General features: G+C 69.3%; 44 protein-coding genes, 9 tRNA genes and 1 pseudogene (1 of these 54 running past the window's edge). 15 read left to right on the top strand and 39 right to left on the bottom strand.

The genetic code is table 11. From position 1 onward, the window contains the following. The 3 genes from JGS22_RS07590 to purD form a co-directional block, all read right to left on the bottom strand. Positions 1-162, bottom strand: partial view of a N,N-dimethylformamidase beta subunit family domain-containing protein gene (locus tag JGS22_RS07590; RefSeq protein ID WP_211040999.1) — the beginning only. 1,338 nt of this gene lie to the left of the window's left edge; 162 of the gene's 1,500 nt are visible here — the first part of the coding sequence; the start codon lies at positions 160-162; the stop codon falls past the left edge of the window. Positions 163-542: 380 nt separating this feature from the next. After that, positions 543-2,114 (bottom strand): hypothetical protein, encoded by a 1,572-nt coding sequence (locus tag JGS22_RS07585; RefSeq protein WP_211040998.1) that lies wholly within the window; start codon positions 2,112-2,114, stop codon positions 543-545. Positions 2,115-2,446: 332 nt separating this feature from the next. After that, positions 2,447-3,709: a phosphoribosylamine--glycine ligase gene (purD, locus tag JGS22_RS07580; protein ID WP_211040997.1), complete on the bottom strand. Its 1,263-nt coding sequence runs from the start codon at positions 3,707-3,709 to the stop codon at positions 2,447-2,449. A 593-nt stretch (positions 3,710-4,302) separates the two neighbouring features. On the opposite strand from purD, the gene JGS22_RS07575 reads away from it, so the two are divergent. Then, complete coding sequence (locus JGS22_RS07575) at positions 4,303-5,043, top strand: SLATT domain-containing protein (RefSeq protein WP_216814877.1); 741 nt, start codon at positions 4,303-4,305, stop codon at positions 5,041-5,043. 133 nt (positions 5,044-5,176) lie between these two features. On the opposite strand, the gene JGS22_RS07570 is transcribed toward JGS22_RS07575, so the two are convergent. From JGS22_RS07570 to JGS22_RS07530, 9 genes are all read right to left on the bottom strand, one after another. Beyond that, the gene (locus JGS22_RS07570; RefSeq protein ID WP_211039485.1) at positions 5,177-5,824 is read right to left on the bottom strand and encodes a putative DNA-mimic protein; all 648 of its coding nucleotides are present in this window, start codon (positions 5,822-5,824) and stop codon (positions 5,177-5,179) included. 157 nt (positions 5,825-5,981) lie between these two features. After that, positions 5,982-6,057: transfer RNA gene (locus JGS22_RS07565), tRNA-Gly, on the bottom strand. 150 nt (positions 6,058-6,207) lie between these two features. After that, positions 6,208-6,840 carry a response regulator transcription factor gene (locus tag JGS22_RS07560; protein WP_211039486.1) on the bottom strand — a complete coding sequence of 211 codons (633 nt, stop codon included), beginning with the start codon at positions 6,838-6,840 and terminating at the stop codon, positions 6,208-6,210. Next, positions 6,837-8,297, bottom strand: coding sequence for a sensor histidine kinase (locus tag JGS22_RS07555; RefSeq protein ID WP_308405563.1), 1,461 nt, complete (start codon positions 8,295-8,297; stop codon positions 6,837-6,839). Before JGS22_RS07555 ends, JGS22_RS07560 begins: the two co-directional genes overlap by 4 nt. 53 nt (positions 8,298-8,350) lie before the next feature. Further along, positions 8,351-9,142, bottom strand: a complete 792-nt coding sequence (locus JGS22_RS07550) for an ABC transporter permease (RefSeq protein WP_211039487.1) — start codon at positions 9,140-9,142, stop codon at positions 8,351-8,353. Further along, positions 9,139-10,152, bottom strand: coding sequence for an ABC transporter ATP-binding protein (locus JGS22_RS07545; protein WP_211039488.1), 1,014 nt, complete (start codon positions 10,150-10,152; stop codon positions 9,139-9,141). The genes JGS22_RS07550 and JGS22_RS07545 overlap by 4 nt, the downstream gene beginning before the upstream one ends. Before the next feature lie 365 nt (positions 10,153-10,517). Beyond that, positions 10,518-10,590, bottom strand: a tRNA-Gly gene (locus JGS22_RS07540). Between the two features lie 70 nt (positions 10,591-10,660). Continuing rightward, positions 10,661-10,732, bottom strand: a tRNA-Gly gene (locus JGS22_RS07535). 144 nt (positions 10,733-10,876) lie between these two features. Continuing rightward, the gene (locus tag JGS22_RS07530) at positions 10,877-11,194 is read right to left on the bottom strand and encodes a histone-like nucleoid-structuring protein Lsr2 (protein WP_211039489.1); all 318 of its coding nucleotides are present in this window, start codon (positions 11,192-11,194) and stop codon (positions 10,877-10,879) included. Between the two features lie 381 nt (positions 11,195-11,575). Between JGS22_RS07530 and purS the strand changes: the two genes are divergently transcribed. The 3 genes from purS to purL are packed head-to-tail and all read left to right on the top strand — an operon-like array spanning position 11,576 to position 14,855. Beyond that, entirely contained in the window at positions 11,576-11,845 is a 270-nt protein-coding gene (gene purS, locus JGS22_RS07525; protein WP_211039490.1) for a phosphoribosylformylglycinamidine synthase subunit PurS, read from the top strand. Continuing rightward, on the top strand, positions 11,842-12,528 hold the full coding sequence (purQ, locus tag JGS22_RS07520) for a phosphoribosylformylglycinamidine synthase subunit PurQ (RefSeq protein ID WP_211039491.1): 687 nt from the start codon (positions 11,842-11,844) through the stop codon (positions 12,526-12,528). The genes purS and purQ overlap by 4 nt, the downstream gene beginning before the upstream one ends. Continuing rightward, the gene (gene purL / locus JGS22_RS07515) at positions 12,528-14,855 is read left to right on the top strand and encodes a phosphoribosylformylglycinamidine synthase subunit PurL (protein ID WP_211039492.1); all 2,328 of its coding nucleotides are present in this window, start codon (positions 12,528-12,530) and stop codon (positions 14,853-14,855) included. The genes purQ and purL overlap by 1 nt, the downstream gene beginning before the upstream one ends. Positions 14,856-14,994: 139 nt before the next feature. On the opposite strand, the gene JGS22_RS07510 is transcribed toward purL, so the two are convergent. Continuing rightward, entirely contained in the window at positions 14,995-15,594 is a 600-nt protein-coding gene (locus JGS22_RS07510) for a PH domain-containing protein (protein ID WP_236073072.1), read from the bottom strand. Positions 15,595-15,670: 76 nt separating this feature from the next. Between JGS22_RS07510 and JGS22_RS07505 the strand changes: the two genes are divergently transcribed. The 3 genes from JGS22_RS07505 (at position 15,671) to purM (ending at position 19,395) form a co-directional block, all read left to right on the top strand. After that, positions 15,671-16,474 carry a maleylpyruvate isomerase family mycothiol-dependent enzyme gene (locus JGS22_RS07505; protein WP_211039493.1) on the top strand — a complete coding sequence of 268 codons (804 nt, stop codon included), beginning with the start codon at positions 15,671-15,673 and terminating at the stop codon, positions 16,472-16,474. Between the two features lie 198 nt (positions 16,475-16,672). Continuing rightward, positions 16,673-18,253 carry an amidophosphoribosyltransferase gene (gene purF, locus JGS22_RS07500; protein WP_211039494.1) on the top strand — a complete coding sequence of 527 codons (1,581 nt, stop codon included), beginning with the start codon at positions 16,673-16,675 and terminating at the stop codon, positions 18,251-18,253. Positions 18,254-18,324: 71 nt separating this feature from the next. Next, positions 18,325-19,395: a phosphoribosylformylglycinamidine cyclo-ligase gene (gene purM, locus JGS22_RS07495; protein WP_211039495.1), complete on the top strand. Its 1,071-nt coding sequence runs from the start codon at positions 18,325-18,327 to the stop codon at positions 19,393-19,395. Positions 19,396-19,794: 399 nt separating this feature from the next. Here purM and JGS22_RS07490 read toward each other — a convergent pair whose 3' ends face one another. After that, entirely contained in the window at positions 19,795-20,043 is a 249-nt protein-coding gene (locus JGS22_RS07490; RefSeq protein ID WP_211039496.1) for a DUF3073 domain-containing protein, read from the bottom strand. 436 nt (positions 20,044-20,479) lie between these two features. Next, positions 20,480-21,547, bottom strand: coding sequence for a Leu/Phe/Val dehydrogenase (locus tag JGS22_RS07485; RefSeq protein ID WP_211039522.1), 1,068 nt, complete (start codon positions 21,545-21,547; stop codon positions 20,480-20,482). A 220-nt stretch (positions 21,548-21,767) separates the two neighbouring features. On the opposite strand from JGS22_RS07485, the gene JGS22_RS07480 reads away from it, so the two are divergent. After that, positions 21,768-22,613: a DUF8083 family protein gene (locus tag JGS22_RS07480; protein WP_211039497.1), complete on the top strand. Its 846-nt coding sequence runs from the start codon at positions 21,768-21,770 to the stop codon at positions 22,611-22,613. Between the two features lie 760 nt (positions 22,614-23,373). Further along, the gene (bldC, locus tag JGS22_RS07475; RefSeq protein WP_003949541.1) at positions 23,374-23,580 is read left to right on the top strand and encodes a developmental transcriptional regulator BldC; all 207 of its coding nucleotides are present in this window, start codon (positions 23,374-23,376) and stop codon (positions 23,578-23,580) included. A gap of 694 nt (positions 23,581-24,274) precedes the next feature. On the opposite strand, the gene JGS22_RS07470 is transcribed toward bldC, so the two are convergent. The 3 genes from JGS22_RS07470 to hrpA all read right to left on the bottom strand — a co-directional run bounded on the left by JGS22_RS07470 (position 24,275) and on the right by hrpA (position 29,504). Beyond that, entirely contained in the window at positions 24,275-25,021 is a 747-nt protein-coding gene (locus tag JGS22_RS07470) for a DUF6274 family protein (protein ID WP_211039498.1), read from the bottom strand. Positions 25,022-25,258: 237 nt separating this feature from the next. Beyond that, positions 25,259-25,333, bottom strand: a tRNA-Asp gene (locus JGS22_RS07465). 103 nt (positions 25,334-25,436) lie between these two features. Next, positions 25,437-29,504, bottom strand: coding sequence for an ATP-dependent RNA helicase HrpA (gene hrpA, locus JGS22_RS07460; RefSeq protein ID WP_211039499.1), 4,068 nt, complete (start codon positions 29,502-29,504; stop codon positions 25,437-25,439). A 311-nt stretch (positions 29,505-29,815) separates the two neighbouring features. Here hrpA and JGS22_RS07455 point away from each other — a divergent pair, with 311 nt between their 5' ends. Then, positions 29,816-30,103: a putative quinol monooxygenase gene (locus tag JGS22_RS07455; RefSeq protein ID WP_211039500.1), complete on the top strand. Its 288-nt coding sequence runs from the start codon at positions 29,816-29,818 to the stop codon at positions 30,101-30,103. 371 nt (positions 30,104-30,474) lie between these two features. Here the strand turns inward: JGS22_RS07455 and JGS22_RS07450 are convergent, their stop codons facing one another. From JGS22_RS07450 to JGS22_RS07385, 14 genes are all read right to left on the bottom strand, one after another. Then, the gene (locus tag JGS22_RS07450) at positions 30,475-31,131 is read right to left on the bottom strand and encodes a 4'-phosphopantetheinyl transferase family protein (RefSeq protein ID WP_211039501.1); all 657 of its coding nucleotides are present in this window, start codon (positions 31,129-31,131) and stop codon (positions 30,475-30,477) included. Between the two features lie 157 nt (positions 31,132-31,288). Continuing rightward, a complete protein-coding gene (locus JGS22_RS07445) occupies positions 31,289-32,215 on the bottom strand; it encodes a winged helix-turn-helix transcriptional regulator (RefSeq protein WP_236073071.1) in 927 nt (308 codons plus the stop codon). Between the two features lie 90 nt (positions 32,216-32,305). Next, the gene (locus tag JGS22_RS07440) at positions 32,306-33,451 is read right to left on the bottom strand and encodes an MFS transporter (RefSeq protein ID WP_211039503.1); all 1,146 of its coding nucleotides are present in this window, start codon (positions 33,449-33,451) and stop codon (positions 32,306-32,308) included. A gap of 551 nt (positions 33,452-34,002) precedes the next feature. Continuing rightward, positions 34,003-34,659, bottom strand: coding sequence for an HAD family hydrolase (locus JGS22_RS07435; protein ID WP_211039504.1), 657 nt, complete (start codon positions 34,657-34,659; stop codon positions 34,003-34,005). Positions 34,660-34,823: 164 nt separating this feature from the next. Continuing rightward, complete coding sequence (gene cpt / locus JGS22_RS07430) at positions 34,824-35,357, bottom strand: chloramphenicol phosphotransferase CPT (protein ID WP_211039505.1); 534 nt, start codon at positions 35,355-35,357, stop codon at positions 34,824-34,826. Continuing rightward, a complete protein-coding gene (locus tag JGS22_RS07425) occupies positions 35,354-36,202 on the bottom strand; it encodes a TauD/TfdA dioxygenase family protein (protein ID WP_211039506.1) in 849 nt (282 codons plus the stop codon). Before JGS22_RS07425 ends, cpt begins: the two co-directional genes overlap by 4 nt. A gap of 2 nt (positions 36,203-36,204) precedes the next feature. Continuing rightward, positions 36,205-37,482 (bottom strand): ATP-grasp domain-containing protein, encoded by a 1,278-nt coding sequence (locus JGS22_RS07420; protein ID WP_211039507.1) that lies wholly within the window; start codon positions 37,480-37,482, stop codon positions 36,205-36,207. Then, positions 37,479-39,059, bottom strand: a complete 1,581-nt coding sequence (locus JGS22_RS07415) for an MBL fold metallo-hydrolase (protein WP_236073070.1) — start codon at positions 39,057-39,059, stop codon at positions 37,479-37,481. Before JGS22_RS07415 ends, JGS22_RS07420 begins: the two co-directional genes overlap by 4 nt. A 13-nt stretch (positions 39,060-39,072) precedes the next feature. Next, positions 39,073-40,059, bottom strand: a complete 987-nt coding sequence (locus JGS22_RS07410) for a class I SAM-dependent methyltransferase (protein ID WP_211039509.1) — start codon at positions 40,057-40,059, stop codon at positions 39,073-39,075. Positions 40,060-40,062: 3 nt separating this feature from the next. Further along, a complete protein-coding gene (locus JGS22_RS07405) occupies positions 40,063-42,879 on the bottom strand; it encodes an AMP-binding protein (RefSeq protein ID WP_211039510.1) in 2,817 nt (938 codons plus the stop codon). Between the two features lie 92 nt (positions 42,880-42,971). Continuing rightward, a complete protein-coding gene (locus tag JGS22_RS07400) occupies positions 42,972-44,135 on the bottom strand; it encodes a hypothetical protein (protein WP_211039511.1) in 1,164 nt (387 codons plus the stop codon). A 278-nt stretch (positions 44,136-44,413) separates the two neighbouring features. Beyond that, entirely contained in the window at positions 44,414-45,994 is a 1,581-nt protein-coding gene (locus JGS22_RS07395) for an APC family permease (RefSeq protein ID WP_308405562.1), read from the bottom strand. Positions 45,995-46,081: 87 nt separating this feature from the next. Then, positions 46,082-47,428, bottom strand: coding sequence for an aminotransferase-like domain-containing protein (locus JGS22_RS07390; RefSeq protein ID WP_308405561.1), 1,347 nt, complete (start codon positions 47,426-47,428; stop codon positions 46,082-46,084). A 39-nt stretch (positions 47,429-47,467) separates the two neighbouring features. Beyond that, the gene (locus JGS22_RS07385; RefSeq protein WP_211039513.1) at positions 47,468-48,733 is read right to left on the bottom strand and encodes an ATP-grasp domain-containing protein; all 1,266 of its coding nucleotides are present in this window, start codon (positions 48,731-48,733) and stop codon (positions 47,468-47,470) included. A gap of 383 nt (positions 48,734-49,116) precedes the next feature. Here JGS22_RS07385 and JGS22_RS07380 point away from each other — a divergent pair, with 383 nt between their 5' ends. From JGS22_RS07380 to JGS22_RS07360, 5 genes are all read left to right on the top strand, one after another. After that, positions 49,117-49,425, top strand: a complete 309-nt coding sequence (locus tag JGS22_RS07380) for a hypothetical protein (RefSeq protein WP_236073069.1) — start codon at positions 49,117-49,119, stop codon at positions 49,423-49,425. Positions 49,426-49,438: 13 nt separating this feature from the next. Next, positions 49,439-50,128 carry an SDR family NAD(P)-dependent oxidoreductase gene (locus JGS22_RS07375; protein ID WP_236073068.1) on the top strand — a complete coding sequence of 230 codons (690 nt, stop codon included), beginning with the start codon at positions 49,439-49,441 and terminating at the stop codon, positions 50,126-50,128. Then, positions 50,129-51,508 (top strand): ANL family adenylate-forming protein, encoded by a 1,380-nt coding sequence (locus JGS22_RS07370; RefSeq protein WP_211039515.1) that lies wholly within the window; start codon positions 50,129-50,131, stop codon positions 51,506-51,508. Positions 51,509-51,592: 84 nt separating this feature from the next. After that, positions 51,593-53,308 carry a chloramphenicol-biosynthetic FADH2-dependent halogenase CmlS gene (cmlS, locus tag JGS22_RS07365; protein WP_211039516.1) on the top strand — a complete coding sequence of 572 codons (1,716 nt, stop codon included), beginning with the start codon at positions 51,593-51,595 and terminating at the stop codon, positions 53,306-53,308. A gap of 218 nt (positions 53,309-53,526) precedes the next feature. Then, positions 53,527-54,504, top strand: a complete 978-nt coding sequence (locus JGS22_RS07360) for an aldo/keto reductase (RefSeq protein WP_211039517.1) — start codon at positions 53,527-53,529, stop codon at positions 54,502-54,504. A 137-nt stretch (positions 54,505-54,641) separates the two neighbouring features. Here the strand turns inward: JGS22_RS07360 and JGS22_RS07355 are convergent. From JGS22_RS07355 to JGS22_RS07325, 7 genes and pseudogenes are all read right to left on the bottom strand, one after another. Then, positions 54,642-54,718 (bottom strand) — tRNA-Phe (locus JGS22_RS07355). A gap of 23 nt (positions 54,719-54,741) precedes the next feature. Continuing rightward, positions 54,742-54,816: transfer RNA gene (locus JGS22_RS07350), tRNA-Asp, on the bottom strand. 275 nt (positions 54,817-55,091) lie between these two features. After that, the gene (locus tag JGS22_RS07345) at positions 55,092-55,430 is read right to left on the bottom strand and encodes a helix-turn-helix domain-containing protein (protein WP_211039518.1); all 339 of its coding nucleotides are present in this window, start codon (positions 55,428-55,430) and stop codon (positions 55,092-55,094) included. An 878-nt stretch (positions 55,431-56,308) separates the two neighbouring features. Beyond that, positions 56,309-56,725 (bottom strand): annotated as a pseudogene (locus JGS22_RS27325) (hypothetical protein); the annotation flags it as partial. A 395-nt stretch (positions 56,726-57,120) separates the two neighbouring features. Beyond that, a tRNA-Phe gene (locus JGS22_RS07335) sits at positions 57,121-57,194 on the bottom strand. 23 nt (positions 57,195-57,217) lie between these two features. Then, positions 57,218-57,292 (bottom strand) — tRNA-Asp (locus JGS22_RS07330). Positions 57,293-57,332: 40 nt separating this feature from the next. Then, positions 57,333-57,405, bottom strand: a tRNA-Glu gene (locus JGS22_RS07325). Positions 57,406-57,671: the final 266 nt, after the last annotated feature.

Raw genomic sequence — 57,671 nt, 5'->3', positions numbered from 1 at the left:
CACCGCGTGGTCGGCGTCGTCCACGTACCAGGGGACGACCCGGCCGCTGTCGAAGTAGTTCTCGCTGCCGCGCAGCCACGGCAGCGGGCCCTGACCGAACGGATCGGTCACCGCGTGCGCCAGCGCACCTGACTGCCATCGTCGGATCTGCTGCGTCCCCATCTGGCCCCCTCCCACTCGCGTGGGTACTCCCTCACGAGAGCCAAGCACATCACATAGTGCAGCGGCCTCATCACCATTCGTCGTGAATTAGTGGGCGCGAAATGACACGAAGTGAGTCGGAAGGGGGCAGAGGCGGCGAGAAGTTGTGACCGACGTGAACTCACGTGCCGGGACGGACGGATGGGGAGCGAGCGGATGTGGCGAGCATCACCCGGATCGGGGTGGCACGGGTGTGCGACGCGGCGCCGTGGGCCCCGCCGTGAGCGGTGGCGGAGCTTGTGTACGGGGGCGGCTCGTGCGCGAGCGTGCTCCGGGGGCGTGCTCGTGTGCGGTGTCGGGCGCGTGCGACGGGAGGGGTGCGCCGGGACGGGGCGTACGGCTCAGACCAGCCGCACCGGCTTGTCAGGGCGCACGCCGGCGGATGCGAGCCAGCCGCGCAGCGGCAGCGGATCGCCCTGCTCAGCCAGCGCGAGCACCGGCTCGGCGAGGTCCTGCCGCCGCTCGCCGTCCACCAGCAGAACGGGACCGTCCAGCCAGTCCAGCCCGGGGCGGGCGCCGCCCGCGTCCACCGCCGCGCAGCAGACGGCGGCGGTGATGTGCTCCGAGAGCACCTCGCGTCCGCTCTTGACCGGCTCCGGAGGCAGCCCTATCGGAGCCGCCTCGCCCGGACCGCCGGGCACCAGCGCGCCACCGGGTGCGGGTGCCGCCGGTGAACCGCGCTCCTCCCGCACGGCCGCAGCGCTGACCCTGGCGGCGAGCGCCGCGCGCTGCTCCTCGTCGGTCAGCCGCTCCAGGACCCGGCTCAGGGTCGGCCGACCCACCTCCTCCTGCGGGCCGGCACCGGGACGGGCCGGCTCGCCGTGCTCCTCCCGGAAGCCCTGGGTGGCGTCCAACGCGGCGAACAGGCGCGCCGCCGCCGCCCGCCAGGAGCGGTCCACGACCTCGTCCGGATAGGCCGACCAGTCGATCGGCTGCCAGCGAGGGTCGGGCGAGTGCGGCGCACCGTAGAACAGCCGGGCCGCCAACAGCGAGACCTCGCGGTCCACTTCGCCGGGCGTCTCCAGCAGGTCGCAGGCCGGACGCTCGCCGAGCCGGGCGGTGAACCCCTCGGCCAGCCGGTCCCGGCGCGAGAGCTCGGTCAGCGCCGAGACGACGCCCACGTCCAGCCGCGCGGGCCAGCGGCCCATCCGCCAGGCGGGCACCGCGACCCGGGTCAGCAGCCGGTCCCAGCCCGCGAAGGCCAGGCCCACCTGCTCCTGGGCGACCTGCCGCACGCCCTGGTCGACGGTTTGGGCGCGGATCGAGCAGGCCGTCGCGACGAGCCGCTCCATCTCCGCCGAGTGCGGTCCCGTCGGCCGCAGCAGCAACCGCGCCGGCGTACGCACCGACGGCCGCCGGCTCGCCGCGTCCAGTGCCCGGACGATCCGGCGGGCCGCGGCGATGTCCGGATGAACGGCCGGACCGGTGCCGGCGACCACCGGGGCGAGCAGCGCGCGCAGCTCGGCGACGCGCATCCACCACAGGAAGGGCGAACCGATCACCAGGGTCGGGGTCCGCGCCCCCTCGTCCTCCAACCAGCTGTCGCAGTCAGGTGTGAGCGCGATCGCGGAGGGCTCCGGCACATCCAGCCTGTCGGCCAGATCGCGGATCATCCGGTACAGGTCGGGTGCGTCCTGCTCCGCCAGCGGGACCGAGGGCGGGACCGAGGGGCGGGCGGTCGCGACGAGCGCGGTCAGGACGGCGGTGATGCCCAGCACGAGCACCGCAAGCGCCGTCACCGCCCAGCGCGGCCCGTCCCACGCGGCGTCGAACCGGCCCGTCGCCGAGCCCGTCCACAGCACCACCGCGACGGCTGCGGGAAGCAGCGCGACGGCGAAGACCGCCCCGCGAAGCCGCAGGACGGCCAGTGCGTGATCCCGTGCCGAGGCACGATCCCTGTCCGCTGTCGTCATCGAGCCGCTCACCCCCCTGCCTGTGGGACGCCGTGGACCATCCACCCACTGTGGCACCGGCGTCCGACCGCGCAATCGCGGTGAGCCAGACGACCGACGGCGTCCAGAAGCCGACGCGCGGAACGATAGTTCGGTCCGGCCGGGAGCACAGGAGCTAGGCCGGACCGTCACTCGATGGAATGGCTTTGGGCAGAGGTGTTGCACATCGGCCTCCGCCGGAGGTGTCCGACTATCGACGCATTCGATCAACTCCGGCTCGGCCCGGAGAAGTCGAGTGGGGACGGCCCCGCGCGCCTGCGCCCCGCGCACCTGCGCCGGGCGTCCCGGCGGGCTCAGCCCTCGGCGGCTGCGCGGGCGATGTCCCCCCGGTGGTGCGAGCCCTTCAGCGAGATTCGGCCCACCGCCCGGTACGCGCGCTCCCGCGCCTGCGCCAGATCCGCGCCGGCCGCCGTCACCGACAGCACTCGGCCGCCGTCGCTCAGCACCCGCCCGGTGTCGTCCGCCCTGGTGCCGGCGTGCAGGACGTACGCGTGCGGTGCGTCCTCGGCCGCGACCTCCGCCAGGCCCTCGATCACATCGCCCTTGCGCGGCGCGGACGGGTAGTTCTCGGCGGCCACCACGACGGTGACCGCGGCGCCGTCGTCCCAGCGCAGCGGCGGGAACTCGGCGAGCCGACCGGTGGCGGCGGCGTACAGCAGGCCGCCCAGCGGGGTCCGCAGCCGGGCCAGTACGACCTGGGTCTCCGGATCGCCGAAGCGGGCGTTGAACTCGATGACGCGCACGCCGCGCGAAGTGATCGCCAGACCTGCGTAGAGCAGACCGGAGAAAGGCGTGCCGCGGCGCCGCAGCTCGTCCACGGTCGGCTGGAGGACGGTCTCCAGAACCTCCTGCACCAGGCCCGGCTCGGCCCAGGGGAGGGGTGAATACGCGCCCATGCCACCGGTGTTGGGGCCCGCGTCGCCGTCGTGGGCGCGCTTGAAGTCCTGTGCGGGCTGGAGGGGAACGACCGTCTCGCCGTCGGTCACCGCGAACAGCGACACCTCGGGGCCGTCCAGGAACTCCTCGATCACCACGCGTGCGCAGCCCGCGGCGTGCTCGGCGGCGGCCTCGACGTCGTCGGTCACCACGACGCCCTTGCCCGCGGCCAGTCCGTCGTCCTTCACCACGTACGGTGCGCCGAACGCGTCCAGGGCGGAGACCGCTTCCGCGGCCGTGGTGCAGACGTAGCTGCGGGCCGTCGGGACGCCGGCGGCGGCCATCACGTCCTTGGCGAACGCCTTCGACCCCTCCAGCTCCGCGGCGCGCGCCGATGGCCCGAAGACGGGGATGCCGTGCTCGCGCACCGCGTCGCCGACCCCGGCGACCAGCGGGGCCTCCGGGCCGACGATCACCAGATCGTGTTCGGTCAGGCCGAGTTCGCCGGCGAGGGCGGCCACCGCCGCGCCGTCGAGGGCGTCCACCCGGTGGAGGGTGGCCACCTCGGCGATCCCGGCGTTGCCGGGGGCGCAGTGCAGCGCGGTGACGTCGGAATCGAGGGAGAGGGAGCGGCACAGGGCGTGTTCGCGGGCGCCGCCGCCGATGACGAGGACCTTCACGCACCGAAGCCTAGTGGTCCGCCGCGACCGGCCGGTCCGGCGGTCTGCGGTGTGGGACGACGGCGCCGGGGGCGGGCGCGAGGACGGGCCGTGGATGCGCGACGGAGGAGGGATGCGTGGCTGGTGGGCGGGCCGTGGCCGGGCTCGCCGGGTTGTGCTCGCGGGCGGCCGGCGGGCGGGGCCGTGGACTGGCCGGCGCGGGGCTGCGCGCGGGGCCGGGCGAGGGGCAGGGCGCGGCCTGCGGACGGGCCCGCCTCCCGGTCGTGGCCGGGGGCGGAGGGAGGCGCGGGCAGGCTGCCGACCGAGCTGCGGGGGCGGCCGTACCTACCACGGGTGAGCCGCGGTGGACGGTTGTTGACGCCCACTCTTTCGAGTGAGGCGCAGTCGTCGTCGCCGCCCGCTGAGCGGCGATTCTGGGCTTGACCGTTCCCGAACGCCCAAGCAGCGAAACGGTTTTGGGGGTAGAAATGAGGGTTCCGTGTGGCCGTTCGTCCAGCAGTGTGCGCGGCGGATGTGCCTCTAAGTGTGAAAAGCGACGTGCTCGGCCATCATGAGTGGCGGTGGGAGCGCGTTCTGTTGTGGGGAGTGGGCGGGTGACTCAGCCGGAGATGCGTCCCGAGGGGGCCGGCAAGGACCGCAGGGGCGAGCTGCTCGGCCAGGCGTTTCCGCTCGGCGACTGGGGGGAGCCCGCCGAGCGGCTCGACGAGTTGTACCAGTGGGTCGAGCAGCGCGCCCTGGAAACGGTCGACTGGTATCTCGCCGACCGCACCCACAAACGCCGCCTCGCCCGGCTGCTGCGAGCCGGGACCGCGGCCGGCCTCGCCGGGGGCGCGGTGCTGCCCGTTCTCGAACTGACCGGTGTCCTCGGTGCGTTGCTCACCCCGCTCGCCTGGGGCTACCTCTCGTTGGTGCTCGCCGTGCTGTGCGCCGGCGCCGATCGATGGTTCGGCGTGACCTCGGGCTGGATGCGCGATGTGGCGACCGCCCAGGCGGTGCAGCGTCGGCTGGAGGCGCTCCAGTACGAGTGGGCCACCGAGTCGGTGCGCGAGGTGCTCGGCCCGGCGGAGGGCACCGCGGCCGAGGCGGCGGAGCGCTGCCTGGGCACCCTGCGCAGGTTCAGCGAGGAGATCTCCGAGCTCGTACGCGCCGAAACGGGGGACTGGATGGTCGAGTTCAGAACGGGATCGGTTCCGCTGCTCACCCAGTCCGTCGCCAACCCCGGACCTGCCCGCAGGCCCGAGGCCGCGGGAGCTCTCGCGGCCTCGCGCTTCCCGATGCCGCCGGGCACCCGGCCCAACATGCCGCGCCAGCGCCCGCCGGAGAGCCCGCGCTGACGCACCGGCGCATGCTCGACGGCTGCTCGCGCCCGTACGCGTACGGGCGTGAGCAACCCGGGCGCCGTGCCCGGAAAGGACCGCCCCGTACGCCGCGGTCCTTTCCGGGCACGGCGCACGGACTCGCGGCAGCTCAGGAGAAGAGGATCATCGATCCCTGCGCGAGGCTGCGGGTGGCCGCCGCGTGCAGACCGAGCCAGACGTGCCGCTCGCGCGCGTACGGACCGCCCTCCTCGGTGGGCAGCGCCGGCTCCTCCAGCTCCGTCGGCCCGGGGGGCGCGGCCGGCGGTGCGGGCGGGTTGGCCGGGTCGATGCCCAGGCTCGGCGCGATGGTGTGCAGCTCGCGCAGCAGTCCGTGGCTGGACCCCAACGGCCCGCCGCCCTCCAGGAGTTCGTCGTTGCTCAGCGGCGCGGCGAAGTCCACCGGGACGTACGCGCCCGCGTGGTCGAAGTGCCAGACCAGATGGGACTGCTGGGCGGTCGGTTCGAACATCTCCAGCAACTGCTCGTAGTCGCTGCCCAGTTGGTCCACCGGCGTGACCTCCAGCCCGCAGGCGAGCAGCAGGTGCGCGCGGCGCAGCAGGTGCAGCGCGTCGTAGTCGAAACCGGCGACCGGAGCCACCTCGCCGGTGAGGCCCGGCATGTAGCCGTGCACCGGGACCGGGGGCAGCCCCGCCTCGTTCAGCGCACTGTCGTAGACCGCCAGTTCCTCGGCGAACGGATTGTCGGGGCTCTGGCACAGCACGTCGACCAGAGGTACCAGCCACAGATCACACGCCAAGGTGCACTCCCACTCCGTGAGGACAGTCGGACCAGCGTAGTGCCCGGCCTACCCGCGACGAAGAGCGTCAACCGGCCACGTCGTGCACCGGGCCGCACGAACGGCGGGTGCGGACATGCGAAAGGCCCGGTCTGCGGGAGACCGGGCCTTTCACCTCTGGAGCGGACGACCGGGTTCGAACCGGCGACCTCAACCTTGGCAAGGTTGCGCTCTACCAGCTGAGCTACGTCCGCGCGTGCGGACAACTATAGCCCTCTTTCCGGGGTGCTCCGACCAGCGCCCCGACCAGCCCACCGGCGACCCCGCACCCCGCCGACCTGCCAATCTGCCGACCTCGGATCCGCCGCCGTGCCAATCTCGGATCCGCCGCCCGGCAGCCCCGGCTACAGCCAGCCGCGTTCGCGGGCGGCGCTGGCCGCGGCGTGCCGGTTCTCCACGCCGAGCTTGGCCACGGCGGAGGAGAGGTAGTTGCGCACGGTGCCCGGGGCCAGGGACGCGCGCCGTGCGATCTCGGCGACGGTCGCCCCGTCCGAGGCGAGCTCCAGCAGCTCCGCCTCCCGCGCGTTCAGCGGGGAGTCGCCGGCGCTGATCGCGTCGGCGGCCAACTCGGGGTCGACGTACCGGCCGCCCGCGTGCACGGTGCGAATGATCTCCGCCAGGCGCTGCGCGGAGACGGTCTTCGGCAGGAAGCCGCGCGCACCCGCGGCCAGTGCCTGCTTCAGATGGCCGGGCCGACCGTGGCCGGTGACGATCATCGTGGCGCAGCCCGGGATTTCGGCACGGATCATCCGGACCACCTCGACGCCGTCGGCGCCGGGCATGTTCAGGTCCAGCACCGCCACGTCGGGCCGGTGTGCCCGGGCCATGGCCATGGCCTCGGTGCCTGACCCGGCCTCCGCGACCACCACCAGGTCGTCCTCCAGGGAGAGCAGCGCGGCCACCGCGCCCCGGATGAGGTGTTCGTCGTCGGCCAGCAGCACCCGCAGCGGCCCGCCCGTCTCCGCCTGCCCGTTCATCGCGCGTCCGTTCCAGCTCTGCCGGCCTTCGTGCCGTACCCGCTCCCGACAGCAGTATCGACGGCGCCGCTTCTCCCACGACCACCGCCACCGCCGCCCTCGCCTCCGCGGGCACCTTCGCCGGTGCCGCCGCGGCCGTCCTCGTGTGCTGCGCCGCCGGGCACCGGGATTTCGGCGCGCAGGACGAACACCTCGTCGTCCGGCGGAAGTCGGTCGTCCCGGACGCCGTGGCTCCAGCTGCGTCCGTCGCCGGTCGGCTCCGCCGGGTCGGGTGTGCTGAGGGTGCCCCGCAGCGCGCCGAGCCGCTCCCGCAGCCCGATGAGCCCCGCGCTGCGGCCGTTGCCCCCACCGCCGATGCCGCGTGCCGCCTTCACATCGCGGACACCGTCGTTGACCAGGGTCAGCACCGCGGCGTCGGGGTGCTCGGTCAACCGCAGCCGGATCACGCACCGGCTGGCGTCGGAGTGCCGCAGCACGTTCGTCGCGCCCTCCCGCACCACCCAGCCGAGCGCGGCGCGCACCGACTCGGGGAGAGCGGTGGTGGAGTCGGCGTCGATCTCGCACTCGATGCCCGCCGCGCGCAACACGCCCCGGGCGCCCGCGAGTTCGTTGAGCAGGCTGGTGTCCCGGTAGCCGCGCACGACCTCCCGCAGCTCCGACTGGGACTCCCGGGCGATCCGCTGCACCTCCACCATCTGGTCGAGCGCCGCGCCGGAAGCGGCGCCCGTGCGCTGTGCCAGCTGTACGGCCAGCTCGCTCTTGAGCGCGATGACCGAGAGGTTGCGGCCGAGCACGTCGTGCAGATCGCGGCCGAAGCGCAGCCGCTCCTCGGCGACCGCGAGCCGGGCCTGCGCGTGGCGGGCCTCGTCCAACTCCATGACCGCGGCCAGGATCCAGCCGGAGGCGCGTCCGGCGAAACCGCCGGCCAGGCCGGACCAGAGCGTCATCACGGCGTACACCGCCACCTGCCGCACAGGGCCGCCCGTCAGCAGCGCCATTGCCGCGACGATCGGCGTTGCGGCGAAAACCAGCCGCCCGAAGTCGCGGGGGCGCAGGTTCAGCGACAGCGACATCGCGGCCATGATCATCACGACGCTGGAGAGGGTCGTGACCCCGGCGGGTTCCCTGGTCATGCCCGCGGAGTCGAACGCCAGCAGCACGCCGACGATGACGGCGGCGCCGGCCGCGTTCGTCCACATCACCGCGGTGGGTCGGTCGCGCCGGTCCAGCATCCAGTCGAGGCACTGCCTGCTGGTGATCTGACAGAGCGCCGCGTGGGCGACAACGAGCAGGCAGACGACGCCGATCCCCCAGCGCGGCTCGACGACCACCGCGAGGCTGAAGCCGACCAGCACCTCCATCAGGGCGAAGAAGTTGAAGGTCCACCGGGTGTAGAGCTCGATCCGGTCCGGATCGCTCTTCCGGTCCCACCAGGCCGTCAACCTCTTCGCCGCCACGCGTCCCACTCCCTGCTGCTCCGTCGCCGTCCGCGTCACCGTGCCGGCAGACCCTAGCTGCGCGGCTCCCAGCGGAACCACCGGCGTACAGCCAACACCGAGCCGACTGCCCAGGCCAGACCGATCACCAGCGCGGCTGCGATGTCGCCGCCCTCCAGGGTTCCGGCCCAGCCGCCGCGGACCAGTTCCATGACCGGGCTCAGCGGGAGGAAGCGGCAGATCTCGGCAAGGCGGTCCGGCAGGACCTCCAGCGGTACGAAGACGCCGGAACCGAGCATGCTCACCATCATCATCGGCAGCGGGATCAGCTGGGCCGACTCCGTCGTACCGGCGAACCGGGAGGAGAGCGCGGCGAGCGCCGACATCATCACCAGGCCGAGCAGTACGCCGACCACCACCAGGTCGAACCGCTGCGGCGCCTCCAGGTCTAGTACGGCCGCGCCGCCCACCAGCAGCAGTACGGACTGCACCAGTGCCACGATCATCGAGGGCAGTGCGTTGGCCGACAGCAGCTCGGCGTCGTTCGCCTCGCCGGTCCGCAGCCGTTTGAGCACCAGCTCCTCGCGCCGTGCCACGTAGACGCCGACGAGGTTGGAGTACACCGCGAAGATCAGCACGAAGCCGATCGACGCCGGCACCAGCACCGTACCGACCGTCAGACCGGTGCCGGCCAGGTCCAGTTCGTCGGCCGGCTGCCGCATCGCGAAGGTGAAGATGACCGGCAGGAACAGGACCGTGAACAGTGACGCCTTGCTCCGCAGCAGGAGCGTCAGTTCCGCCCGCCCCAGCGCCGTGATCCTGCTCAGTGTCGAAACGCGGCCGTGTGCCACTGTCGCCGTGGTCATGCCCTCACCCCGTCCTGCGGGCCCGCGGCCCACGCCATTCCGTCGTTGTCCGCGGCGTCGCCGTTCGCGCCGCCGCCCTCGAAGCGCAGTTCGTCGCCCTGCCGGGCCAGCGACAGGAACGCCTCCTCCAGCGAGGCGGAACGTGCGTCCAGATCGGCCAGTTCGACACCCTCGTCCGACGCCCAGCCGAGCAGGATCGTCAGTGACTGCTGGAGGTGCTGGGTGCGGACCTCGGCACGACGTCCCTCGACGGCGACCGGCAGCGTCAGCGGCAGCCGGGCCGGAGCCACGTGCGCCGGCAGGGTGAAGCGGATGCGTGCGGGCTGGTTGGCGACCACCTCGGCGGGGGTGCCGGCGGCGACGATCCGTCCCTTGTGCATGATCGCCAGCTGGTCGGCGAGGCGCTCGGCCTCTTCCAGGTAGTGCGTGGTGAGCAGCACCGTGGTGCCCTGTTCCTTGAGCTCGCGCACCAACTTCCAGGTGTCCGCGCGGCCTTCGGCGTCCATACCGGTGGTCGGCTCATCCAGGAAGAGCACCTCGGGCCTGCCCATGACGGCCAGCCCCAGGTCGAGCCGGCGGCGCTCACCGCCGGAGAGGAGCTTGACCCGTACGTCACGGCGGTGGGAGAGGCCCACCAGCTCCAGGACCTCGTCCGTCGGACGGGCCCTGCTGGTGAGCCCCGCCCACATCCGGGCGGTCTCGGCGACCGTCAGTTCGGAGGGGAAGCCGCCCTCCTGGAGCATCGTCCCGGTACGCGGCCGTACCCGGCTGCGCTCGCGGTACGGATCGTGGCCCAGCACCCGGATCTCTCCGGCGGTCGGCTTCTCCAGGCCCTCCAGCAGTTCGACCGTGGAGGTCTTGCCCGCACCGTTGGTGCCCAGCAGTGCGAAGAGCTCACCCCGGCCGACGTTCAGGTCGATGCCGCGGACCGCTTCGTAGCCGGCCTCGCCCGACGGTCCGTACCGTCGACGAAGGCCGCTGACCTCGATGACTTGCTCGGTGTGTGTCATGCCTCCAGCGTCGCGGCCGGTGCGGCGCCGGGGCAGTGCCTGCTGTCACGAGCTGATCTGACATCCGTCACACGGACCGGGTGACTCGTGTCAGTCCCCGGGGGTCAGCGGCGCCGGTCGTCGTCCTCGCGTTGGCGGCCGGCTCCGCTGAGCAAGACATAAGCGGCCACCACTACACCGACAAGGAAGATGAACCAGGTCATGCTCATGGGAAAGTTCGTCCTTTCGTGCTGATCGTGGTGGCTTACCGTCGCCGGCGGTGAAGAAGCGCGGGACGGAGTGGGCGCATTTGATGAACGGAGAGTTTCACGGCTGTGGACAGACACAAAGGAACCCGATCCGAAGATCGGGTTCCTTTGGTTTTGAGCGGACGACCGGGTTCGAACCGGCGACCTCAACCTTGGCAAGGTTGCGCTCTACCAGCTGAGCTACGTCCGCACTCCACGCGACTCACGCCGGTGGTGCAGCTGCCACTCTACCTGATCGAACAGGCCATTTGAGCGGCTTGAGCGGGTGACAGGAATCGCACACTGCGCCTCCCCCTTGGAAAGAGGGCGCTCTACTACTGAGCTACACCCGCACGACCTGCGGTCCCGGGCTCCGCCCCGGTGGGCCGGTGCCCGCTCTCGCGGTGCGTTCCAGACTCTAGCGGATCACCCGGGGTGCATTGCAAGTCGGTTGCCGCACGGCTTGCGACCGACTGCCCCGGACGGGCCGCCGACGGTCAACTCGCGGCCCTGAACGCCTCGTAGACCTTGGACGGGATGCGACCGCGGGCCGGTACCTCGTGGCCGTTGGACTGGGCCCAGGCGCGGACGGCGCGCGGGTCGGGTGCGACGGCGGTGCGGGTGTACGCCTTGCCGGACCGCGTCTTCTTCCGGCCGGACCGCACGTACGGAGCGAGGGCGCCGCGCAGCCGCTTGGCGTTGTCCTTGCTCAGGTCGATCTCGTAGACCTTCCCGTCGAGGCCGAAGGTGACCGTCTCGGACGCCTCGCCGCCGTCGATGTCATCGGCAAGAGTCACTACGACGCGCTGTGCCACGAATATCGGTCCTTTCGGGAGGAACGCCGTCGGGTAATCGATCGGCGAACACCACGCTGCGGTGCGGCGATACGACTTTGCATGGAGTACGTCTGCAGAGCGGGCCGCTCATTTCTTTCTGACGCGACAATCCTTGCATGAAACGACGACCAAATTCACCCCCAAGTGCAGGGGTAATCTCAGGAGTCGGCATTCGCTGCCTCTTCCGGGTGTCGTTAATCGAGTCCCGATATCTGCCCGTGATCATGTCGAGACCATATCTACTCGCGTAGAAAATCCCGGCGGGTACGCTGAACGCGCAGCCTGGGGAGTCGAAGGGCGCTGTGCCCGGAGGCAAACGAGGCCATGGGCAACCAAGCATCAAGATCACCAGGAGTACCTGTGGCTCGCGTCGTAGTCGACGTCATGCTCAAGCCGGAGATCCTCGACCCGCAGGGCCAGGCGGTGCAGCGTGCGCTGCCGCGCCTCGGATTCGAGGGCATCGCGGACGTCCGCCAAGGAAAGCGCTTCGAGCTCGAGGTGGAGGGCCCCGTCGACGACGCCGCCCTCGCCCGTATCAACGAGTTGGCCGAGACCTTCCTCGCCAACACCGTGATCGAGGACTTCACGGTCCGCGTGGAAGAGCTCGAGGAAGAGACGGCCACCGCATGACGGCACGCATTGGCGTCGTCACCTTCCCCGGTTCTCTCGACGACAAGGACGCACTTCGCGCGGTGCGTATCGCGGGTGCAGAACCGGTGTCCCTGTGGCATCGGGACACGAGCCTGCACCAGGTGGACGCGATCGTCCTGCCGGGTGGATTCAGCTACGGCGACTATCTGCGCTGCGGCGCGATCGCCCGCTTTTCACCCGTGATGCAGACGATCCTCGAGCAGGCTCGGGCCGGGATGCCGGTCCTCGGAATCTGCAACGGCTTCCAGGTGCTGTGCGAATCGCACCTGCTGCCGGGGGCGCTGACCCGCAACGACCACATGCACTTCGTCTGCCGCGACCAGAAGCTGCGGGTGGAGAACGCCGACACCGCCTGGACCGTCGACTACTCGGCCGGCCAGGAGATCACCGTTCCGCTGAAGAACGGCGAGGGCGGCTACGTCGCCGACGAGCGCACGCTGGACGAGCTGGAGGCCGAGGGCCGCGTGGTCTTCCGCTACCTCGACGGCAACCCCAACGGCTCCCGTCGCGACATCGCCGGCATCACCAACGCGGCGGGCAACGTCGTCGGGCTGATGCCGCACCCCGAGCACGCGGTCGAGTCCCTCACCGGACCGACGACCGAGGGGCTCGGCTTCTTCACCTCGGCGATCACGACGCTCAAGAAGATGGTCCACGCCTGATGAGTTCCGACATCCACAGTTCCGCGCCGCGGACCCCTGCCCCGCCGCAGACTCCTGCCCCGCCGCAGGCGTCGAGGCTCGACACGACCGAGCACGCCGCCGCCACCCCGGACACCGAGCTTCCCTGGGCCGAACTCGGCCTGAAGGAGGACGAGTACGCGAGGGTGCGCGAGATCCTCGGCCGCCGTCCCACCGGTGCCGAACTCGCCATGTACTCCGTCATGTGGTCCGAGCACTGCTCGTACAAGTCGAGCAAGGCGCATCTGCGCCAGTTCGGCGAGAAGGCCCCGCACTCTGACGCCCTCCTCGTCGGCATCGGCGAGAACGCCGGCGTCGTCGACATCGGCCAGGGCTACGCGGTCACCTTCAAGGTCGAGTCGCACAACCACCCGTCCTACGTCGAGCCCTACCAGGGCGCGGCCACCGGCGTCGGCGGCATCGTGCGCGACATCATCGCGATGGGCGCCCGTCCGGTCGCCGTCGTCGACCCGCTGCGCTTCGGCGCCCCCGAGCACCCCGACACCCGCCGCGTGGTGAGCGGTGTGGTCGCCGGCATCGGCGGCTACGGCAACTGCCTGGGCCTGCCCAACATCGGCGGCGAGGTCGTCTTCGACTCCTGCTACCAGGGCAACCCGCTGGTCAACGCCGGCGCCATCGGCGTGATGCGGCACGAGGACATCCACCTCGCCAAGGCCGCGGGCACCGGCAACAAGGTCATCCTCTACGGCGCCCGCACCGGCGGCGACGGCATCGGCGGCGCTTCTATCCTGGCCTCGGAGACCTTCGAGGACAGCTCCGGAAAGCCCGCCAAGCGCCCCGCGGTGCAGGTCGGCGACCCCTTCCAGGAGAAGCTCCTCATCGAGTGCACCCTGGAGGCGTTCGCCGAGCGCCTGGTGGTCGGCATCCAGGACCTCGGCGCCGCCGGACTCTCCTGCGCCACCAGCGAGTTGGCGTCCAACGGCTCGGGCGGCATGCGCGTCGAGCTGGACGACGTACCGCTGCGCGACTCCACGCTCTCGCCCGAGGAGATCCTCATGAGCGAGTCGCAGGAGCGCATGTGCGCGGTCGTCGAGCCCTCGAAGGTCGAGCGCTTCCTCGCGATCTGCGAGAAGTGGGACGTCACCGCCACCGTCGTCGGCGAGGTCACCGACGGCGACCGGCTGGAGATCTACTGGCACGGCGAGAAGATCGTCGACGTCGACCCCCGTACGGTCGCCCACGAGGGCCCGGTCTACCAGCGCCCGTACGCCCGTCCCTCCTGGCAGGACGCCCTCCAGGCGGACGACGCCGGGAAGCTGCCCAGGCCGGTCGACGGCAAGGAGCTGCGGGAGCAGGTGCTGCGGCTGGTCGCCTCGCCCAACCAGGCCGACAAGAGCTGGATCACCAGCCAGTACGACCACCTCGTCCAGGGCAACACCGTGCTCGCCCAGCGCGAGGACGCCGGCATGATCCGGGTCGACGAGGAGACCAACCTCGGAGTCGCGCTCGCCACCGACGGCAACGGGCGCTACGCGAAGCTCGACCCGTACACCGGGGCGCAGCTGGCGCTCTCCGAGGCGTACCGCAACGTGGCCGCCACCGGCGCCGAGCCGCTGGCCATCACCGACTGCCTGAACTTCGGCTCCCCCGAGGACCCGGACGTGATGTGGCAGTTCGTCGAGGCCATCCGCGGCCTGGCCGACGGCTGCCGGCAGTTGGGCACCCCGGTCACCGGCGGCAACGTCTCGCTGTACAACCAGACCGGCGAGACCGCCGTCCACCCGACCCCGGTGGTCGGTGTGCTCGGCGTGATCGACGACGTCACCCGGCGCACCCCGATCGCCTTCGCGCAGGAGGGCCAGCTGCTCTACCTGCTCGGCGACACCCGCGAGGAGCTCGGCGGATCCGCCTGGTCCCAGGTCGTCCACGACCACCTGGGCGGGATGCCGCCCGCGGTGGACCTGGAGCGCGAGCGGCTGCTCGGCGAGATCCTGGTCTCCGCCTCCCGGGACGGCATGATCGACGCCGCCCACGATCTGAGCGACGGCGGCCTCGTACAGGCCGTGGTCGAGTCCTGCCTCAAGGGCGGCAAGGGCGCGCGGCTGGTCGTGCCGGACGGGATCGACCCGTTCGTCCTGCTCTTCTCCGAGTCGCAGGGCCGCGCCGTGGTCGCGGTGCCGCGCAGCGAGGAGGTCAGGTTCAACGACATGTGCGGGGCCCGGGGCCTGCCGGTGACGCGCATCGGCGTCGTCGACGGCGAAGAGGTCGAGCTCCAGGGGCAGTTCAGCATCCCGCTGAGCGAGCTGCGCACCGCGCACCGGGAGACCATCCCGGCCCTCTTCGGCTGAGCCGACGCGCAAGGCGCACCGGCGCACGCGGTGCACACGGCGAGCGGGCCCGGCCTTCGGAATCCGAAGGCCGGGCCCGCTTCGTGCGTTGCGGCGCGTGCCGTAGCCGTGGCTGCCGTGACGCTGTGTGCGGTCGCGGTCAGTATGCGGGCGGCATCATGCCGCCGGGGCCGCCCGGCCCGGGGCCGTACCCGCCGGGCCCGGGGCCGTAGCCGCCGGGCCCGGGGCCGTAGCCCATCTGCTGACTGCGCTGCTCCTCGTCGATCTGCCGGTAGATCAAGCCCTTGAACCCCTCGGGGTCCGGCACGTGCCTCAGCGTCATCATGCCCTGCTCGGAGGCGGACTGGATGTTGAGCGTGCCCTGTCGCAGTATCCGCTCCCACAGCGACGCCTTGAACGAGACGTCGTTGACGCGCGAGAGCGGAATGCTCCGCCCGGTCTTGGTCAGGAACCCGGTCCGCTTGTGCAGCCGTTTGGTGGTGAGGATGTAGAGCGTGCTGCGGAACTTCAGCAGCGGGATCAGCCAGAACCACAGAGAGGCGATCACCGCCCCGCCCAGCACCACGTACCCCGCGATGTCACTCCAGTCCTCGCTGCCCGGCACCACCCACAGCAGTGCGCCGGCGATGATCCAGATCAGACACAGGACGATGAACTCGCTGACCATCTCCGTCCAGTGCTGACGGGTCTGGTACACCAGCGCTTCGTCCTCGGCGAGGTAGCGCTCCGCATTACTCATGCCCGGAATCCTGGCACAGCCCGCGCTTCCCGCCTATGGCAGGAGAAAGCCGCTACATGCCCGTTACCCTCCTGGCATGCCTCCCGCACGTCGTACATCCCGCAGCTATGACCCGATTCGGGTACGTAACGCACTCGTCGCGCAGGTGGAGACGGTGCGCAACGCCGCCCATCAGCTGACGTCCGAACAGCTGGGCGCGCAGACCGGGTTGGCCGGCTGGGACGTCCACCGGCTGCTGGTGCACATCGCGGGCCAGATCGACGCCCTGCCCCGGCTGCTGGCCGAGCCGGCCCCCGCGGCGCAGCGGGCGGAGGTCGGGCTCACCGACTGGATCAGCTCCACCGGCCCCATCGCCGACGAGCTCGACCGCCGCACCCGCGACCAGGCCGCGGCGCGTACGGACGCCAGGGAGGCGATCGACGAGGCCGTCGCCGAGCTCGACCCCGTGCTGGAGACCGCCGTGCGCGAGGACGTGCTGCTGCCGCACCGCTTCGGCGCGATGCGCGCTCTGGACTTCACCCTCACCAGGCTCGTCGAACTCATCGCTCACTGCGACGACTTGGCACGCGCCACCCGCCACCCGCTCACACTCGACCGGTACGCCCTCGCGACGACCGTACGAGTCCTCGCCGACGCGCTCGCCGTCCGTGCGCCCGGCGCCTCCGTGGAGGTGCGGGTGCCGCCCTTCGCCGTGGTGCAGTGCGTACTGGGCCCCCGGCACACCCGCGGCACCCCGCCCAACACCGTGGAGACCGACCCGCTGACCTGGATCCGTCTCGCCACCGGCCGGGTCGACTGGAAACGGGCGGTCGCCGCCGGCGCCGTCACCGCCAGCGGCAACCGTGCCGACCTCACCGACCACCTGCCGGTGATGCACTGACCGGGTGCGGCCCCGTGACGGGAGGCGGCGGAAAGGCGGTCCGACGGCGTCGCGCACGCCGGATCCGGACCCGTACTGGTGAAAAACACATCCAGACGGTGAGCTACCTCTCGTACGAATCTGCCGCTTCGCAGGTCACGGCCGTACGCCCGGGTCCCCGGTTCGGAGCAGCGCGGCGGTCGGTCTAGACTCGTGAACGTGCCACGTGGTGACGGACGACTCAACCACGACCTGCTCCCCGGAGAGAAGGGCCCCCAAGACGCCTGCGGCGTCTTCGGTGTCTGGGCGCCGGGTGAGGCGGTCGCCAAACTCGCCTATTTCGGGCTGTACGCGCTGCAGCACCGGGGACAGGAGTCCGCGGGCATCGCGGTGAGCAACGGCTCGCAGATCCTCGTCTTCAAGGACATGGGCCTGGTCTCCCAGGTGTTCGACGAGACCTCGCTGGGCTCGCTCCGCGGCCATATCGCCGTGGGCCACGCCCGCTACTCGACGACCGGCGCCTCGGTCTGGGAGAACGCCCAGCCCACCTTCCGTGCGACGGGCCACGGTTCCCTCGCGCTCGGCCACAACGGCAATCTCGTCAACACCGTCGAGCTCGCCGAGCAGGTGGCCGAGCTCGCGGAGGGCCCCGGCGGCGGCCGCTCCTCGCGGGGCGGCCGGGTCGCCGCGACCAACGACACCGACCTGGTCACCGCGCTGCTGGCCGGGCAGACGGACGAGGACGGCAAGCCGCTGACCGTCGAGCAGGCCGCACCGCTGGTCCTGCCGAACGTCAAGGGCGCCTTCTCCTTCGTCTTCATGGACGAGCACACGCTCTACGCCGCCCGCGACCCGCAGGGCGTACGCCCGCTGGTGCTCGGCCGGTTGGAGCGCGGCTGGGTGGTGGCGAGCGAGACCGCGGCCCTGGACATCGTGGGCGCCTCGGTGATCCGCGAGATCGAGCCCGGAGAGCTCATCGCCATCGACGAGGACGGACTGCGCAGCAGCCGGTTCGCCGAGGCCCGGCCGAAGGGCTGCGTCTTCGAGTACGTGTACCTCGCCCGGCCCGACACCGACATCGCGGGCCGCAACGTCCATCTGTCCCGAGTGGAGATGGGCCGCCGGCTGGCCGCCGAGGCCCCGGCCGACGCCGATCTGGTCATAGCGACCCCGGAGTCCGGCACCCCCGCCGCCATCGGCTACGCCGAGGCGAGTGGCATTCCCTTCGGCGCCGGTCTGGTGAAGAACTCCTACGTCGGCCGGACCTTCATCCAGCCCTCGCAGACCATCCGCCAGCTCGGTATCCGGTTGAAGCTCAACCCGCTCAAGGAAGTCATCCGCGGCAAGCGGCTGGTCGTCGTCGACGACTCGATCGTGCGCGGCAACACCCAGCGCGCGCTGGTCCGGATGCTCCGCGAGGCCGGCGCGGCCGAGGTGCACGTACGCATCTCCTCGCCGCCGATCAAATGGCCGTGCTTCTTCGGCATCGACTTCGCCACCCGCGCGGAGCTCATCGCCAACGGCCTGAGCGTCGACGAGATCGGCAGCTCCCTCGGCGCCGACTCGCTCCGCTACATCTCCATCGACGGCATGATCGAGGCCACCGCGATCGACAAGCCCAAGCTCTGCCGGGCCTGCTTCGACGGCGAGTACCCGATGGAGCTGCCCGACCCCGGGCTTCTCGGCAAGCAGGTGCTGGAGTCCGACGACGAGCGGCGTTCCGGCTCCCGGCCGGACGTGGACGGCGTGCAGACCCTGCTCACCGGTCCGGGCGGTGCGGACGCCCTGCGCCGGCCGTAGCCCGCGAATCCCGCGACCCCGCGGCGACACCGTGAAAACCGCGCACCCCGCGAATCCCGCGACGGAGAGACATGACTGAGACCGCAGGCGCACCGATCACCTACGAGAGCGCCGGAGTCGACATCGAAGCCGGCGACCGCGCCGTCGAGCTGATGAAGAAGTGGGTGGGGAAGGCGCAGCGCCCCGAGTCCCTCGGCGGACTCGGCGGGTTCGCCGGCCTCTTCGACGTCTCGGCCCTGAAGCGGTACGAGCGCCCGCTGCTCGCCTCGGCGACCGACGGCGTCGGCACCAAGGTCGCCGTTGCCCAGGCGATGGACGTCCACGACACCATCGGACACGACCTGGTCGCCATGGTCGTCGACGACCTCGTGGTCTGCGGCGCCGAGCCGCTCTTCATGACGGACTACATCTGCGTCGGCAAGGTCCGTCCCGAGCGGGTCGCCGCGATCGTCAAGGGCATCGCCGAGGGCTGCGTCCTCGCCGGCTGCGCGCTGGTCGGCGGCGAGACCGCCGAGCACCCCGGCCTGCTCGGCGAGGACGAGTACGACGTGGCGGGCGCGGGCACCGGCGTGGTCGAGGCGGACCGGCTGCTGGGCGCCGACCGCGTTCGCAGTGGCGACGCGGTGATCGCGATGGCCTCCTCGGGTCTGCACTCCAACGGTTACTCACTGGTCCGCAAGGTCTTCCTGGAGCGGGCCGGCTGGGCGCTGGACCGCGAGGTGCCGGAGTTCGGCCGGACGCTCGGCGAGGAGCTGCTGGAGCCGACCCGGATCTACTCGCTGGACTGCCTCGCCCTGGCACGTACGGCCGAGGTACACGCGTACTCGCACATCACCGGCGGCGGGCTCGCGGCCAATCTGGCCCGAGTCGTGCCCGACGGGCTGCGTGCCACCGTCGATCGCGGCACCTGGGCGCCGGCCCCGGTGTTCGGCACGGTCGCGGAGCTCGGCAGCGTCGCCAGGCCGGACCTGGAACGGACGTTGAACATGGGCGTCGGGATGATGGCCATCGTCCCCGCGGACTCGGTCGACGTGGCGCTGGCGACCTGCGCGGACCGCGGCCTCGACGCCTGGGTCGCGGGCGAGGTCACGGAGCGTGAAGGCGATGAGCCGGTCGTCCTCACCGGGGACTACGCGAGCTGATCCGCCGGGGCGGGCGCCGGTCCGACGCGGCCCGGCGCCGACCCGCTCGGCACCCGGCCTCTGTCGGAAACCGCCCGGACGAGTGCCCGATCCCGATGCGTGCGGTTGACCGTCGGTTCACCCCGGTGACAGCCGCGCGCCACCGTCGACCCCTACCCACCCGACCCGGCCCCCGCGCGCCCTGTGTACGCGTCTGAGGGCGCGCCGCGGGCGCTGTGGCGTACGGCCCCGTCGGCCGCGCGCGGCGCCCCCTGAGCCAGGCCTCGGAGGCGCGGCGGCGAAAGCCCCGGCCCTTGGCACTCAGTCCGGCGCCGAGCAGCACAAAACCCGGCCCCGGGAAAACCCGGACCGGGTACGTGCGCGATCAGGACGAACGCCTGCGCATGGACAAGCCGTGCGTCAAGCCTGACGTCGTCGAGCGGAAGAGCTGTCGCTCTCGCCCTCGTCGTCGTCCCCGTTGTAACGCTCGGCGTACCGCGCGTACGGGTCGTCCTCTTCCTCTTCAAGCGGCTCACCGTTCGGCGGCTGCTGCGCCGGCGGATTTGCGCCCAGCTCTTCGGCCAGACGCGAGAGGTCAGTCCCGCCGCTGTTGTACTTCAGCTGGCGGGCGACCTTCGTCTGCTTGGCCTTGGCCCGGCCGCGCCCCATGGCTCGACCCCCTCAACGACGGGGCTCGACGGCCCCAGAGTCTTGACACGCGTTCACAGTGGAGAGCGGACCCTCAGTGAGAGCCCGGCTCTAGAACTTCAACGGTACCTGTTTCCGCCGCCGTACGGTACGCCGCACGCGCGACCCGACAGGTGACCGCACCATCCATTGACCATTTTTTCGCTGGTCAACGGCGATTTTACCTTCTTGATGCCGCGTGTCCCACAGGGGGGTGGTGAGGGATGTCTCTCCGTGAGTCGTCACTGACGGTGACGTTTCTCCGGGCGTGCTCGGCAGGTGCGCTGTCGGCGGCCCTTCGACCCCGCGTCGCGGCTCTCCCGCTCGGCAGCCCGGGCGTTCGGCGGCCGTCGGGCCGGGCGGGGGAGCGGAGCCGCCGTCGTGCGGTGCGGGGTGCGCCGCACGACGGCAGAGGCGGTCAGCCGCGTGCTGCGGCCATGCGCTGTTCGGCGATCCGGTCGGCGGCGACCGCGGGCGGCACCCCGTCGCCCGCCGCGCGCTCGAAGATCTCCAGGGTGGTGTCGTAGATCTTCGTCGCCTTCTCCTTCGCACGCGCGAAGTCGAAGCCGTTCAGTTCGTCGGCGACCTGGATGACGCCGCCCGCGTTCACGACGTAGTCGGGGGCGTAGAGGATGCCCCGGTCGGCGAGGTCCTTCTCGACGCCGGGGTGGGCGAGCTGGTTGTTCGCCGCTCCGCAGACCGCTTTGGCGGTGAGCACCGGAACGGTCGCGTCGTCGAGCGCACCGCCGAGCGCACAGGGTGCGTAGACGTCCAGCCCCTCGGTGCGGATCAGCGCCTCGGTCGAGGCCGCGACGGTGACCTGCGGATGCGAGGCCCGTACGCGGTCGACGGACTCCCCGCGGACGTCGGTGACGACGACCTCGGCGCCGTCCTCGATCAGGAGGTCGACCAGCAGCCTGCCGACCTTGCCGACCCCGGCCACGCCCACGGTGCGGCCGCGCAGTGTCGGGGCTCCCCACAGGCGCTGAGCGCTGGCGCGCATGCCCTGGAAGACGCCGAAGGAGGTCAGCACGGAGGAGTCGCCGGCGCCGCCGTTCTCGGGGGAGCGGCCGGTGGTCCAGCGGCACTCGCGGGCCACCACGTCCATGTCCTGCACGTAGGTGCCGACGTCGCAGGCGGTCACATAGCGACCGCCGAGGGAGGAGATGAACCGGCCGTACGCCAGCAGGAGTTCCTCGGACTTCAGGACGTCCGGGTCACCGATGATCACGGCTTTGCCGCCGCCGTGCTCCAGCCCGGCCATGGCGTTCTTGTACGACATGCCGCGGGCGAGATTGAGGGCGTCCAGGGTGGCTGCCTCCTCGGGCAGCGAGTGGTCCGCGTAGGCGTGGAAGCGGGTGCCGCCGAGGGCGGGCCCGAGGGCGGTGGAGTGGATGGCGATGACCGCCTTGAGCCCACTCCTGCGGTCCTGGCAGAGCACGACCTGTTCGTGGCCGCCCTGCTCCGATCGGAAGAGGGTCTGCATGACTCCGTCGACGCTGACGGAGGGACGTACGTCAGTCACGGTGGTGACTCCTGTAGTCGCGATTGACACCCTCCTGCGGGTGGGGAGGGTCTGTTGAGCAGCAGAGTACGACTTCACGGGCGCGAGAGAGCCCGGGTGTCACCATCAGAGACAGCCGGGCGCACTTTCACAGCGGCCTCCGGCAACCGCCCGAAGGCTCACGAGATGCAAGGGAGCACCTGTGTCCCCGTCGACGGCAGTCACCGTCCCGTACACGTCCTATCTGCGGGTGTACGAGCCGCTGGCGGCCTTTCCCGAGCCCGAACGCAGCCACTGGACCCGCTACGCCAAGCGCACCGACCGGCCCGGCGTCCAGGACGAGCTGCGCGGGGCGCTCACCGCGCTGGCCGCAGTGCCGCCCGTGCTGGTGCAGGCGCGGGAGAGCGCGGACGCGTTCGTCGCGGAGGTGGACGGGGTGGTGTGCGTCTGCCCCTGGCGCACCAGGTTGCGCGGCTGGCAGGCGCTGGCGGAGGCGGGCAGCGAGCTGCCGCAGCCGGTGCTGGACCTGGCGATGCCGCCTTCCCTGCGGGAGCGCGCGAGCGCCGACTACGACAGCTGGCGCCGGCGCGACCCGCAGCACACGGACGCCCGTCCGTGGATCCGTACGGCCCTGTGGCACGTGCCGATCAGATGGTTTCTGTTTTTCAGGGATGAAGAGCGTGAATTCGGGAAGACGCCGGAAGGTCTTCAGCTGCGCTATCGCACACCGATGGTTCAGGCCAGGCGTCGTATCGCTCGGGCGTTGAAGCTCCTCCGCGCAGAACTGGAGGAGGGTCCGCTGGTCGACGGGCTGGTAGATGTGGGGCGTTGGCTCGAGGACTTCCACCCGCGTTCGCTCGTCGAGCTGGATTACGGGGGGCTGGTCCACATCATTCCCGAGGACCAGCTCGCCTCCGATCACTCGGCGGCCGAGGCGGACGAGGGGCTGGACGCGCTCCGCGAGGGCGACGAGGCACGGGCGGGCGAGCTGTACGAGGGGCTTGCCGAGCGTTGGCGCTCGGTGCAGCTGCGGCAGTTCGCCAGCTAGCGCCTCGACGCCGGGTGCCCGTGCGGTGCGACGCACGGATCGGGCACTGTGCGTTCGGCGGTACGGGTGGCACCGGGAGCACGGGTGGCACCAGCGGTAAGGGCATCACAGCAGTAGGCAGTAAGGGCAGCACAGGCAGTAAGGGCAGCACAGGCAGTACGGGCGGCACAGGCAGTATGGGCGGCGCGGAGAGGTCGGGGGACCTGCGTGCCGGGGGAGCGTTGTGGGTAACCGTGGGGCTGGTGTGACCACGGTCACTGAATGAGGGTCAGGGGGAGTTGAGACCGCTCCCCAACTGGGAAGTCTCCCTTGGGGATCAACCGGCTATTACCGGTCAAATCTCGCACTCAGTGATGGATTGCACAAAGACCCCCTTGCTCTCAAGCCCACCCCTCGTGTCAAAATAGGACAAGGAGTCCTGGACGGCCTCCTTCCGCCCAACTGCGGGCGGATACTTCGGCATTGCACTACTTGCGCGCTCCTGTGACGCCTCGTCAAGGATTATGACGGATTGTCACGGCCCTGTGACTGTCCGTTGTGGCACGGTCCGTCGGGTTCCGTGGAGGTTGATTGCAAGAGGGGGCAATTCCATCGGTTTGGCCCGACGCGGCTGGACGGATGGTGTAGTTGTAGTGCCGAGGACAAGCCGTTCGTCCTATAACCGACTCGACCTGTGGGCGCCTTTTCGGGCATCACAGGTCAAGGTGCAGAATTTAGAGGAAAGAACCGCATTGGTTCGGTTCTCCCGAGGAGGCCGCTCATGACCGCTCGCACCCCTGATGCCGAGCCGCTGTTGACTCCGGCTGAGGTTGCCACGATGTTCCGCGTCGACCCGAAGACGGTCACGCGCTGGGCAAAGGCAGGCAAGCTCACGTCGATTCGTACGCTCGGCGGGCACCGCCGCTACCGCGAGGCGGAGGTGCGTGCACTGCTGGCGGGGATCCCGCAGCAGCGCAGCGAGGCCTGAACAATCGCATAGAACGGGCGTTTTCGGGCTTTCCCGGGGGCGTCACTCAGCAGTGACGACAAGTAGCCGTCCCCATGCGGCACTTCGTTGTGATCGCGTCGGACTCCGCCGGGTTCGGCGCGATCGTCGTTTCCGGGGGCCGGTCGGGGGCGCCGGATGGGCTGCCGGGACGGGCGTCCGACGGTCGGTGCGATGCTCGCGAGGTGGGCTCCGGAGAAGAGTGCCGGTTCGCGGCTCAGTGCTCCGGGCGGCTGCCGGGCGGTACGGCGGTGACGGCCGGGGAGGCCGGCGGGTCGGGTGTGTGGGGGTTTCGGTGGGCGTTCTCAACCATCGGTGAAATTGCACATATTAAATTGACTCGGCGCAGGAACGGCATAAACTCCCCCAGTTGCCTTCGGGGTTGAGTGAGTCACGTCACATTTCTTCGACTTGCCGTGATACCTACCCTGCGGTAATGCGCCACTGTGCGGCGGTAGTTGATGCTTCCATCACTTTCGCGTCGAGTCGCCCGCGACGCGCCGGCGTTCGAGACCGGTTCGACGGCCGGTTCGTCGTGCTGCCGACCGACCGCGCGTCCGGGACCGCTCCTGCGCGGTCAACGCACTGCTCCCTCCCGGGGTGAGCGGGTGGCGGGGTGCGCGCTCGGCGGAGCACGGCGGTGCGTGGAGTCGCGTGCACGGCGCCGTACGGGCCGTCAGGCGCCCCGTGATCCGTACGGCTCCTGTGTGGCGCGTACGGCCGCTGTGGCGGCCTCCGCGGTCGTGGAGTCGTCCGCTCCCCGGGGAGAGGTCAGGGCGGGAGCAGAGGGCCGTAGGGGGTGGACGGCCGGTATCTCGGCGAGTGGTGCGGTGTCGGCCGGATGCGGAGCGGTGAACCGCACGGCGTCGACGAGGCTGCCGGAGTGCCGGTCGCGCGTTCCGCTCTCCTCGCCGAGGGTTGTCGGCCCGCGGGTGACGGCGGGCGGCTGCGCGGGTCCGCGCGGACCCGTGGGCTCCGACTGCCCTGCGGGCAGCACGGGTTGGGCGGTGCCGACGGGCCCGGCGGCCCGGGGTTCGCGCCGCCCGGTTTCGCGAGGCTCGGACCCGCCGGCGCCGGGCTCGCGAGGTGCTGAGCCGCCGACCCGTTGCCCGTCGGCACCGGGCTCGCGAGGCTCGAAGTCGCCGGGGAGGGCGGGTGGTTCGGGCTGCCGCGGTGCGGGCTCCGGGCCGCGGCCGGGCGCGTCGAGGCGGGCGGAGGGCGCGGGCGGGGTGGCCGGCACGAAGGGCACGGCCGACCCGAACGGCTCGACGGGATGCTCGGCCGCCAGGCGGCGCAGTCTGTGGCAGACCGCGCAGCGCGGCGTCGAGTGCGGGCCGAGCCGCGCGGCGGCGGACAGATGCGCGCGGAGCAGGGCCTTCGTGCTGTGCCGCCGGTGCTGCCGGGGCCCCCGGGCTGTCGCCATGCTGACACCTCCTGGTAGCAGAGGTACTCGCGCTGCGTAGCCGAGTCAAGACTGCGGGTGGAAGCTCTCGTACGGACGAAGCGGACCAACCCGGTCCGTACACCGCGCAGTTGAGGGTTCGGGGGCCGTCCGACACCCCTGGGTGCGGCCTGTGCGGGGCGCCCGTTCGAGCGGATCTGCGCGGCTGCCCGTACACGCCTGAGGGGCGCCTCGCGAACGAGACGCCCCTCAGTAATGCGGTCCTGACGGGATTTGAACCCGCGGCCTCCACCTTGACAGGGTGGCGAGCACTCCAAGCTGCTCCACAGGACCAGGTTTCGCGCCGCTTTCCTTGGCGCGAAACCAGACTGTACAGCAGGTCAGCCGCCCGGCGCGAATCCGTTCGAGCGGGCCTCCCGAGCGGGGTCCGTTCCGGTCACCGGGCGGCCGGGACGGCGGCGTCCACGGCCTTCACGATCCGCTTGTCGGACACCGGATACGCCGTGCCGAGCGCGTGCGCGAAGTAGCTCACCCGCAGCTCCTCGATCATCCAGCGGATCTCCCCGGCCGCCTCCGGCACCGGTCGGTCGGGCGGGAACTGCTCCAGCAGCCAGGCGTACTCGTCCTGCATCTCCGCCACCTTCGCCGTCCGCGCGGCGTCGCGCTGGGCGTTGTTGGGCAGCTGCTGCAACCGCCGGTCCGCGGCGACCAGATAACGCCGCAGATCGGGCAGACGACGGGCGCCGTGCGCGGTCACGAAGCCGGGCGGTACGAGAGCGGTCAGCTGGGCCCGCACGTCCGCCACCGAGGGGGCGAGGGTCGTGCTGGAGACCAACGGCGGCGATTTCATGCGGCGTTCGCAGGACTGCCAGGCGGCCAGCACCTCCCGCACCTGGGCGACGGCGCCCAGGGTGGCGTCCACGACGTCCGCGCGCACCGCGTCGAACAGCTTGCGGAACGCGGCCTCGTCCCACGCCGGGCCGCCGTGCACCGCCACCAGACGGTCGACCGAGGCGGACACACAGTCGGCGAAGAGCGCCTGGACGCTGCCGTGCGGAGTGCTGGAGAGCGCCAGCTTCTGCCGGTTGTCGAGCTTTCCGAGCGCGAATCTGGCCGGGTCCGAGGGGAGGTTGAGCAGGATCAGCCGGCGGGTGCCGACCCGCATCGCCGCCAACTGCTCCTGCTCGCTGTCGAAGAGGCGAACCGAGACGGTCCCGGCCTTCTCGCCGTCGTCGACCACGGCCGGGTACGCCCTGACCGGCTGGCCCGCGCGACGGGTCTCGAACGTGCGCTCCAGGGAGCCGATCGTCCAGGACGTCAGACCGGTGCGCTGCCTGGGTGCGGGCGTCTCCTCGGCGGACGCGGGCTGCTTGCCGTCGGCGCGGCCCTTCGTGCGAGTACGGACCTCGGACGCCTCGAAGGCCCGGGTCAGTGCCTCCTGCGCCTTGGGCTTGAACCGCAGCACGAGCGTCTGGATGTCCTTGCTCTCGGCGTCGGGGCCGACTTTGCGGCGCCGCTCGTCCACCACCCGGAAGGTGACGCGGAGATGATCGGGCACCTTCTCCCAGCCGAAGTCCCCGGCGTCGAAGCGCACACCGGTCAGCCGCACCAACTCCCGGGACAGCACGGCCGTCAGCGGCTCGGCGGGAGCCGCAGCCGGGTCCTGGCCGGCGTCGGCGAGCAGCTTCAGGAAGCGCCGGGCGAAGTCCGGGGCCGGGACGAAGTTGCGGCGGATCGCCTTCGGCAGCGAGCGGATCAGCTCGGTGACGACCTGGGCGCGCAGCCCGGGGATCTGCCAGTCGAAACCGTCCGGCCGCACCTGGTTGAGGACCTGGAGCGGTACGTGCACGGTGACGCCGTCCGCGTCCGCGCCGGGCTCGAACTGGTAGGTCACCCGCAGCTTGAGCGCGCCCTGCCGCCAGGTGTCCGGATAGTCGGCCCGGCTGATCTCCCCGGCACGCTCGTTGATGAGCATGGACTTCTCGAAGTTCAGCAGATCGGGTTCTTCCCGGCGCTTGCTCTTCCACCAGGAGTCGAAGTGCGCGCCGGAGACGATCTGCTCGGGGATGCGCTGGTCGTAGAAGTCGTAGAGCGTCTCGTCGTCCACCATGATGTCGCGGCGGCGGGCGCGGTGCTCCAACTCCTCGACCTCGCCCAGGAGTTTGCGGTTGTCCTGGAAGAACTGGTGGTGGTTGCGCCAGTCGCCCTCCACCAGGGCGTTGCGAATGAACAGGTCGCGGCTGGTCTCCTGGTCGATGCGGCCGTAGTTGACCTTGCGCTGGGCGACTACCGGCACGCCGTAGAGCGTGACCTTCTCGTACGCCATCACGGCGGCCTGCTTCTGCTCCCAGTGCGGCTCGCTGTAGGTGCGCTTGACCAGATGCCCGGCGATCGGCTCGATCCAGTCGGGGTCGATCTTCGCGTTGACCCGGGCCCACAGCCGCGAGGTCTCCACCAGCTCGGCCGACATCAGCCAGCGCGGCTGCTTCTTGAAGAGCGCGGAGCCGGGGAAGACGGCGAACCGGGCGCCGCGCGCGCCGCCGTACTCGTTCTTCTCCGGGTCCTTGAGGCCGATGTGCGACAGCATGCCGGCCAGCAGCGAGCGGTGGATCGCGTCGTCGGCCGCGTCCGCCTCGTTGAGCTCGACCTTCATGGTCCGCGCGGTCTGCCGCAACTGGGCGTAGATGTCCTGCCACTCGCGTATCCGCAGGTAGTTCAGGTACTCGGCCCTGCACATCCGGCGGAAGGCGGAGCTGGACAGCTCGCGCTGCTGCTCCTTGAGGTACCGCCACAGATTGAGGAAGGCGAGGAAATCGCTGGTCTCGTCCCGGAAGCGGGCGTGCTGCTGGTCGGCCTGCTGCTGCTTGTCGCTCGGACGCTCGCGCGGGTCCTGGAGCGAGAGCGCGGCGGCGATCACCATGACCTCGCGCACACAGCCGTTGCTGTCGGCCTCCAGCACCATTCGGCCCAGCCTCGGGTCGACCGGCAGCTGGGCGAGCCGTCGGCCGGTGTCGGTCAGCACGCGGCCCTTGCGCCCGCCCTGCTGCTTGACCGGCTTGCCCGCGCTGCCCGCCTCCAACGCGCCCAGCTCCTCCAGGAGTTGGACGCCCGCCTTGATGCTGCGGTGGTCCGGTGGATCGATGAAGGGGAACCGCTCGATCTCGCCGAGCCCCGCCGCCGTCATCTGGAGGATGACCGAGGCGAGGTTGGTGCGCAGGATCTCCGCGTCCGTGAACTCCGGTCGCGCGCGGAAGTCGTCCTCGCTGTAGAGCCGGATGCAGATGCCGTCCGAGGTGCGACCGCAACGCCCCTTGCGCTGGTTGGCGCTGGCCTGGGAGACCCGCTCGATCGGCAGCCGCTGGACCTTGGTGCGGTGGCTGTAGCGGGAGATGCGGGCGTTGCCCGGGTCGACGACGTACTTGATGCCCGGCACGGTGAGCGAGGTCTCCGCGACGTTGGTGGCCAGTACGACGCGGCGGTTGCTGTGGCGCTGGAAGACTCGGTGCTGCTCGGCGTGGGAGAGCCGTGCGTACAGCGGCAGGATCTCGGTGTGCCCGAGCCGGCGTTTCTCCAACGCGTCTGCGGTGTCCCGGATCTCCCGCTCGCCGGAGAGGAAGACCAGCACGTCGCCCGGGCCCTCCGCCTGGAGCTCGTCGACCGCCTCGCAGATAGCGGTGACCTGGTCGCGGTCCGGCTCCTCCGACCCCTCCTCCAGCAGGGGCCGGTAGCGCACCTCCACCGGGTACGTCCGGCCGCTCACCTCGATGATCGGGGCGTCGCCGAAGTGCCGCGAGAAACGTTCGGGATCGATGGTCGCCGAGGTGATGACGACCTTCAGATCCGGGCGCCTGGGCAGCAGTTGGGCGAGGTAACCGAGCAGGAAGTCGATGTTGAGGCTGCGCTCGTGCGCCTCGTCGATGATGATCGTGTCGTAGCGCAGCAGATCCCGGTCCGTCTGGATCTCGGCGAGCAGGATGCCGTCCGTCATCAGCTTGACCAGCGTGGTGTCCTTCACCTGGTCGGTGAAGCGGACCTTCCAGCCCACCGCCTCGCCGAGCGGGGTGCTCAGCTCCTCGGCCACCCGCTCGGCCACCGTCCGCGCCGCGATCCGGCGCGGCTGGGTGTGCCCGATCGTGCCCTTGATGCCGCGGCCGAGCTCCAGGCAGATCTTGGGAATCTGGGTCGTCTTGCCCGACCCGGTCTCGCCCGCGACGATCACCACCTGGTGGTCGCGGATCGCGGCCAGGATGTCGTCCTTCTTCTGGCTGACCGGCAGCTGCTCGGGGTAACTCACCTCCGGCAGCGCGGCACGCCGTGCGTCGAGCCGCTGCTCGGCCCGGTCGGCCTCGGCGGCGATCTCGGACAGCACGGACTGCTGGGCCTGCGGTGTGCGGATGCGCCGCGCGCCCTCCAGACGGCGGCCGAGCCTGCGGGAGTCCCGCGGAGGCAGTTCGGAGAGCCGCGCGGCGAGGGCGGCATGGCTGAGGGCAGGTGCGCTGGACATACGGGCCCCAGCATCCCATTCGGGCGCATGGGACCGCGAGTGGATTTGCGACGGCACCCGCCGGGGGTGCTCGACACCGGCCGCAGGAGCGGTGCCGGGCCGCGGTCGGGGGCGTGTCGGGAGCGCAGCTCGGCCGCGGCCGGGTCGCTGTCTGCGGGGCAGCGGATGGCGCGAGGTGTACGGGCGTGAGCACGGGTGGGCGGGTGCGGGCGTGAGCGCCGCTCACCGATGAGTTCGGTGCGGCTGCGGCGTCGTACCCCTGTGACAGGAGCGAATGTGACAGGAGCGAACCGAGCAGAGGGAGCAGCGCCGTGGTGATCGTCGCGGGACATGTGGAAGTTGATCCGGCGCAGCGCGAGGCGTATCTCGCCGGCTGTGCCGCGGTGGTCGAGCAGGCCCGGGGCACAGCCGGTTGCCTGGACTTCGCGATCACCGCGGACCTGGTGGATCCGGCGCGGGTGGTCGTCTTCGAGCGGTGGGATTCGGTCGAGGCGGTGGAGGCGTTCAGGGGCAGCGGCCCGGGAGAGGAGCAGACCGCGGAGATCCGGTCCGCCTCGGTGGCCGAGTACGACGTGGCCGACGTCCGCCCGTTGACCTGAGCGGGGCTCGCGAAGCCTGGCGCCGGGGGTCTTGTGCTTCCGCGCGGGGCAGGAGGACCACTCGCCACGACGGAGGCCGCACCGGCTTGCGCCCTTCAACGTTTTCCGGGCGCAGCCGGTGCCCCTCTGCGTCCAGGCGCCGCATTTCGGTTGAGCACCCGCCATGCCCCACTGCCTTCTCGGCCGGAATCTGCTGCCGCTGATTCCACAGCAGGAGTGTTCTCGTCGGCAGGGCGCAGAACAGCCGCGTGGAAGCCTTTCGCCCGTGCCGGGGGAGTGCGCTGATCGAGCCGTGCACAAGGGGAGTTGGGCGTGAGCGGGGTGCGCCGGCGAGACCGGAGTGCCACGCGCACTCCGGGTGACCGCGCGGGTCAGGCACGGCGTTCGACGGTGATCGCGGTCGTGACCAGGCTCTCGTCGGCGGTCCACCGTCCGTCGAATGAGGTGAGCGGGCGGCCGAACAGTTCGGGGCCGCTGGTGTGCAGCCGGGCTGTGAACGTGCCTTCGGGGGCGATCGTCACCGTCGCCTCCCTGAAGTGCAGCCATCTGCGGGCCAGGGGGAACCAGGCCTTGTAGACGGCCTCCTTGGCGCTGAAGAGGACGCGGTCCCACGCGATGCCCTCCGTCGTGGGCAGCGCCGCCACCATGGCGAGCTCCTCGGCGCGGGCGATGGCCCCCAGCACCCGCTCGGGCAGGGCTTCATGAGGCTCTGCGTCGATGCCGAGGGTGGCCACGTCCGCGGCGCTCGCCACCGCAGCGGCGCGGTACCCGGTGCAATGCGTCATGCTGCCGACGATGCCGTCCGGCCACTGGGGCGCGCCGTACTCGCCGGGCAGCAGCGGTACGGGCGCGCAGCCAAGTGTCGCCAGCGCGTCGCGCGCGCACGCCCGAACGGTGGCGAACTCGGCCTTGCGGCGGGCGCCGGCGCCGGCGACGACGGCTCGCTCCTGCGGTGACAACTCGACGTCGAGACAGTCCTCGAAGGCATGCGCCCAGCGCACCGACGGCGGAACAACGCGGTCGAGCATGCTTCAACCTCGATCCAGCGCGCAGCGTGGGCCTGCGGAGAGACGGACGTGAAAGTTCGGCAGGCGGTTGCGGCTGTCCGCGGCTTCGACGATTCGAATCCGAGCGAACCTGCCGGGCCGCGAAACCGACGACCACAGTTCACGCGGCAGTCGAGGTTCAGCCGGCCAGTGAGTCCTCGACCTTGCGCAGTTCTTCGGCTACCCCCAGGAGGTCGTCCGCGCAGGCTGAGAGAATCTCGGCGACAGCACTCCTGCCGTGCGTCGGAATGGCCGGGGCGAGACGTTTCCAGTCCTCGGTGCTGTACAACTGCGTCCGCAACTGGTGTAGGACGAATCTCCCGTTCTCGTTGAGCCGGAGTGACGGGTCCTTGCGGATCCGGTCGAACAGATCCATCCGTTGCGCGTGATCCGAAACGGAACTCACGGTTCGCCTGCCGACCACGGACGACAAACTCGTGCGGTCTTCCGTGTACCCATTGCGCTGTCTGTCGGGAACAGGTTTCTGGCCGTTGGCCAGGCGCTGCCGAACATCGCGCACGGTACCCACGGAGATGCCGGTCTTCCGGGCGACCTCTCGAAGAGAGGCCGTTGGGTTCTGCTGGATCATCTCGGCTGCCGCTGCCCGTCCCGCCGCCGTGCTCGACGGCCGGGCCCGGCCGTCACAACCGATCCGGACTTCCGGCCGTACGTTTCCCTCGTCGGACTGCCGCCGGACGGCCGCCACGCTCTTGGGGTTCAGACCACTCATCTTGGCGATGCTGCGGTCGGACCACTCCGGGTGATAGCGGAGGATTCGCAGCGCGGCCTGTTTTCTCTCCTCCCGTGACAGCGGAAGCCCGTGCCGCACGTTGGACTCCACTGCGAGGGTGAACGCGGCGCTTTCGTCGCCCTCGAACCACTGCGCGGCGATCGTGTCTCGGCCTCGCAGCTTCATCGCGTGGACCCGATGCGTTCCGTCCACTATGCGCAACGTTTTTCGGTGCACCAGGATCGGCTGGAACTCCGCGTCGCTCTCCGCCAGCCTTCGTACATGCTCCAGATCGATTCCGAAACGCGGCGAGTCGGCCTGCAGCAGGGAACTCATCGCGATCTGGAATCTTGTTTCCGGTTCGTGGCCTGGAGTTTCTGGCATTGGTTCTTCTCCTGGGGCGGGCAGACAACTGAGGCGTCGGATCTAGGCATTCTCATAACTGGGCCGCATCGCGCGGAGGCTGGTCACCGAGAGGAGGAGAGCCACGGCGGAGGCGCAGACGATGGCTGTCGGCACCGAGAGGTGAGACGTGACGAGGGCGATGTAGCCGCCCGCCAGCGGAAGCCCGAGCAGCGAGAGGATCATGGTGATGGAGATGGTCAGCGCGTAGTTCTCCGCCGGCATGGCCGCGTTCCGGATCACTCGCGCATGCACGGAGAAGGCCACCAGAGGCCCTGCGACGAGGCAGAACGCCAGCGCGAGCACAGGCACACCGGTGGAGAAGGCGAGCAGCATCGGGCTGGCCGGGATCACCACGGCGGCGATGACGCCCAACGGCCTGACCAGCTTTTTCTCCGCGATCTTCGAGCCTGACACGAAGTAGGCGAACGACACCACGGCCGCCAGTCCGTAGACACCGCCGAGATACACCTCGGACTCGCCCTCGATGTTCAGGACCAGGTCGGGCAGTGCGGTGTACATGAGGCCGAAGGCGAAGTTCGTCGACATCATCAGGATGCCGAGCCAGCGCAGCGTGACGCTGGTGGCGACGAACCGGAAGGCGTCCCTGATGGCGGGAAGAGTGTTCCTGAGCGACACCCGGCTCCGGTGCTCATCGCTCGGAATGCTCCTGGCCAACAGTAGAAGCGCCAGATAGCTCAGCGCCGAGACAAGGAAGAGCAGATGTGGTGCCGTATGCACGACGACCCACGCACCAAAGATGGGTACGATCACCTGCATCGCCTGCTGGTTGAACTGGAAGAAGGAGAATGTTTTCGCCACCTCGCCTTCACTGTCAAGCGTGGTGATGTGCTTCTCGAAGGCGACGTACGCGAACAGGTTGAAGAGGGAGAGAATCCCGCCGACGATGATGTAGGCAACGGCGTTCTCGGACCCCAGGAGAAGGCCGAAGAACAGGAAGCAGACGGCCAGTCGGATCGCGTTCGCCCCCACGAAGACATTCCGTACGCCGTAGCGGTCCACGATGATCCCGGTGAGTGGAAGCATCACAATTGTCGGCAGCCACTCGACTAAGAAGGCAACGCCCGACGACTGCACGCTGCCGGTGGCGCGGAACACCATGAGAGGAATGGCGAAGAGGAGAAATCGCTCAATAAGCGTCTGGAACAATAGGTATATTTTGAGCGACAAAAGGACCCCCGTGGCGGCAAGGACGTGTATCCCTCCACGCCATCAAGCAGCAATAAGTCATGGTCGATCTCAACTGGCCTGATTTTGACCGAACCACCACAGAGCTGTCAACGGGTTCACCGTAAATCGGACCCGACTCGGAAGTCAGTCATATCGGACTGTCTGCTTCGTCGGATGCGCCACGAAGTGCGGCCAAAATGGAACGAATCGAATCGCTGATGTGACGCATGTCACACTGTCTTGGATTCGTTTGCCGGTTATGGAACCCAGTCTTGCGCTTTCATGGCCTGGACTGTTCGGCAGCGGGTCGAAGCAGCAGGGAACGCCTTGAACAGCGGGAATGTGGATTTCCTCAAGCACCGGTCCCTCGCCGCGGGAAAATTACCCGGGTGACGAAGCGTCTATCCGCGCGTTCGTGCCCGTTCCGGCTCCCGGTGGAGCGGGAGCGGCCGGGCCCGGGCACGCCATCACCCGGCGCTCCCGGGGCCATGAGCAAGCTCCCGTTCCCGGTGCGAGCGCTCGGCACCTGCTCACGCGGCTCCAAGGGGCTGCGACAACAGGATCGGAAAGGCTTCGTTGACCGTCTTGACGACCTCGTCGGGCAGGACCCCGTGGGTCGGCAGCTCCTTGCCCCCCGAGACCCAGATCGTCCGCATGCCCAGCGCGGCGGCACCCGCGATGTCGTCCTCCAAGGAGTCGCCGACCATCCAGGCGCCCTCGAGCGCCGTGGCGGCACGGCGCTCGACGATCCGGAAGGACTCCGGATCGGGCTTGCTCACTTCCTCGTCATGGGCGAAGCAGAGCACGTCGAAGCAGTCGCCCAGGTTGTCGCGCATCTTGGGACGCTGCTGATCCTCCCGGCCGTTGGTCAACAGCGCGGTCCGCCAGCCGTGTTCACGCAGCCGGCGCAGGTTGTGCGGCACACCGTCGAACGTCAGGACGAGGTGGGGCCACCGCTGCCAGAACAGTCGCCGTAGTTCGGAGGGCGCTTCGGCGAACCCGAAACGGTCCACGATAGTACGGAACGTCACTTCGGGAGAGACCGGCCGCTGCTGCTCGTCGCGCAGGAAGGCCAGCCCCTCCGGGCCCAACTCCCGCTGCTCGGCCAGCTCGACGAACCAGCGGTCGATCCCGCCGACGCTGTCCACCAGCGTGTCGTCGAGATCGAATATGACGAACTTCTTCACGCGTGACCACTCACCCTCAGGACGACGACAGCGGGAACGGCATCAGGAACGGCATCGGGAACGGCAACAGCAGAGGCAGCGGCGAACCGGCTTCGGCCGACCGCGCGCACCGGCGAACGATCGGCCGAAGCCGTGGAGCGCCGTTCGAGCGGCGCCCGGTCGGATCAGACCACGTGCTTCGCGATGGTGCGGGCGCACTGCAGGGACTCGGTGTGACTGGTGTCGACCTCGACGTCGTACTCCACGCCCTCGTGTACCTTCTCGGCCTGTGAGGCCGCCATCCCGGACACGCGGTCCCCGCGGGCGGTCTCCCGCCCCGCCGCGATCTCGGCGTCGCACCGGACGCCGACCCAGATCACGTCGAGGCCCTCCAAGTGCCCGCGCAGACGGTCCTGCGAACTCCTGCCCCCCAGGAAGACGTCGTCGATGATGACCCGGGCCCCGGCCCGTGCCATGGCAGCGATGCCCGCCGTCCAGGCGGCCTCGGCCTCGCGGAAGCTCGCACCGACCTCGACCTCTCCGTCGTTGCCCAGTTCGACGCCCCCGTCGCTCTGCATCATCTTCGCCGGCAGCGCCTCGATGAGGTCGTCCACCCCGAGACTGATCCAGGGCAGCGGAAGAATGGCCTTCAGACAGCGGGTGATGCCGCTCTTCCCCGAGCTGGACCCGCCGTTGATAACGATGATCTGTGTCGTCACTTGATCGGTATACCTTCCAGGATGATGCGTTCCATCTTGCGTACGTGCGGCCAGTAGTCGGAGACCGCGTAGTGCTGGGTCGCGATGTTGTCCCAGATCGCCACGTCCCCCTCCTCCCACGGGAAGCGGCACTGGAACTCCGGCCGCCAGGCGAGCCGGTGGACCAGGTCGAGAACGCGGCGGCTCTCCTCCTCGCCGACCCCCTCGATGCGGACGCCGGAGACCTTGTTGGAGAACAGCAGCTTTTCCCCCGTCAGGGGGTGGGCGAGCACCAGCGGGTGCGACTGGGCGGGGAACCTCTCCTGCATCCGGCGGAGCTCCTCCTCCTTGTCCTTGAAGGCGGAGCGGTAGATCTGCACCCAGTCGTGCACGACCCGTAGTTCGTCGAGCTCGGACTTGACCGAGTCGCTCAGCGAGTCGTACGCCTTGGCCATGTTGGCCCAGACCGTGTCGCCCCCCTGGGGAGGGGTCCGCACCGCCCGCAGGACCGAGGCGAACGGCGGCACCTCCCGCCAGTTGAGGTCGCTGTGCCAGGCGTTGAGGTTTCCGGTGATCTTCTCGTCGTGATGGATGCCGGTGATCTCCGGATGCTCGGGGTACGGCTGGAACGGGGAGATCCCGGGGATCACGTCGGCATCCGAGCGGAAGGGGTGCACCTCCTTCTTGCCGAGCTGCCCCACCATCTCCGCGAAGGTGGCCGGGCTGAAGTGCTGGTTCTTGAAGAAAACCACCTTGTGTTGCAGCAGCAACTCCAGCACGAAGTCTCTGAATCCCGGTACTGCGGGATCCATCCGGTAGCCGTCGACGACCACACCGAGGTGTGTGCCGAGCCTGCTGCGTGCCATGGCTAGTCTCCCGCCGTCGTAGTGACTGTGTAGGTGTCGACGATCCGCCCCATGCTCTCCTCGACCGAGGCCTCGGACGATCCGCCGACCAGGAACCGGCCACCGGTGCGCCAGACGTTGCCGCGTCCGTTCAACACATCGCCCACCTCGGGGATATCGGCGCTCAGGACAGTGCTGGGCAGTTCATCAACGCCGGTGACGTCGAGGACCCGGACGGGCCCGTCCGGGTCCAGAGGCATGTACAGCCACCCGGAGGCGCCGTGGCCCGGTGTGTCCAGCATGGTCCTGGGCGTGGCCACCTCAGACGGCAAGCCCATGCAGGCCAGCACCGCCTCCTTGGCGAGGTCGACGCCGAAGACTGTGCGCTGGTGCCAGGAGATGCCCGCGCCGCCGAAGCGGTTGCCGATTTCCAGGAAGACCAGCCGGTCGTCGGGCGTGTGGAAAAGCTCCAGATGGAAAGTGCTCTCCGTCAGCGCCAGGGCGTGCAGGACCTGTGCGGTGAACGTCCGCATCCGCTCGGTGAGTTCCGGGTCGTCCGAACTCACCGCGGCCAGCGGCTGGTTGCCGTGCTGGAAGTTGAAGCAGGTGTCCAGGTAGCGGGAGGTGCAGAACCAGCGCAGGTCGCCGTCGCGCACGACGCCGTCGATGTGGTAGATCGAACCCTGCACGAACTCCTCGACCTCGTACCCCTCCTCGATGCCGCCTTCCGCGGCGAGGGCCAGCAGTTCGGTACCGCTCTCCAGGATGCGCACCCCTATGCTCGCGCCCTGGCTGCGTGGCTTGAGCACGATCGGCCCGGGCGGCAACTGCCCGACGAAATCGCTGAGTTCGTTGTTCCAGGTCCGCGGGCTCACGGCCAGGAAGCGCGGCACGGGCACGCCCGCGGATGCCAGCGCCTCCTTCATCGGCACCTTGTCCCTGCACAGCAGTGCGGTACGCACGCTCGTGCCGGAGACCTCGAAGTGTTCACGCAGCCGCGCGGCCGGCAGTGTCGTGTGCTCGTACAGCGCCACGATCGCGTCGGGGGGGCCGAAGTCGGCAGCGAGCTCGTCGACGAGCTCGCGCATGCGGTCGATGGCGCGGTCGTAGGTCTCCAGGTCCGTCGAGTCCGGCAGGTCCAGGAGGGCGATTCGGGCGAACCGAGAAGCCAGCTCGTCGGGCAGCCGCGACCTGCTGCCGCGCGCCATCACGGCCGTCACATGATCGGCGTCGAAGTCGATCGTGTGCGCCTCGGAGGCGTGGAAGCCGATGTGGACGACGTGCCGCTTGGCGGACCTCACGGGCGCACCGCGATCGACTCGTGCAGGAAGAGCCGTTTGGCGACGCCGCCTCGCTCCTCGACGTACGCGACGAGTTTGTCGCTGTCGATCATCGCCGGGTGGGTCTCGTCGTACTCGACACACATCACCGCGCCCAGCCAGGGCTCCTGGCCCATCGCGTACACGTAGACCGAGCGGGCCCGGAGAGTGTCGACGATCGCCGCCCCCTGCTCGAAGTTGCTGCCCTTGAGGCGGCGCCCCGCGTCGATCCTGCGCTCCAGCTTCTCGGGGAACAGCGGACCGTACAGCCAGCTGACCGGGGCACCGACGCTCTCCATCCCGATGAACACCGTGTCCACCCGGCCCACCGTCGCCGTGATCCGCGCGTACAGCTGCGGCGAGATGTTGGTGGAGTCGGCGGCGAACAGGACCCGCGTGCCGTCCAGGTCGAGCAGCCAGCCGCACTTGGTGCGGATGCGGATGTCGCCGTGCTCGCCGAGGAACGGCAGCGCGGTGATGGAGCCGCCGGGGGTGTCGATCGATTCGAGGTCGTCGAGCTCCACGACGTCGTGGAAGCGCAGACCGGTCAGGATCCGCTTCAGGTCCGGGTCCACGAGGCTGGAGTTGGCGGACTTCGCGATGACGACCCGCCCGACCCGGTGCCGGATCTTCAGCAGGGTCTCCAGGAGCATGTGGTCCTGATGGTTGTGGGTGATCATCACATAGTCGATTCGCTCGGGCAGGTCGTCGAAGGTGAACCTGCCGTCGCTCTCGTGCGAGTAGCCGCTGTAACTGATCACCGGGTCGACCAGGAACGTGGTCCCCTGGTGCCGGACGAACACGCAGGCGTGGCCGACGTACTCGATGGTGTCCGGGGCGTCCTGCGCGGCGGCCGGCTCGGGAGTCTCCTCGAAGAAGCCCCTGAAGGTGTCCGCGCGCTCCCCGTCGAGGCCCAACTCTGCGGCGATCCCGTCCAGTTCTCGGGGTTCGAGGCCGCCGGCGAAGACCTTGTCGAGCAGCGGCGAGTCCAACGGCACGGTCACCAGGACCTGGTCGGGCGTGTACTCGAGCACCGGCGTCGTCAGAGCGAACTGCCGGGCGTCCTGGTGGATGGTGGAGAACCGGACCTGCTGCAGTCCCGGGTCGGAGTAGGAGGAGGCGTAGAGCAACGGTTCGATGAACCGGTAGTCGGGCGTGCGGTTGTCGCGGTTGTAGAACAGCTCCACCCGGCCCGCGAGTGGCTCCGGGAGCGTGCCGTAGACCGACTCCATGGAGGCACCGGTCAGCCCGGGCAGGACCTTCTGCTCCAACTCGTCGATGGCGTCCGCGAGTTCGAGGAGCGGGCCTATCTCCTCGCGCGAGGACTCGTACCAGTCCCTGACCTTCTCGTACGAGCCCTCCTGCTCGTGCACGAAGGGGCCGCCCTGGAATCGAGGCTGCTTCAGCGCTGTGCGGTGTGCCTCGGGCTCGTCCAGGTAGGACTCGACGATGTTCCTGTAGTGGTGCTTCAGGTACTTCGCCAGCGTGTGCGGAGGCAGCAGGTACGACCACGCGTACCACCCGGCGACGGCCGGCTCCGCGATGACATTCCTCTTCAACGACAGGGGCATATCAGTCTCCGGATTCGCAGACGTAGTACTGGAACACACAGTCGTCCTGGCGTGCGGTGGCCTGCAGCACCCGAAGGCCCGCTCCCGCCAGGTCGAGGGCGTCGAGCAGAACGGGGCTGTGACCCAGCAGAACCATCGAGCCCCCCGGCCGCAGGGTGGCTGCGAGCTTCGGCAGCATCTCCCGCGCCCGAACCGTCGATACCACCTCGGAGTTGAGGAACCGGCTGAAAACGATCTCGGCGCTGCCCGGTTCGACCGCCGGGTTCACCGCATCGCCGTGGTGCACCCGCTCCAGGCGCCCCTTGGCGTACGCGACCATCTCCCGGCTCACGTCCTGGCCGACCGTCCTGATCCGCGCCGGGTTCAGCGTCGCGAAGTCGGACAGGAACCGGCCCGTCGAACAGGCTGGGTCGTAGGCGACGACGTCCTCGGTGAGCGCGCAGAACCGCGCACCGAAGCGGTCCTTGGTGTAGCGGCGTATGTGCTCCTCGCCCATGCTCAGGAAGGCATCGCGCTCATCGCTGACCAGCCACCCGTCGGACGGGCTCGTTTTCTCGACGCCCTGTTCCCGCTGCTTGGCGAAGGGGTGGACGAGCTCGGTGAGCGGGGTGATCGCGTCGAACACCGCCCTGCGCGCCGTTTCGTCCAGGGGCCGGAAAGCGACCCGCGCATCGGTGGCCGAGCTGCGGAAGGCCTCCAGCTCGCCCACGACGTTGTGCCAGTACACGCGGCTGCAGAAGATGCCCGGCATGTCCCGGTCCAGGACGTACTCGGAGATCGTCTTGTACCCGGCGTACCAGCGCTCGCCGAGCCGGAACACGAAGAGCCGTTCGGGCCTGCCGGTCAGCTCCTCCTGCAGGCAGTGGCCGCCCGGTCGCTCCCAGCGGGAGAAGACGCCCGCCTGCAGCTCCGTCCTGGTCTTGATCTCGGCTTCGAGGAATGCCGGATCGAGAGGCTGCCCTCGGGACCAGCCCTTCTCGGTGTCCATCAACTACGCTCCCAGATAGGTCTGCCGGAGTTCCCGAATGATCGCGCGATCCGTACTGCGGGCCGGTTGGGTCCAGCCCGCTGCCGCGCCCAGCTGCCGCCGGAGCGCCGCCAGGATGCGGAGATCGGCGGTGTCGGCCTCCGTCACGGTGCTGAGCCACTCCTGGGGACTCACCAACGCGCTGTCGTCGAGACCGAGTTCGTCCAGCAGGTCGCGTTGGTCGTAGGTGCGGCTCACGAGTACGGACCGGACGCCCGTGCCGTCCGATGCCGCCGCGGTCAGCAGAGCGTCCACCACGTCGGAGACGTGGCAGATCGGGACGAGGCCGTCGAGCCGTGGCAGCGTGCCCTGTTGCAGCGAGAGCCGCAGCATCTGCGCGAACACGTCCCGGTCGAGGAACTCGCCCTCCCGGGCGTTGTGTCCGTACACGAGCCCGCCGCGCACCAGGTCGACACCGCAGCCCACGCCTTCCAGCGCCGTGATGTACGCCTCGGCGACGAACTTCGACTGCGAGTACGGGTCGTCGACCGCGGCCAGCGCCTCCTGGGTGAGCGGCACGAAGTCCGGGCCGACCGAGGCGGCGGAGAGGAATACGAAGCGCGGCGCGTCCAGTGCCGCCGCCGCGCGCACCAGCGCGGCGGTCGTGGCGACACTGCCGCTCAACTGGTGCTCCAACGGCAGCAGATGGTTGACGTCGTAGCCGCAGTGCACGACCGCGCCCCACCGGACGGTGTCCGAACCGCTCGCGTCCTCGGCGAGCGTCTCGACGTCGTCGTAGCCGAGGAACTCGATCTGCGACAGCTCCTCGGGGTTCCTCCCGAAGCGCTCGCAGTGCCGTGACACAAGGCGCCGCGGGTCGCTCGTGGTGACCACGGTGATCTCCTGGCCGCCGCCGATGAGCCGGTCCAGGACGTGCCCGCCGATGAAGCCGCCGGCCCCCGTGACGGTGATGGCGTCGCGGCGGGCCGCTCCGCTCTCCGGCGCGGGGCGCAGGGCGGCGAGAGCCGCCGGAAGCCCGGCGAGCTCCCCGGCCACCTCGTCGAACACCTGTCGCTCGGGTGAGGTCTGCGCACCGGGCAGGCCCCGCAGACCGGTCACGAATCCCTCGATGGTGAAGTCGTAGTTGAGCAGGTCGAAGACGGTCTGGACGGGCTCCTCGCCGTAGATCTCGTTCAGCTCCACCTGGATCCGCACCAGTGCGAGGGAGTCCGCACCCGCGTCGAAGATCGAGACGGCGGGCTCCACAGCAGCGCCCACGATGCGTTCCACGATGGTGCGGACGACCTCCCAGTCGTCGCGGACGCCGGGCTCCGAGGCACCCGCCCCACTGCGCGCCCCGTCCGCCTGTGCCGACTGACGGGGCTCGCGGGCGAGGGCCCGCAGTGCCGCCTTGTCCGTCTTTCCGCTGGTGGTGAGTGGGAGTTCGGGCAGCGAGAGCAGCACGTCCGGCATCTCCCACGGTGGCAGCAGGTCGCGCAGCCACTGCCTCAGTTCGTTCTCGGGCCGGTCCTTCGCGGTGTGGGCCATGATCAGCGAAGTGCCGTCGGTCAGCAGCACGACCGAGGTGTCCATCAACTGCGCGAGCCAGCCGCCGAGATCGGTCAGACCGATCCGGTGGCCGAGGCGTTTGATCTGCTCGTCCAGTCTGCCCAGGTAGAACAACTCGCCGCTGCGCAGCTCGACTTCGTCACCGGTGTGGTAAGCGGTGTCGCCGCCGACCGTGACGAAAGGGCCGGCGCCGCCGGCGGGCTGCCCTTCGTAGCCGAGTGCCACCCCGGGGCCGACCAGGACGAGTTCGCCGCGTCCCGCGTCGGAGTAGGTGCCTCGCTCGGAGTCGTGGACCTTGGCTGTGTAGCCGTCAATGGGCCGGCCGATGGAGGCCGTGAAGCGGGACGGCTCGGCGACGCTGAAGCAGACCGTGCCCTCGGAGGGGCCGTAGGCGTTCAGCACCCGGCTGTGACGGGCGGCCGCGCGGAACTCCGCCTCGGTCAGGGCCTCCCCGGCGAAGACGACCGTGCCGATCGACTTGCGCGCCTCGTCGTCGAGACGCGCGTACACCGAAGGGGGCAACGTGATGATGTCGCAGCCGTTCTCCCGCAGGTGGTGGCCGACCGCGCTGAGCCAGGAGCCGCCGCCGTCCCCGGCCGGCACGACGAGCCGGGCGCCCGCGTGGATCGCCACGAGGATCTCGGCGACGGAGGCGTCGAACGACAGGGAGGAGAACTGCAGCTTGCGATGGCCGGGCTTCACCCCGAAGAGGCGGGTCTGGGCGCGGCAGAGGTTCTCAATCCCGGCATGGCCGACGTTCACCAGCTTGGGCACACCGGTGGATCCTGACGTGAAGATCGAGTACGCCACCTCCTCTGCGGGCCACACCTCGGGCACTGCCTCGGGCACCTCCCCGGCACCGTCCGGCACGGGCTCGGCGGCGGCCCGCATGACGTCGTCGGCGGGCAGCACCCGCTCCGCCGCGCTGTCCGTACCCAGAGCATCGAGCGACTCGGCCGTACAACAGACCACGAGCCGCGGCGCCGCCACCCGGACCGCCTGCCGTATTCGCTCGGCAGGCAGGCCGGGATTGAGCGGGGTGTAGACGAGTCCCGAACGCATCACGGACAGCGTCCAGATCAGCGCGTCGGCGGTGTGTTCGCCCACGACGACGACCCGGCCGCCGTCCGGGCAGAGTCGGCGCAGCTGCGCCGCGCGAGCCCTGGTGGCCTCGGCGAGGTCGGCGTACGACCAGGTTCGCGCGCCGGATTCCAGAGCCACCAGGCCGTCGTTCTGCCCGAGGTGGTGTGCGACGAGCGCAGGCAGATCCACGAAGAACACCCTCTTTCGAGTTGCTGACCAGTGGAACCGGCCGTGGGGAAGTACGCGTGACGTGGGGAACGGGCGAGGTCAGGGGCGGCCGGTCATCGGGCGGACCCGTCGGGTGTGCTGTCGGCTCCGATCCGTTCCCGGAGGTCGTCGAGGATGCTCGTGACGGCATCGGGCGGCAGGAACCTGCTCTTGTACTGCAGCCGCAGCAGTGGCGGGCCGGGCATCGACCGGTCTGCCAGGAACTTCACGTCCTCGAAGACCCGGGCGCTGCTGAGGGGGATCCAGCGCCAGAGCCTCGGCTCGGGGCGCATCAGCGTCGTGTCCGACACCACGATGCGTGGCATGCGGGCACGGGCGAGTTCGGCGCCGAACGAGGTGAGGTCGGACAGGGAGAACCGGCCGAGAGAGTCGTAGTGGTTCCGCGTCCGCAGGAAGTACTCGGGGGTGTAGTCCGCCGCCGACTCGCCGCGCACCACTAGGGGTTTGATCTCGACGAAGTACCCGCCCTTGCGCGCGAATTCCCAGCGCGAGGTCGGATATTGGAGCACAAGGCCCCCGCCGATGGTCCGCAGCACCGCAGCGGTGACGGCGCTGAGGAGATCGTCGAAAGAGCTGCCCCTGCGCAGCGGCAGCCACTGCTCGCTCGATTCCGAGATCATCGGAATTCCCTTGCGCCCAGGGACCGGCATCTCACCGAGCCCCTTCTCCACCAGCGCGGGATCGGCGGGATTCAGGGCCGCATACCTGGCGACCAGCGCCGCGTGGCCCCGGTAGCGGGCGCCGACGCGGCGGACCGCTGTGCCCTTCAGATGGGCTCGCACGGCGGCGAGGGTCGCCACCGCGTCGCCGAGGTCGACGACCAGGTGATTCAGTTTGACGAAGACAACGTGCTCGCCGTCCGCACGGGGCCAGCACGCGACGTGCACCGCCTCGTCGAGTCGCAGCGGACGGCTGTTGTGGTACGCCGACATCGGCTCCGCGAGCTGGTCGGGTTCGCCGTCCATGGGGGTCTCGTGCACGACGCAGGTCGCGGCCACATCGGTCTCGTCGATATCGAGGAGGTGCGCCAGGGCCTGCGTCAGCCCGAACTCGCGGAGGAAGGCCACGACACCGGCCGGGGCTCCGACGCGGTCCGCGTCGAGCGCGCCGATCCAGGCGGCGCAGGGGTTGATGTCGCAGTCCAGGTCCAGGTCGCGGAGGAAGCTGAAGAGGCCCCGCACACTGAGTGCGTCGGGACGCAGGGAAAGGCCGGACATCAGCGCTCAGTTCTCTCGAATGGGGGCACGTGTGGCAGGACGCGGCGTTCTCGCGAATTCGGGCCGGCAGCTTGGAGTTTGTCGATAGGAGCCGTGTTTCTCAAGTGTGTACAAATGCAGGCGGCGTGCTCTGCCGGTGAACGTGTACAACCGCGGAAACGCCTCACTTGAACGCACAGACATCAAGGCCCTCACAAGCCTGGAGGAGCAGGTGGTGACGCCGCGGCGGCCGGATCGCCGCCGCGGCGTCAGGCCCGGCTACCGGATCCTGATGTCCATCAGAGGTGTTCCGAGGAGCGACGGCGCAGGTACGCCGTACCGGAGCGCACACCCCAGTAATAGGTGAGCAGGCCGCACAGGGCCACGGCGACGGTGTCCCACGGCGCGGGGATCACACCGCTGCCGCCGAAGGTGCCGAGGCCCGACAGGACCAGCTGCCACCCCAGGAAGACGAGCAGCCAGGCGCCCGTGCGCAGTTCGGCCGCGAGGTCGTACTCGCGGCGGCGCAGCGCGACGAACAGGAGCACGGTGGCCAGGAGCACCGGAAGTGCCGTGCGCAGGGTCTGCCAGGAGGACCAGTAGACCAGCTCCGAGCCGACGATGAACCCGGCCGGCGCGATCCAGTGGAGTCCACGGATCCAGCCCGCGAGCCGTTCGGGAGCGGCAAGGCGGAAGGTGCCCGCGGCCACGGTGCACAGGCAGTAGGTGAGCAGGGCGAGCACGCCGACGACGCCGATGATCTCCTGCCACCGGCTGGCGGGGAGCAGACAGACCATGCTGAGTGCGAAGTTCAGCGCTATCGCGTTCCTCGGAACACCCGCGTGGTCGTCCACGGCGGCGAACCGGCGCGGTAGGGCCCTGTTCTTGGCCACCCCGTACGTCTCGCGGCTGCCGGTCGCGACGATCACGTACGTCGAGCCCGACGGCGAGAACACGGCGTTGGCGTAGATCAGAGTCGCCAGCCAGCCCAGGTTGAGCAGCAGGGCGAGCTCGCCGAAGGGCGAGGAGAAGTTGAGCCCGGCCCATCCCCCGGCCAGGCTGCCTTCCGGCACCGCGAGCACGAAGGCGATCTGCAGCACGACGTTCAGGAGGACGGAGAGCACGATGGCGGTCATCACCGCGCGGGGGATGTCCCGACGCGGGTTGCGTGCCTCGCCGGACAGCTCGATCGGTGTCGCGAAGCCGTTGAGGGCGTAGATGATGCCCGCGCCGGCGATCGCGGTCAGCGGGGCCGACCAGCCGTACGGGGCGAATCCGCCGCCCGCGGAGACGTTGCCGGGATTGAAGCTGGCGAGCAGCAGCGCCACCACGGTGACGACCGGGACGAGCACCTTGATCACGGTGACGGCGAAGTTCAGGCGCGCGAACAGCTTGACCCCGAACCAGTTCAGCACGACCAGGACGAACAGCAGCGCGGCACCGGCGGCCTTGCCCGATGCCGACAGGGCGTCGTCGACGTACAGGCCCGGAAGGTAGCGGTCCGCGTACTGCACGATCGCGGAAGCCTGGGCCGCCATCGAGTTGGCCACGGCGAGGAGCATGGCCCAACCGACAAGGGTGCCCGCCAACGGGCCGTTGGCCAGCATCGGCCAGCGCACCATGCCGCCCGACTCCGGTGTGCCCGCGCCCAGTTCGATGAGGACCAGCGCGACCAGCGTGAGCGCCGCGCCGGCGATGATCCATGAGAGAACGGCTGCGGGTCCCGCCGCCGCGGCGCCGTAGAAGGCACCGAACAGCCAGCCGGAGCCTATGATCCCGCCGAACGCGATTCCGGTCAGGCTCCAGAAACCCAGCTCGCGGCGGAGCTTGTGGTCCTGTCCCGGTTTCGACGACGCGGCCGGCTCAGCGGTGATCGTCACGTGATCACCGCGCGGCATATCGTCCGGGCAACGGGCCCGTACAGTCGCGGAGTTGTGGTCTCCATCTCGATCGAGTCCCCCTTGGGATTAGGTGTGGTCGGCGACGAGCGCGGCGAGGCGGTCGATACCGAGACGAATCTGTTCGGGCGTCAGAACGCTGAAGGAGAGCCGGATCTGATGGAACCCGCCGTCGCCCGCGTAGAAGTGGTGCATGGGCGTCCACAGCACGCCGAAGCGGCTCGCGGAGTACTCGAGCATGGCGTCGTCCGCGCGGAAGGGCAGGGTGACGACGGCGAACATGCCGCCCCTCGGGGTGTTCCACGAGACCCCTGAGCCGGCCATCGGGGAGCCGGCGCCGAACTGCTCCTCCAGCGCGGTGAGCACGGCTCGCAGATTTCCCCGGTAGACCTGCGCCTCCCGTACGGTGGCGCGCTCCATGCTGCAGCCGTTCTCCAGCAGGATCCCGCCGATGACCGCCTGGGCGACCGAGGAGGTGTTGAGCGTCAGCATGCTCTTGAGCTTGGCGAGCTCGTCGGCGAACAGGCCGCCGTCGACCACGGACTGGTCCGCCACCACGTATCCCACGCGTGCCCCGGCGAAGGCGGTCTTCGCGAACGAACCGAAGTAGACGACGCGTTGACCGGTGTCGAGCGACTTGAGTGTGGGCAGCCGCTCCCCTCCTGGATGGAACAGCGAGTACGGGTTGTCCTCGAGGAGGAGGACGTTCTCCCGCTCGGCCAGATCGAGCAGTCTGCGGCGGTCGGCCGCCGGCATGGTGGCGCCGCTGGGGTTCGCGAAGTCGGGAACCACGTAGCAGGCGCGCGGGCGCAGCCCTTCGGCACGGGCCTGCTGGATCTTGCCCTCCAGGTCCGCCACGTCGATGCCGTCGGGCCCCTCCCGCACGGATCTGACCGGCATGTCGACCAGCCGGGTCGCGCCGAGGAAGCCGACGTACGCCGGGTAGGCCGCGAAGACCACGTCGCGGGCATCGGTGCGCAGGGCTCTGAGCACCAGGACCATCGCCTCCTGGCACCCGGTGGTCACCAGCACGGATTCGGCCTCGACGGTGAGCTGTTCGTCGATCTCCAGATGCCGGGCGATCAGGTGGTGGATGAACCCCTTGGTACGGCCGTACTGGAAGAACGTGCGCCGCACGGCCTCGGGGTCCAGGCCCACTTCGTCCCTGAGGTGGCGCTCGAACGTGTCCAGGTGGCGACCCAGCCCGGCCACGTCGTAGAAGCCCTCGTACGGGCGGCCCGCTGCGAAGGAGACGGCGTCCGGGAACCGGCCGGCGATCTCGTTGAGCAGCGTCATGGAGGTGAGCGCGGCGTCGCTCGTGGACGCGTGCAGAGCGCCGGTGTGCAGCCGTACTCCTGGAAGTCCTCCGGCCAGGTCCATCGGGGCGCCGCCCAGCCCCTCGGACGTATGGGTCATAAGCGTGAGACCTGTTCTCGTTGGGGGATCGGCCTGTGGTCAGTCGGACAGGGCGCGGGCCCGCAGCTCGATGAGCCGCTCGGGCTCTTCGAGGTCGGCGAGGACCTGTGCCCTGTCGTCGCCGACGGCCACGATGTGGGCGTAGCGGGTCAGGAACGTGTCGGGCGGGAGCGCCAGGCGCGACCCGGGACGGGTGGTGACTGCCGTCTCGCGGATCGTCGGGCCGAAGCGGTCCTCGTGCACGAGGACCTCAACGACCTCACAGCGCTCCTCGGGCGGCAGGAAGCGGACCGAGGCGACCTTGCGGAACTCCGGTGCGGTGTCGGGCTTGTGGCCCGCCGCGACATGGGCGGCGGCGACCGTGGGGTCGGCGCCGGAGGCCAGCAGCCCGAGGTAGGGGATCAGGTCCCCGCCGAGGCGGGCGTTGACCTCCACCAGCCGCGGGCCGTTGGGGGTGAGCTTGAACTCGGAGTGGGTGGCGCCGTGGACGAAACCCAGCGCGCGGTGGATCTCCCGGAGCTGGTCGAGGAGTTCCTCGTCGTGGAGCAGCGGGTCGTCGGCATCGACGTCGTGCCCGGTTTCGACGAAGTACGGTTCGGGGCCCAGTCGTTTGCGGGCGAGGACGGTCGGCGTGACCACCCCGTCGTGGATGATCGCGTCAATGCTGATCTCCGGTCCCGTGAGGAACTCCTCCACGAGTACGTTCTCCTCGTGACGGGCCAGGCCCAGGGCGTCGGTGCCGTCCGCCGAGGCGAAGGCCGCGGCAACGTCCTCGGCGCGCTCGACGCGGATGACACCGGCGCTGCCGGCCATGGCACGTGCCTTGACGATCACCGGGTAGCCGATCTCGTCGGCGGCCGCGAGCGCGTCCTCGGCGCTGGCGACCGTGCGCGAAGCCGGTTGGGGTACGCCCGCGGCGGCGAGCAGGGAACGAGTGGTCGCCTTGTCCCGGCAGGCGCTGATGGTCTCCGGAGGGCTGCCGGGCAGCCCGAGGCTCTGCGCGAGTCGCGCGCAGAAGACGACCTGCGACTCGTCGTAGGTGAACACGCCCACCACCGGCAGCAAGTCCACGAGGGAGAGAGCCGCCTCGCGCACCGCCTCGGCGTCCCGGGTGTCGACCTTGGTGGCACCCGCGCAGTGGGCCATCTGCCAGGTCGCCTCGGCCGAGTCCAGGAGCCACAGCCGGTAGTGCTTCGAGACAGCGGCCAGGATGTACTCGCGGTAGGGGCGGTGGCCGCTGCCGACGACGAGCAGGACGGGGGCGTCCTGGGAGGCGTCTGGGCTACGGGTTTCTTGCTCAGTCATGACGATTCCTTTTGCGTGTACGGAGAAGAGCTGCATTCACCGACTCAAAAGAGAAGAGTTCGCCGGCGTCCGCTGGAATACCGGGCGAGGCCATGAACCTGGTTGATCGACCTAACTGCACGTCAAGCCGGACGAGATTGTTACCGGCTCACCAAGGGCCTGTCAACGTAGTTCAGGAAGCACATCACGCCGGCCGTACGAACGGGATCCGGCAGGCGCGGCACGGTTGCGTGCAACTGAGCAAAAGGAGCACTTGCACAACCGCGTGCACAATCTGAACAACCCTTGCGTGCCGCTCTTGCGTATGCGATAAATGACCGGGCGCTGGCTCTATGCAGCTGATTATGGTCCCTCGGAGAGGGCCTTATAGGGGGAGGCCGGTTTTGAAGGACCAAATCCTGAAGATCATCATCGATGCGATCGATGACATCAATACAATGCGTGAAGAAAAAATCTCCACCGAGAACGTACTCGACCTGTGTCTCTACGGAAATGACGGGGTATTCGAGTCGATGTACCTCGTGGCTTTCCTCTCGCAGGTGGAGGAGGGGGTCGAGGACGAGTTCGAGGTGGAGGTGACCCTGGCCTCCGAGAAGGCCGTATCGCTCCGGGTGAGTCCGTTCAGCAGCGTCCGCAGGCTGGTCGCGTTCATCGAGGAGGAGCTGCGGTTGGCCGGGGCCGGCGCGGCGTGACCGAATGATAGTCATGATCACCGGAACTCGGACCGGAATCGGCAAGGCGCTTGCCGAGCACCTCCTCGAGGCCGGGCACGAAGTGATCGGGTGCAGCAGAAAACCGTCGACCATCGACCATCCTCATTATCGGCACCATGAGGTGGACCTTGCAGAGGTCTCCGAGATCAAGAAGATGTTCCGCGAGGTGCGGAAAACACACGGCCGTCTCGACGCATTGATCAACAATGCGGGAACCTCCACGATGAACCACTTCATGACGACTCCGGACGAGGTGACCAGGGGCACCTTCGACGTCAACTTCTTCGCCGTTCTGAACTGCTGCCGTGAAGCGGTGAAGCTGCTCCGCAAGTCGGAGGAGCCGAGCCCGGCGATCCTGAACGTCTCCACGGTGGCGGTGCCCTGGGCACTTGAGGGTCACCTGGCCTACTCGGCCAGCAAGAGCGCGGTCGAACAACTTGTCCGGGTCATGAGCAAGGAACTTGCTGCCTTTGGCATCCGGGTCAACGCCCTCGGTCTGCCGCCGGTCCGCACAGTCCTCACCCGGACCGTCTCCCAGTCGAAGATCGACGCACTGGTCGCCCGGCAGGCGATAGGTCGCATGTGCACGATGTCCGACATCGTCGGCCCGGTTGATTTCCTCATCGGCCGGCAATCGGAATTCGTCACCGGTGAAATCATCTTCCTCGGAGGGGTGCGCTGAATGCGGAACGAACTGGTACGGAGGTTCGAGGATTTCGGCACCAGGGCCGCGATGTTCGACCGGGAGGTTAGTTTCACGTACGAGGATCTCGTGGACCGGATCCGCTACACACAGATCGTTCTGGACAAGCACGGGGTGGCTCCGCACGACGTCGTGATCGTGAACGGCAACTACTCGCTGAGCGCCATATCGACCCTGCTGGCCCTGTTTCTCAACAAGAACGTCGTCGTTCCCCTGGTGACTCTCAACGACAGAGAACTCGCCACCGTCACCGAGCACTGTCGGCCCCGATTCCTGGTCACCGCGGGCGACGAGCTCGCCGTCGAGGAGATCGCTGCTCCGGGCCCCGGCCCCGCGGGCATGATCGGGCACCTCGTCGACGAGGACGCCGCGGGGCTCGTTCTGCTCAGCAGCGGCAGCACCGGCGCTCCGAAGGTGATCCTGCACAACCTCGACACCCTTGTCGGCGAGAAGCTGGAGACGCGCCCCCGGGGCCGAGCGAGCAGGCTGAACATTCTGATGGTCCTGATGTTCGACCACATCGGCGGCATCAACTCCCTCCTCAGCACGCTCCTTGTCGGCGGCACTGCGGTGCTTCCCCGCAAGCGCGTTCCTGAGGAGCTCTGCGCGCTGATCGAGCGGCACAGGATCCGAGTGCTGCCCACGAGCCCGACCTTCCTCAACCTGATCATCATGGGCGGTTATCACCGCGAGTACGACCTGAGCAGCTTGCGCCTCATCACCTACGGCACCGAGCCGATGTCCGACGAACTCCTCAGGCGGATCAACCGGAACTTTCCCGAGGTGCGGCTGCTCCAGACGTTCGGAACGAGTGAAACGGGCATCGCCCGGACCACGAGCGAGTCGTCGAGCAGCACCTATTTCAAGATCTCGGACAACAATGTCGAATACCGGATCGTCGACGGAGAACTCCAGCTCAGGAGCAGGACCCAGTTCCTCGGCTACATGAACTACGCCGATGATTCCCCCTCCGAGGACCGCTGGTTCAGGACCGGCGATCTGGTCGAGGAGACCGACGACGGCTTCCTCAGGGTCATGGGCCGCGCCAAGGAAGTCATCAACGTCGGTGGCGAGAAACTCCTCCCCCTCGAACTGGAGTCCGTTCTGCTCGGCAGTCCGCTCATTGAGGACTGCATTGTCTACGGGAAAGCGAACGCGATCACGGGCCAGACCGTGTGCGTGGACGTCAAGCCGAAGGGCGAGCTGACCCGTGCGGCTGTCCGGAAGCACGTACTCGAATTCCTCGCGGACAAGGTCGAGCCGTTCAAGATTCCCTCGAAGATCAGCGTGGTCGACCGCGTCGAGGTTTCGGAACGACTCAAAAAGGTGCGGGCCCTGCCACGTGACGGCGGGGGCTGACCGGACCTTGAACACACCTGCTCACAACGGAATGCGTGACTGCTTCGGCAGGCGATTCCATCAGTCCGTACCAGGGAGAACATGATGGCACGATCGAAGGTGTCGATCATCGGCGGCGGTCCCGCTGGATCTGTAGCGGCCCTCACACTGAACAAGCTCGGCCACGACGTCGCGATCTACGAGCGAGCCAGGTTTCCGCGGTATCGCCTCGGTGAGTCGCTGCTTCCCGGCACGATGTCGATCCTGAGCCGGCTCGGGCTCCAGGAGAAGATCGAAGCCCAGAACTACGTGAGAAAGCCGTCGGCGACTTTCCTCTGGGGGCAGGACCAAGCGCCTTGGACCTTTTCGTTCGCGGCCCCGAAAGTCGCGCCGTGGGTCTACGACCACGCCGTTCAGGTCAAGCGCGAGGAGTTCGACCAGCTCCTGCTGGAGGAGGCGAAAAGCCGCGGCGTCACGGTGCTGGAGGAGGCCACTGTCACGGACGTGGACCTGTCGCGCCCGGACGGTGTGTCCGTGACCGTGCGTCGGGGCAAGGAGACGACGACGTACGAGAGCGACTTCGTCATCGACGCCGGCGGCTCGGGCGGGCCGCTGGTCCGCAAACTCGGCGCGCGCAAGTACGACGAGTTCTACAAGAACTTCGCGGTCTGGTCTTACTTCAGGAAGGAGGACCCCTTCAAGGGCGACCTGAAGGGGACGACGTACTCGATCACCTTCGAGGACGGCTGGGTCTGGATGATCCCGATCAAGGACGACCTCTACAGCGTCGGCCTCGTGGTGGACCGCTCCAAGTCCGCCGAGGTGCGCGAGATGGGCTCCGACGAGTTCTACCGGTCGACCCTCGCCAAGTGCACCCAGGCCACGGACCTGCTGGCGGGCGCGGAGCAGGTCGACGAGGTCCGGATCGTGCACGACTGGTCCTACGACACCGACGTCTTCTCCGCCGACCGCTACTTCCTCTGCGGCGATGCCGCGTGCTTCACCGACCCGCTGTTCTCCCAGGGGGTGCACCTCGCCTCGCAGTCGGCCGTCTCCGCAGCCGCGGCGATCGACCGGATCACGCACCACGAGGAGGAGCGGGACACCGTCCACGCCTGGTACAACCGCACCTACCGCGCGGCCTACGAGCAGTACCACGAGTTCCTGGCGTCGTTCTACACCTTCGCGTCCTTCACTGAGCCGGATTCCGAGTTCTGGCGCAAGCGCCGTATCACCGAGTCCGACGACGACCGTCTCAGCCGCAAGCAGTGGTTCGACAAGCTGGTCGGCAACGGCCAGGACGAGTCCGCCCCTTCGGTGGCGGACTTCCGCGACCGGGCGGCCACGATGATCTCCATCGGAAAGCACCAACGTCCCGAGCTCAGCGACGACTTCTGCGAGGAGGAGCTGAACCCCGCCCGGGTGCGTTGGATCAGCGACTTGACCAAGCGACTCAACAGGATCACCCGGCTCCAATGGACCGGCGACAAGGTTCTGTTGAAGCCGCACTATCGGGTGGAGCCGCTGAGCTTCCGCCTCGAACAGCGCGAGATCCTGGCCAACCAGGACGGTCTGGACCTGGCCCAGTACTCGATGGATGACGAGGTTCGGCAGGTCTTTCAGGACCTCGCGGAGGAGGAGTTCGGGTACAAGACCCTCGTCAACCGGCTCGGCAGCGTGGGCAGGCAGGAGCTCAGCACGCAGATCGTGCTGCGGCTCATGGAGGCCGGTCTGCTCACCGGATACGACAAGACCGGCGAACGGGTCGTCGTTCAGGGCCGGTTGCACTTCGGCGGCGTCGGCGTCGAGTACGAGGTGTGACCCGGCGCAGCCCGAGGCCGTGACGCACTGAGAGGGGCCCGCAGCCACTGCCCGACCGGCGCATGTCCCGGCGTGCGGAGACCGGACGGCGGCTGCGGGCTGCCCGGGCGGCGACGAGCGCCGTTCCGCCACCGACCGGAGCCCGGGCAGCCGGACCTGAACGTGGACGTGGGCCCGGACGTGGGCCCGGACCGAGATCTTCACCACCGGAGAGACGTATGAAGTACACCAAGCTGCGCGACCTGCAGGTGTCTCGAATCGGCCTGGGCGCCATGGGAATGTCGTTCGGCTATACCGGATCGGGCACGACGGACGCCGAGTCGATCCGCACCGTCCACCGGGCGCTGGAGCTGGGAGTCACTTTCCTCGACACGGCCGAGATCTACGGGCCGTACACGAATGAGGAGCTCATCGGCCGCGCGATCAAAGGCCGCCGTGACGAGGTCGTGGTGGCGACGAAGTTCGGCCTCGTCTCCCACGCGGGCGGCGGCCCCGGAGTGCCCGACAGCACCCCCGCGAACGTCCGCACCAGCGTCGAGGGTTCGCTGCGGCGTCTCGGCACCGACCACATCGACCTCTGCTACCAGCACCGTGTCGATCCGCGGACTCCCGTCGAGGAGACCGTCGGCGCCCTCGCCGATCTGGTCGCCGAGGGCAAGGTCCGCCACATCGGACTCTCCGAGGCCGGCCCGGGCACCATCCGCCGCGCACACGCCGTGCACCCCGTCACCGCGCTGCAGTCGGAGTACTCCCTGTGGACCCGCGACCCCGAGGCCGACGTACTGCCCGTCCTGCGAGAACTGGGCATCGGCTTCGTGGCGTACTCGCCGCTGGGCCACGGCTTCCTCACGGGCAAGGTCCGCTCGACCGACGACCTGGACGAGAGCGACCTGCGGGTGACCAATCCCCGCTTCCTCGGAGAGAACCTTCGCGCCAACCAACGGATCGCCGACGCGGTCGAGTCCGTCGCCGCGGAAGCCGGTGCGACACCTGCCCAGATCGCCCTGGCCTGGCTGCTCACCAAGGGCGACGACATCGTCCCCATCCCCGGCACCCGCCGCGTTCCCCGCGTCGAGGAGAACTCGGCGGCCGACATCCTCGAACTGACCCCGTCCCAGCTGACCCGCCTCGACAGCCTCCCCACAGCAGCGGGCGACCACCACACGGCAGAACAGATGGAACTGATGGGCCTCTGAGCTGTCGTCCCCCTCCTCCGGCCGGCGCCGCGGCCCCGAAGACCTCGAACACGTCGGCCTGGAACTCGACGACCGCCCACGCAAGAAGCTCGACCGGGACATCCCGGCCGAGCTTCTTGCGTGATCTGTTCACCACATGGTGGCTGGGGCCGGGATCGAACCGGCGACCTATCGCTTTTCAGGCGATCGCTCGTACCGACTGAGCTACCCAGCCACGAAGTTCACGAGGAACTTCAGCGGTCCTGACGGGATTTGAACCCGCGGCCTCCACCTTGACAGGGTGGCGAGCACTCCAAGCTGCTCCACAGGACCAAGCGTGTGCGCCAACAGTCTCGCACAGGTGATGCGTGCCCCCAACGGGACTCGAACCCGATGCCAGCTCACCGTGGAAGCGGGCACCGGGAAGGAGCCCGCACTCCGAACGTGAGTGCACGGGCCGAGTGGTGTCGGCAGCCGAACCGAGTGCCGCCATGGTCACTGCGCTGCAGAGTCGTCGCTGACGCCGTCGCCGGTCCGAGGGGCGTCGAAGACGAAGTCGCCCGGAACGCCGGTGGTGGCAGCGAAGGTCGGGGAAGGCAGTGGCCGTCTCAGGTCGCGGTCGGCGGATTCGCCGATTCGGCGGTGCGGCGGTGTTCGGCGTTGATGCGCTGGGCTTCTTCGAGTTGGTCTTCGAGGATGACGATGCGGCAGGCGGCCTCGACGGGAGTCCCTTGGTCGACCAGTTCCCGGGCGCGGGCGGCGATGCGCAGCTGGTAGCGGGAGTAGCGGCGGTGGCCGCCTTCGGAGCGCAGCGGTGTGATCAGACGGGCTTCGCCGATGGCGCGGAGGAAGCTCGGGGTGGTGCCGAGCATCTCGGCGGCCCGGCCCATGGTGTAGGCGGGGTAGTCGTCGTCATCGAGACGACTGAACGAGTCGTCTGCTGTCATCTGCACCTCTCTGTGGAACACGCTGGAGGGGCCCTGGTGCCTTATGGCACCAGGGCCCCGAAGAAACTGCTACACCATCTGCCGGCCCTGACACTGCACCGGCCTTCTGTGTCCGCATGCCCGACCGAGATGCTGTCGGGGGTGCGGGGATCGCGGTTGCTTGACCGGAGACCACCTCACTATCGATGTCCTGCGGTACCCGGGCTCAGGACTTCCGCCCGGGCGATCCTGCTGATGGTGTTCGGCTCCTCCGTCCTCCCTCTTGACCAACTACTTGCCAACTGCTGGTGATGCGAACTACTCGGTGACCTGGGCAAGCGTCACTCTTCGGCAGCCAGCCCCGTCGCCCGTCCTGCGTGTGCTCTGGCTTGGAACCCCACTGCCGAACCTCCCGGTGCGCGCGCCCCAGCCGGCGCCTTCACCGAGGTACTGCTCATTCATTGCTGGGTACTGCGAACTGCGGTACTGCCGGCGGCGGCCCCTGATCACTGCGAGCCACCCGGTGCGGTCGTCAGTCCCGTCGCCGTCCTGCGAGAACCCTGGCTTCGGAGCTCCACCACCGCACAGTCCTGCAACTGCGGTTAATGCTGCTCGGCAGTTCGTCTCTGCCGAGCCCTTCTGTCTTCCTTGGCTGCGAGAGAACCATAACCATCCTGCCGCCCGAATGTCTACTCTGGCCCATAGAGATTTTCGCGATCGGCGGGGAGGAATCAGCCTCGCGCGCTTCCGCGCCACTCGCACGTACGACCACAGCAGGTGAAACGACGTCGGCAGCACCGTCAGCCGTTCACCCGCCTGCGCGGCACCGTCCATCAGGCCGGCGACTCGGCCAACACTCGACCGCAGCCGCGAGCGGCCGGTTCCACCCGGTGTCGTGCCCCGAGCGGGGTCTTCAGCTCGTCGGTCACCCGCTCTACGACGGCCGGGCCGTGATCCGGCGAGGCTGGGTGTGCCCGATCAGTCCTCGGCCCCTCGTCCAGGCTCCAGGCAGTTCTTCAGAATCCGGGTCGTCTCACCCGAGCTGCCTCGCCCGCGATGATCACCACTTGGCGATCGCAGATCGCGGGCAGGCTGTGGTCCTGCTCCTGGCTGACCCGCAGCTGCTCGGGGTAGGTGATCCCGGGCGTCGCGGCTCGCCGAGCGGACCTCTGCAGCTCGCACTGCTCGATCCCGTCGTTGATCTCGCCCGGCGCGGTCTGCTGGGCTTTCGGTTTGCGAATGCGGCGGGCGCCTTCGAGCCCCGGGTGCGACTCGTTCACCGACGGCCATGTGTGGCGCGTGACGCAGGTTGGGATCCTCGCCGACACTCATCGATGAGGAGAACCTGAGAGCCACCGGCTTCAGGCTCTACGCGAACTCGCCTGCCGTCCTGCGGTACTGGGAGCTGTCGGACCTCTACATCGAGGAGGTCATCCGCACTGCGCCATCGAGCGCTTGGAGGCCTTCGGTGACCCGCCCGAGGCTGTACGGTCCGGGCTGCCGACCGCTGAGGACGGACTCGGCTTCCGCGTCACGCCACGACTCGTCGGCTACACCGACCTTGCCGCGGCCGCCGCCCGCCCGTCCGCCCGTCCGTTCGTCCGTCCGTCCGAGGCAGGGGAGCGGCGACGTGCTGTCAGCTGGTGAGGTCACCGCACGAGAAACCCCCTGCCGGATCTGACCGGCAGGGGGTTTCCCCGGTGAAACGGTGTGGCTGGGGCCGGGATCGAACCGGCGACCTATCGCTTTTCAGGCGATCGCTCGTACCAACTGAGCTACCCAGCCACGAAGTTCACGAGGAACTTCAGCGGTCCTGACGGGATTTGAACCCGCGGCCTCCACCTTGACAGGGTGGCGAGCACTCCAAGCTGCTCCACAGGACCAAGCGCCGTGCAAAAGCAGACACGACATGGATTTGGTGCGTGCCCCCAACGGGATTCGAACCCGTGCTACCGCCTTGAAAGGGCGGCGTCCTGGGCCACTAGACGATGAGGGCTGATGGCCCGCCTGCGCGCCTGTACCGGCGCGTCGGGGACGTGAGAAGCATATGGGATAGCCCGGCGGTTCGCCAAAACGGTTGGGGTGCCGGGAGGGCCCGCCCCCGCCCGGCCCGTTGCGGGTGCGCGGCGGTCACTCCTCGGGTCGCGGGGACCTGCGGTCCTGGCCCGCCGGTGGACGGGCGTGCGATCCGGATCCGTCGGCGTCCCCCGAACCGGAGTCCGAAGCACCGGAATCGGAGTCCGAGCCGGAATCGGACTCCGA

The organism is Streptomyces tardus (assembly GCF_018101125.2).
Taxonomy (GTDB): domain Bacteria; phylum Actinomycetota; class Actinomycetes; order Streptomycetales; family Streptomycetaceae; genus Streptomyces; species Streptomyces tardus.
The sequence above is the reverse complement of the archived record's forward strand: the minus strand, read 5'-3'. Positions and strand labels throughout refer to the sequence as shown.

What these genes read in the sequence shown, in the direction of transcription:
- JGS22_RS07585 (WP_211040998.1), bottom strand. Translation starts at nt 2,114, where the DNA reads ATGACGACAGCGGACAGGGATCGTGCCTCGGCACGGGATCACGCACTG.
- JGS22_RS07560 (WP_211039486.1), bottom strand. Translation starts at nt 6,840, where the DNA reads ATGAACGGGCAGGCGGAGACGGGCGGGCCGCTGCGGGTGCTGCTGGCC.
- JGS22_RS07550 (WP_211039487.1), bottom strand. Translation starts at nt 9,142, where the DNA reads ATGACCACGGCGACAGTGGCACACGGCCGCGTTTCGACACTGAGCAGG.
- JGS22_RS07545 (WP_211039488.1), bottom strand. Translation starts at nt 10,152, where the DNA reads ATGACACACACCGAGCAAGTCATCGAGGTCAGCGGCCTTCGTCGACGG.
- purQ (WP_211039491.1), top strand. Translation starts at nt 11,842, where the DNA reads ATGACGGCACGCATTGGCGTCGTCACCTTCCCCGGTTCTCTCGACGAC.
- purL (WP_211039492.1), top strand. Translation starts at nt 12,528, where the DNA reads ATGAGTTCCGACATCCACAGTTCCGCGCCGCGGACCCCTGCCCCGCCG.
- JGS22_RS07510 (WP_236073072.1), bottom strand. Translation starts at nt 15,594, where the DNA reads ATGAGTAATGCGGAGCGCTACCTCGCCGAGGACGAAGCGCTGGTGTAC.
- JGS22_RS07505 (WP_211039493.1), top strand. Translation starts at nt 15,671, where the DNA reads ATGCCTCCCGCACGTCGTACATCCCGCAGCTATGACCCGATTCGGGTA.
- purM (WP_211039495.1), top strand. Translation starts at nt 18,325, where the DNA reads ATGACTGAGACCGCAGGCGCACCGATCACCTACGAGAGCGCCGGAGTC.
- JGS22_RS07490 (WP_211039496.1), bottom strand. Translation starts at nt 20,043, where the DNA reads ATGGGGCGCGGCCGGGCCAAGGCCAAGCAGACGAAGGTCGCCCGCCAG.
- JGS22_RS07485 (WP_211039522.1), bottom strand. Translation starts at nt 21,547, where the DNA reads ATGCAGACCCTCTTCCGATCGGAGCAGGGCGGCCACGAACAGGTCGTG.
- bldC (WP_003949541.1), top strand. Translation starts at nt 23,374, where the DNA reads ATGACCGCTCGCACCCCTGATGCCGAGCCGCTGTTGACTCCGGCTGAG.
- JGS22_RS07470 (WP_211039498.1), bottom strand. Translation starts at nt 25,021, where the DNA reads ATGGCGACAGCCCGGGGGCCCCGGCAGCACCGGCGGCACAGCACGAAG.
- hrpA (WP_211039499.1), bottom strand. Translation starts at nt 29,504, where the DNA reads ATGTCCAGCGCACCTGCCCTCAGCCATGCCGCCCTCGCCGCGCGGCTC.
- JGS22_RS07450 (WP_211039501.1), bottom strand. Translation starts at nt 31,131, where the DNA reads ATGCTCGACCGCGTTGTTCCGCCGTCGGTGCGCTGGGCGCATGCCTTC.
- JGS22_RS07445 (WP_236073071.1), bottom strand. Translation starts at nt 32,215, where the DNA reads ATGAGTTCCCTGCTGCAGGCCGACTCGCCGCGTTTCGGAATCGATCTG.
- JGS22_RS07425 (WP_211039506.1), bottom strand. Translation starts at nt 36,202, where the DNA reads ATGGCACGCAGCAGGCTCGGCACACACCTCGGTGTGGTCGTCGACGGC.
- JGS22_RS07410 (WP_211039509.1), bottom strand. Translation starts at nt 40,059, where the DNA reads ATGGACACCGAGAAGGGCTGGTCCCGAGGGCAGCCTCTCGATCCGGCA.
- JGS22_RS07400 (WP_211039511.1), bottom strand. Translation starts at nt 44,135, where the DNA reads ATGTCCGGCCTTTCCCTGCGTCCCGACGCACTCAGTGTGCGGGGCCTC.
- JGS22_RS07390 (WP_308405561.1), bottom strand. Translation starts at nt 47,428, where the DNA reads ATGACCCATACGTCCGAGGGGCTGGGCGGCGCCCCGATGGACCTGGCC.
- JGS22_RS07385 (WP_211039513.1), bottom strand. Translation starts at nt 48,733, where the DNA reads ATGACTGAGCAAGAAACCCGTAGCCCAGACGCCTCCCAGGACGCCCCC.
- JGS22_RS07375 (WP_236073068.1), top strand. Translation starts at nt 49,439, where the DNA reads ATGATCACCGGAACTCGGACCGGAATCGGCAAGGCGCTTGCCGAGCAC.
- JGS22_RS07370 (WP_211039515.1), top strand. Translation starts at nt 50,129, where the DNA reads ATGCGGAACGAACTGGTACGGAGGTTCGAGGATTTCGGCACCAGGGCC.
- cmlS (WP_211039516.1), top strand. Translation starts at nt 51,593, where the DNA reads ATGGCACGATCGAAGGTGTCGATCATCGGCGGCGGTCCCGCTGGATCT.
- JGS22_RS07360 (WP_211039517.1), top strand. Translation starts at nt 53,527, where the DNA reads ATGAAGTACACCAAGCTGCGCGACCTGCAGGTGTCTCGAATCGGCCTG.
- JGS22_RS07345 (WP_211039518.1), bottom strand. Translation starts at nt 55,430, where the DNA reads ATGACAGCAGACGACTCGTTCAGTCGTCTCGATGACGACGACTACCCC.